Source organism: Gordonia sp. DT218, from assembly GCF_049847105.1.
In the GTDB taxonomy this organism is placed as follows: Bacteria; Actinomycetota; Actinomycetes; order Mycobacteriales; family Mycobacteriaceae; genus Gordonia.
The window spans coordinates 599,992-646,739 of sequence record NZ_JBNCNS010000004.1 but is presented as its reverse complement, the minus strand read 5'-3'; the positions used below and the strand labels follow the sequence as shown (position 1 = coordinate 646,739).

42 protein-coding genes are annotated in these 46,748 nt (G+C 65.4%); 28 read left to right on the top strand and 14 right to left on the bottom strand.

The features are described 5' to 3' along the window. Positions 1–223 precede the first annotated feature (223 nt). Both ACPXCG_RS18240 and ACPXCG_RS18235 read left to right on the top strand, forming a co-directional pair. A complete protein-coding gene (locus ACPXCG_RS18240) occupies positions 224–775 on the top strand; it encodes a DinB family protein (RefSeq protein WP_425793455.1) in 552 nt (183 codons plus the stop codon). A gap of 198 nt (positions 776–973) precedes the next feature. After that, positions 974–2,503, top strand: coding sequence for a flavin-containing monooxygenase (locus ACPXCG_RS18235; protein ID WP_425793454.1), 1,530 nt, complete (start codon positions 974–976; stop codon positions 2,501–2,503). A 1-nt stretch (position 2,504) separates the two neighbouring features. Here the strand turns inward: ACPXCG_RS18235 and ACPXCG_RS18230 are convergent, their stop codons facing one another. Further along, a complete protein-coding gene (locus ACPXCG_RS18230; RefSeq protein WP_425793453.1) occupies positions 2,505–4,070 on the bottom strand; it encodes a molybdopterin-dependent oxidoreductase in 1,566 nt (521 codons plus the stop codon). Positions 4,071–4,294: 224 nt separating this feature from the next. On the opposite strand from ACPXCG_RS18230, the gene ACPXCG_RS18225 reads away from it, so the two are divergent. Continuing rightward, complete coding sequence (locus tag ACPXCG_RS18225; protein ID WP_425793452.1) at positions 4,295–4,963, top strand: fasciclin domain-containing protein; 669 nt, start codon at positions 4,295–4,297, stop codon at positions 4,961–4,963. 130 nt (positions 4,964–5,093) lie between these two features. Beyond that, positions 5,094–6,284 carry a TY-Chap domain-containing protein gene (locus tag ACPXCG_RS18220; protein WP_425793451.1) on the top strand — a complete coding sequence of 397 codons (1,191 nt, stop codon included), beginning with the start codon at positions 5,094–5,096 and terminating at the stop codon, positions 6,282–6,284. 57 nt (positions 6,285–6,341) lie between these two features. On the opposite strand, the gene ACPXCG_RS18215 is transcribed toward ACPXCG_RS18220, so the two are convergent. Further along, positions 6,342–6,659, bottom strand: coding sequence for a DUF6188 family protein (locus ACPXCG_RS18215; protein ID WP_425793450.1), 318 nt, complete (start codon positions 6,657–6,659; stop codon positions 6,342–6,344). Further along, on the bottom strand, positions 6,544–6,831 hold the full coding sequence (locus ACPXCG_RS18210) for an FmdB family zinc ribbon protein (protein WP_425793449.1): 288 nt from the start codon (positions 6,829–6,831) through the stop codon (positions 6,544–6,546). The genes ACPXCG_RS18215 and ACPXCG_RS18210 overlap by 116 nt, the downstream gene beginning before the upstream one ends. Before the next feature lie 117 nt (positions 6,832–6,948). Here ACPXCG_RS18210 and fmdA point away from each other — a divergent pair, with 117 nt between their 5' ends. The 3 genes from fmdA (at position 6,949) to ACPXCG_RS18195 (ending at position 10,123) form a co-directional block, all read left to right on the top strand. After that, positions 6,949–8,202, top strand: coding sequence for a formamidase (fmdA, locus tag ACPXCG_RS18205; RefSeq protein WP_425793448.1), 1,254 nt, complete (start codon positions 6,949–6,951; stop codon positions 8,200–8,202). A gap of 483 nt (positions 8,203–8,685) precedes the next feature. Beyond that, positions 8,686–9,810: an LGFP repeat-containing protein gene (locus tag ACPXCG_RS18200; RefSeq protein WP_425793447.1), complete on the top strand. Its 1,125-nt coding sequence runs from the start codon at positions 8,686–8,688 to the stop codon at positions 9,808–9,810. A gap of 55 nt (positions 9,811–9,865) precedes the next feature. Beyond that, positions 9,866–10,123, top strand: coding sequence for a hypothetical protein (locus tag ACPXCG_RS18195; RefSeq protein ID WP_425793446.1), 258 nt, complete (start codon positions 9,866–9,868; stop codon positions 10,121–10,123). 589 nt (positions 10,124–10,712) lie between these two features. On the opposite strand, the gene ACPXCG_RS18190 is transcribed toward ACPXCG_RS18195, so the two are convergent. Further along, the gene (locus tag ACPXCG_RS18190; RefSeq protein WP_425793487.1) at positions 10,713–11,792 is read right to left on the bottom strand and encodes an IS110 family transposase; all 1,080 of its coding nucleotides are present in this window, start codon (positions 11,790–11,792) and stop codon (positions 10,713–10,715) included. A gap of 399 nt (positions 11,793–12,191) precedes the next feature. On the opposite strand from ACPXCG_RS18190, the gene ACPXCG_RS18185 reads away from it, so the two are divergent. Beyond that, positions 12,192–13,436, top strand: coding sequence for a DUF222 domain-containing protein (locus ACPXCG_RS18185; RefSeq protein ID WP_425793445.1), 1,245 nt, complete (start codon positions 12,192–12,194; stop codon positions 13,434–13,436). 200 nt (positions 13,437–13,636) lie between these two features. On the opposite strand, the gene ACPXCG_RS18180 is transcribed toward ACPXCG_RS18185, so the two are convergent. Together ACPXCG_RS18180 and ACPXCG_RS18175 are read right to left on the bottom strand one after the other, a co-directional pair. Then, complete coding sequence (locus ACPXCG_RS18180) at positions 13,637–14,878, bottom strand: fatty acid desaturase family protein (protein ID WP_425793443.1); 1,242 nt, start codon at positions 14,876–14,878, stop codon at positions 13,637–13,639. Between the two features lie 9 nt (positions 14,879–14,887). Beyond that, entirely contained in the window at positions 14,888–16,000 is a 1,113-nt protein-coding gene (locus ACPXCG_RS18175) for a ferredoxin reductase (protein WP_425793442.1), read from the bottom strand. A 144-nt stretch (positions 16,001–16,144) separates the two neighbouring features. Between ACPXCG_RS18175 and ACPXCG_RS18170 the strand changes: the two genes are divergently transcribed. From ACPXCG_RS18170 to ACPXCG_RS18110, 13 genes are all read left to right on the top strand, one after another. After that, positions 16,145–16,894 carry a phosphatase PAP2 family protein gene (locus ACPXCG_RS18170; RefSeq protein WP_425793441.1) on the top strand — a complete coding sequence of 250 codons (750 nt, stop codon included), beginning with the start codon at positions 16,145–16,147 and terminating at the stop codon, positions 16,892–16,894. 355 nt (positions 16,895–17,249) lie between these two features. Beyond that, the gene (locus ACPXCG_RS18165; protein WP_425793440.1) at positions 17,250–18,092 is read left to right on the top strand and encodes a DUF6578 domain-containing protein; all 843 of its coding nucleotides are present in this window, start codon (positions 17,250–17,252) and stop codon (positions 18,090–18,092) included. A gap of 107 nt (positions 18,093–18,199) precedes the next feature. Then, positions 18,200–19,900 (top strand): aldehyde dehydrogenase family protein, encoded by a 1,701-nt coding sequence (locus tag ACPXCG_RS18160; protein WP_425793439.1) that lies wholly within the window; start codon positions 18,200–18,202, stop codon positions 19,898–19,900. Positions 19,901–20,091: 191 nt separating this feature from the next. Further along, on the top strand, positions 20,092–20,892 hold the full coding sequence (locus tag ACPXCG_RS18155; RefSeq protein WP_425793438.1) for a FadR/GntR family transcriptional regulator: 801 nt from the start codon (positions 20,092–20,094) through the stop codon (positions 20,890–20,892). 148 nt (positions 20,893–21,040) lie between these two features. Then, the gene (locus tag ACPXCG_RS18150; protein WP_425793437.1) at positions 21,041–21,559 is read left to right on the top strand and encodes a flavin reductase family protein; all 519 of its coding nucleotides are present in this window, start codon (positions 21,041–21,043) and stop codon (positions 21,557–21,559) included. A 47-nt stretch (positions 21,560–21,606) separates the two neighbouring features. Beyond that, entirely contained in the window at positions 21,607–22,836 is a 1,230-nt protein-coding gene (locus ACPXCG_RS18145) for an acyl-CoA dehydrogenase family protein (RefSeq protein WP_425793436.1), read from the top strand. A gap of 28 nt (positions 22,837–22,864) precedes the next feature. After that, the gene (locus tag ACPXCG_RS18140; RefSeq protein WP_425793435.1) at positions 22,865–23,749 is read left to right on the top strand and encodes a fumarylacetoacetate hydrolase family protein; all 885 of its coding nucleotides are present in this window, start codon (positions 22,865–22,867) and stop codon (positions 23,747–23,749) included. After that, on the top strand, positions 23,746–24,669 hold the full coding sequence (locus ACPXCG_RS18135) for a VOC family protein (protein ID WP_425793434.1): 924 nt from the start codon (positions 23,746–23,748) through the stop codon (positions 24,667–24,669). The genes ACPXCG_RS18140 and ACPXCG_RS18135 overlap by 4 nt, the downstream gene beginning before the upstream one ends. Before the next feature lie 153 nt (positions 24,670–24,822). Continuing rightward, positions 24,823–26,811, top strand: coding sequence for an acetoacetate--CoA ligase (locus ACPXCG_RS18130; RefSeq protein ID WP_425793433.1), 1,989 nt, complete (start codon positions 24,823–24,825; stop codon positions 26,809–26,811). After that, positions 26,801–27,751, top strand: coding sequence for an amidohydrolase family protein (locus tag ACPXCG_RS18125; protein ID WP_425793432.1), 951 nt, complete (start codon positions 26,801–26,803; stop codon positions 27,749–27,751). Before ACPXCG_RS18130 ends, ACPXCG_RS18125 begins: the two co-directional genes overlap by 11 nt. Continuing rightward, a complete protein-coding gene (locus ACPXCG_RS18120) occupies positions 27,748–29,187 on the top strand; it encodes an amidohydrolase family protein (RefSeq protein ID WP_425793431.1) in 1,440 nt (479 codons plus the stop codon). The genes ACPXCG_RS18125 and ACPXCG_RS18120 overlap by 4 nt, the downstream gene beginning before the upstream one ends. Positions 29,188–29,235: 48 nt before the next feature. After that, positions 29,236–29,964, top strand: a complete 729-nt coding sequence (locus ACPXCG_RS18115) for a hypothetical protein (protein ID WP_425793430.1) — start codon at positions 29,236–29,238, stop codon at positions 29,962–29,964. 65 nt (positions 29,965–30,029) lie between these two features. Next, positions 30,030–31,331, top strand: coding sequence for a DUF1254 domain-containing protein (locus tag ACPXCG_RS18110; RefSeq protein WP_425793429.1), 1,302 nt, complete (start codon positions 30,030–30,032; stop codon positions 31,329–31,331). Positions 31,332–31,420: 89 nt separating this feature from the next. Here ACPXCG_RS18110 and ACPXCG_RS18105 read toward each other — a convergent pair whose 3' ends face one another. Next, positions 31,421–32,014: a hypothetical protein gene (locus ACPXCG_RS18105; RefSeq protein ID WP_425793427.1), complete on the bottom strand. Its 594-nt coding sequence runs from the start codon at positions 32,012–32,014 to the stop codon at positions 31,421–31,423. 324 nt (positions 32,015–32,338) lie between these two features. Here ACPXCG_RS18105 and ACPXCG_RS18100 point away from each other — a divergent pair, with 324 nt between their 5' ends. The 3 genes from ACPXCG_RS18100 (at position 32,339) to ACPXCG_RS18090 (ending at position 36,051) form a co-directional block, all read left to right on the top strand. Continuing rightward, on the top strand, positions 32,339–33,877 hold the full coding sequence (locus tag ACPXCG_RS18100) for a DUF222 domain-containing protein (protein WP_425793425.1): 1,539 nt from the start codon (positions 32,339–32,341) through the stop codon (positions 33,875–33,877). 783 nt (positions 33,878–34,660) lie between these two features. After that, positions 34,661–35,167 (top strand): hypothetical protein, encoded by a 507-nt coding sequence (locus ACPXCG_RS18095; RefSeq protein ID WP_425793423.1) that lies wholly within the window; start codon positions 34,661–34,663, stop codon positions 35,165–35,167. Positions 35,168–35,214: 47 nt separating this feature from the next. After that, positions 35,215–36,051 carry a DNA-3-methyladenine glycosylase family protein gene (locus ACPXCG_RS18090; RefSeq protein ID WP_425793422.1) on the top strand — a complete coding sequence of 279 codons (837 nt, stop codon included), beginning with the start codon at positions 35,215–35,217 and terminating at the stop codon, positions 36,049–36,051. A gap of 2 nt (positions 36,052–36,053) precedes the next feature. On the opposite strand, the gene ACPXCG_RS18085 is transcribed toward ACPXCG_RS18090, so the two are convergent. From ACPXCG_RS18085 to ACPXCG_RS18070, 4 genes are all read right to left on the bottom strand, one after another. Continuing rightward, positions 36,054–37,076, bottom strand: a complete 1,023-nt coding sequence (locus ACPXCG_RS18085; RefSeq protein WP_425793420.1) for an alpha/beta hydrolase family esterase — start codon at positions 37,074–37,076, stop codon at positions 36,054–36,056. Positions 37,077–37,122: 46 nt separating this feature from the next. After that, positions 37,123–37,719 (bottom strand): TetR/AcrR family transcriptional regulator, encoded by a 597-nt coding sequence (locus tag ACPXCG_RS18080; RefSeq protein ID WP_425793418.1) that lies wholly within the window; start codon positions 37,717–37,719, stop codon positions 37,123–37,125. Between the two features lie 62 nt (positions 37,720–37,781). Further along, entirely contained in the window at positions 37,782–39,380 is a 1,599-nt protein-coding gene (locus tag ACPXCG_RS18075; protein WP_425793416.1) for a long-chain-fatty-acid--CoA ligase, read from the bottom strand. Positions 39,381–39,464: 84 nt separating this feature from the next. Beyond that, complete coding sequence (locus ACPXCG_RS18070) at positions 39,465–39,908, bottom strand: MarR family winged helix-turn-helix transcriptional regulator (RefSeq protein WP_425793414.1); 444 nt, start codon at positions 39,906–39,908, stop codon at positions 39,465–39,467. 99 nt (positions 39,909–40,007) lie between these two features. Between ACPXCG_RS18070 and ACPXCG_RS18065 the strand changes: the two genes are divergently transcribed. After that, positions 40,008–41,450: a serine hydrolase domain-containing protein gene (locus tag ACPXCG_RS18065; protein ID WP_425793412.1), complete on the top strand. Its 1,443-nt coding sequence runs from the start codon at positions 40,008–40,010 to the stop codon at positions 41,448–41,450. Further along, positions 41,450–42,421 carry a ketopantoate reductase family protein gene (locus ACPXCG_RS18060; RefSeq protein WP_425793410.1) on the top strand — a complete coding sequence of 324 codons (972 nt, stop codon included), beginning with the start codon at positions 41,450–41,452 and terminating at the stop codon, positions 42,419–42,421. The genes ACPXCG_RS18065 and ACPXCG_RS18060 overlap by 1 nt, the downstream gene beginning before the upstream one ends. 37 nt (positions 42,422–42,458) lie before the next feature. Here ACPXCG_RS18060 and ACPXCG_RS18055 read toward each other — a convergent pair whose 3' ends face one another. The 3 genes from ACPXCG_RS18055 to ACPXCG_RS18045 form a co-directional block, all read right to left on the bottom strand. After that, positions 42,459–42,962 carry a nuclear transport factor 2 family protein gene (locus ACPXCG_RS18055; protein ID WP_425793409.1) on the bottom strand — a complete coding sequence of 168 codons (504 nt, stop codon included), beginning with the start codon at positions 42,960–42,962 and terminating at the stop codon, positions 42,459–42,461. Between the two features lie 357 nt (positions 42,963–43,319). Further along, on the bottom strand, positions 43,320–43,748 hold the full coding sequence (locus tag ACPXCG_RS18050; RefSeq protein WP_425793408.1) for a DUF4234 domain-containing protein: 429 nt from the start codon (positions 43,746–43,748) through the stop codon (positions 43,320–43,322). A gap of 281 nt (positions 43,749–44,029) precedes the next feature. After that, positions 44,030–44,935 carry a LysR family transcriptional regulator gene (locus ACPXCG_RS18045; RefSeq protein WP_425793407.1) on the bottom strand — a complete coding sequence of 302 codons (906 nt, stop codon included), beginning with the start codon at positions 44,933–44,935 and terminating at the stop codon, positions 44,030–44,032. A gap of 68 nt (positions 44,936–45,003) precedes the next feature. On the opposite strand from ACPXCG_RS18045, the gene ACPXCG_RS18040 reads away from it, so the two are divergent. Further along, positions 45,004–45,864, top strand: coding sequence for an amidohydrolase family protein (locus ACPXCG_RS18040; RefSeq protein WP_425793406.1), 861 nt, complete (start codon positions 45,004–45,006; stop codon positions 45,862–45,864). A gap of 2 nt (positions 45,865–45,866) precedes the next feature. Beyond that, positions 45,867–46,697, top strand: a complete 831-nt coding sequence (locus ACPXCG_RS18035) for an SDR family NAD(P)-dependent oxidoreductase (protein ID WP_425793404.1) — start codon at positions 45,867–45,869, stop codon at positions 46,695–46,697. The last annotated feature ends 51 nt before the right edge of the window (positions 46,698–46,748 follow it).

Below are 46,748 nucleotides of genomic sequence, written 5' to 3'. Positions count from 1 at the left end.
GCCCTCACCGCCGACCACAACACCCGCACACAACCCGACACTCAAGCAGCCGCTTGACATAGGAGCTATGAGTAGCCCCCGAGCGCAGCGAGGGCGCGTATCGAGATCCCGCCGACCAAGTATTCCAACCGACTCGAAACATCGCGGACCGAACCTGTCCGCAATTGTCCATAACGTTGTCCCCAGCACCACAGCGCAAGCACCGACAACGAGAGGCACCATCATGGCCGGCACCTACACCTCTGTCGCACTCCCGTTCACCGTCACCGGTGAGAAAGAAGATCTGCTCACTCTGCTCGCCGATCAGCGGGCGCTCTTCAAGGTCACCGTCCGGGGAATCACCGAGGAGCAGGCCCGCAAGCGGACCACGGTGAGCGAGCTGACCCTCGGCGGTCTGGTCAAGCACCTCGCGCTGGGTGAGCAGAACACGCTCGAGGAGTTGCGCGAACGCGACGAGACGGCCGAGTTCGACATGACCGAGGCCGAGAACGCCTACGATCTCGCCGACGGCGAGACCCTCGCGGGCTGGCTCGACGAGTACGACCGCGCGGCGGCCGAACTCGACGAATATGTCGCGGAGGTCGGCGGCCTCGACGAGCTGATCCCGCAGCCGACCGCTCCATGGCAGCCGGAGCGCGAGTGGTGGACGATCCGGAAGATGATGCTGCACAAGCTTCGCGAGACCGCGCATCACTCGGGTCACGCCGACATCATCCGCGAGGCCCTGGACGGGCAGTCGACGATGGGCGCGCTGTTCACCATGCCTGACGCGTAACGCCGCGCCCACCAGCGGAGCGTGGGCAACCGATGCCCGGCCGAGAAACCTTCGCGACTTCTCCGCACAACCGGGCTTCGAAGAACTACGGTTACCTCAACGGACCCCCGTCGACGGGCTGCGGCCGACAGCGCACAACGGTGGTCGCGAACGTGCTTGCCCACGTTCGTGATCAACACGGTCCGTGATCGTTCCGCCATGAATGCGGAACTCGACGAGGAGGTCCCGGTGAACGAGCCCGACACATCCGGCGTTGGATCGCGCGCCGACGGCGCCGAGCTGTACGACGTCATCATCATCGGCGCCGGGCTCTCCGGCATCGACGCCGCGTACCGTTTGACCGAGTCGGACCCAACCACCCGCTACCTGGTCCTGGAGCGTCGCGACCACATCGGCGGCACCTGGGATCTGTTCCGCTATCCCGGCATACGCTCGGACAGCGACATCTTCACCCTGAGCTTCCCGTTCGAGCCGTGGCGTCGACCCGAAGCCCTCGCCCAGGGCTCGGACATCCGTGACTATGTCACCGCGACGGCGGCCAGGCACGGGATCGCCGAGCACATCCGGTTCGGGCAGCACGTCCGTTCCGCCGACTGGGACTCGAGCACCGACTCCTGGACGATCGCCACCTCGGCGGACGGCACAGAACAGACCTACCGATGTCGGTTCGTCTATTTCGCCACCGGCTATTACGACTACGACGATCCCTACCAACCGCGGTTCGCCGGGCTCGACGACTTCGCCGGAAACGTCGTACATCCACAGCAGTGGCCGGAGGACCTGGACCACTCCGGCAAACGGATCGTCGTGATCGGGAGCGGCGCCACCGCGGTGAGCCTCATCCCGTCGTTGGCACGCACCGCCGAGCACGTCACGATGCTGCAGCGGTCGCCGTCGTACATCGCATCGATGTCGCAGCAGCAGCGAATCAACCCGTTGATCCGGAAGGTCTTGCCGGCCAAGGCCGCCCACAAGGTCATCCGCGCCCGCTACGCGGCGCAGACTGCTGCCATGGTGCACGGGATGCACCGGTTCCCCAAGGTGGGTCGCAAGCTCCTGCGTTCCGGAGTCGCCAAGGAACTCCCCGACAACTATCCGGTCGACGTGCATTTCAATCCCCGCTACGACCCCTGGGATCAGCGCATGTGCATGGTCCCTGACGGCGATCTGTTCGCCGAGATCACCACCGGCCGTGTGGAGATGGTGACCGATCAGATCGATCGGTTCGACGCGGGCGGGGTCACCCTACAGTCAGGGCGGCACCTCGATGCCGATCTCGTGGTGACGGCCACCGGGCTGCAGCTCCTGGCGTTCGGTGGCATCCGGATTCGCGTCGACGACGCCGAGATCAAGCCACATGACCGCTTCGTCTTCAAGAGCCATCTACTGGAGGATGTCCCCAACCTCGCGTGGTCGGTCGGTTACACCAACGCGTCCTGGACCCTACGCGCGGACATGACAGCACGGGCGGTGGCGAAGCTGTTGCGGTACATGAAGTCTCACGGCTACACCCATGCCTATCCACATCTGGGATCGGAATCGATGGGGTCCAAGCCACTGTGGGACCTCAAGGCGGGTTACGTCGAGCGCTCACCCGACGCCCTCCCCAAGTCGGGCACCAGAGGACACTGGGCGGTCCGCCACAACTACTACCGGGACGCGATCGACCATCGCCTCGACGATGTCGAGGACTCGATGGTGTTCGGCCGGGCGCCTGCGCCGGCCTGACTCACCCCTCGATCCGGAACACCCGACTGTGCCAGCCGGTCGCGCCGTCGGGGATCGGTGCCACCCGCTGTTCGGGTTGGGTACGGCCGGCCGCGTCCGTTGCACGGCAGTGCAGCGTGTGCTGGCCCGGCGTGGCATCCCAGTCCCAGGTCCACTGGCGCCAGGTGTCGACGGAGTACTCGGTCGCCAGAGTGGCGGGCTGCCATGGGCCGTCGTCGACGCGCACCTCCACGCCACGCACGCCGCGATGTTGCGCCCATGCGGTGCCTGCCACCACAACCCGCCCGGCGGGTTGTTTCGACAGTGGCGCCGGACGGTCGATGCGCGACGCGGTCTTGATCGGTGCCCGCACCCCCCAGCCGCGTTTCGTCCAATAAGCCTGTGCACGATCGAATCTGGTGATCTCCCAATCGACAACCCACTTGCATGCCGACACGAACCCGTAGAGTCCCGGGATCACCTGCCTAACCGGATAACCGTGTTCGAGAGGTAACGGCTCACCGTTCATACCGATGGCGAGCATCGCGTCCCGGCCGTCCGTGATCGCCTGCAGCGGCGTTCCGGACGTCCAGCCGTCGATGCTGGTGGACAGGAGCATGTCGGCGCCGGATTGCACGCCCGCGCGATCGAGGATCTCGCGCATCGGGAAGCCGAGCCATCGCGCATTGCCCGCGAGATCGCCGCCCACCTCGTTGGACACGCAGGACAGTGTGATGATGCGCTCCATCGTCGGCATCGACATCAGGTCGTCCCACGAGAGCGTGATCTCCCGATCGACCATCCCGTGGATCCGCAATTGCCAATCACGGGTGCTCAGCTGTGGCACCTGCAGCGCGGTGTCGATCCGGTAGAACGTCCCGTTCCCCGTGACGAACGGGGTCACGCCATCGACCGCCACATCGGTACCCGCCGGGATCGGAGCGGCCTCCGAGGATGCCTTCGGCAACACTTCGCGCATCCGCTCCGCGATCACGCCACCCGTGCGTGCCACCTGTCGGGCGACGAGGACCGAAGCAGCCGAGGCCACCGCGAGCACCCCCACCGCACCGCCGAACTGTCGGCGCGACCAACCCGCCCCATCAGGACTCCGATCAGGGCTGTCCGCGGATTCGGCGGAACCATCCGAACGGGGCCGCGCACCGCGGCACAACACCACCAACACGAGGCCCGACACAACGCCCGACACGAGCGGGGGGAGGACGTACGACGGCTCGAATGTCGGACGGGTCACCGCAGCAAGCACACCGAAAGCCGCGAAGAGCACGACCACCACGAGACCCAGCGGCGGGCGACGGACCTGCAGGATGCCGGCGACCACCGCGAGCAGGGCGATCACCGCGACCATGCCGAGCATCAGCGCCTGCTTGTCGTTGGTCCCGAAGGTCTGGATGGCGAATTCCCGCGCGAAGGCGGGCGAGTGGTCGACCATGAACGCGGCCACGGCCTGATAGGGCGACGCGAATGCCGAGACCGCCAGCGCGACGAGTTCACCCGACGCAACTCCGCAGCCGACGGCGACGAGCCCGGATAAGCCCCCGCCCACATACTTTTCGGTACTGGTGCGCATGAGCATCCTCCTCGTACAACAAGCCTGTCGGGACCTGTTGTCCGTCCATAGACATCTGCTATTCGGCGGAGTCGGACGCCCGGATTGGTCTCACGGAGTCAGCACAGGCGAGCGGGATTCCGACGCAATCGCAAAACTCACACCCATCCGGAATCACGTGGCCAGCGAATGACTCGATGAGACCTGCCGGGCGGTGGGTCCACCATCGACAGATTGGATCGATCATGGCGATCAAAGGAATGCAGCGCGCAGTGCTGGCGGCATCGGGCGCCGTTCTGGCAATCGGCCTCGTGGCAGGATGCTCGTCGGATGACAGCTCCACGACATCTGACTCGACCGCGTCCAGCATGGCACCGATGAGCGGTATGTCCGGCGAAAGCGCCTCCGCCGCACCGGCAGCGATGGTCGGCTCCGGTTGTGCCACCTACGCGCAACAGAATCCGACGGGCCCGGCATCGGTCGACGGTATGGCGATGGCCCCCGTCGCCACGGCAGCGGCCGCGAACCCGATGCTGAAGACCCTCACCCAGGCGGTCTCCGGGCAGCTGAACCCGGACGTGAACCTCGTGGACACGCTCAACAACGGGCAGTACACCGTCTTCGCCCCCACCGACGACGCGTTCGCGAAGCTGCCGCCGGCAACACTCGACAAGCTCAAGACCGACTCCGCGATGTTGACCGACATCCTTACGTACCATGTGGTTCCGGGCCAGATGACCCCGGATCAGGTCGGTGGCGAACACAAGACCGTCGAGGGTAAGTCCCTCACCGTCTCGGGTTCGGGCAACGACATGAAGGTGAACGATTCGGCCGGCGTGGTGTGCGGCGGCGTGAAGACCGCCAACGCCACCGTCTACCTGATCGACACCGTCCTCACACCTCCCGCCGCCTGATCGCGGACCGATCGGGTGCAGCACCGAGCGCCTCATGGCCTCGGTGCTGCCCCGCCGATCCAGTCAGATCAGCTGCGGTAACACGCTTTTCGACTCCAGCATCGCGTCCAGCGATCGAGAGGGGTTCGCCATGACTCTCGCCGACTTCGACGACGACCTCGAGGCCGCATGGCGCCGGTACCGGATCGACCTCGCCGATCACCTCGCGGGCCTACCGGCCGGGGAGGAATTGGTCGTGTCGGCGATTCCCGTCGGCGGCAACAGCGCGGCCCATCCCCTGATGACGTGCTCCTTCACCGCATCCCGTAGGTACCGATGTCGCGTCCACGCGCCCACACTTGCCGACGACGAACGACGTCCCGCGCGGATACGCGTTCTGCGAGACCTCGGCATGCGGTCGTTGCGGGGCGCCGGCGGCGACCTCGTCGTCGATACCGGCAAACGCCAGGTCGACGTCATCTCCGCGATCGTGGCGACAGCATTGCGCGAGGTGTGGGATGTCGTGCATCCGGCATTCCTTCAGGCGTCCTCGGATGAGACCGTCCCCGACGAGCCCGCCATCGAACTCGCCACCCTCGCCCACGACTCGACCCAGTTGCTGAGCCTGGTGATCGACGCCCTCGAAGGACTCACCGGTGTCCGCGTCCACGTCGACCGGCACGGCGAGATCCCACTCCCGACCGATCCGGTCAAGTCGTGGCTACGCGCGATTCACGACGTCGCAGCGATCGAGTGCTACACGATCCTCTCCGATCACGTGTCGGCCTCCGGCGCTGCGGATTTCGTCGCCACCAACGGACGCCGGTGGCCCGGCATCTGCCTGTCGGTCGAGGATGGCCGGGTCCACGCGTCGCACCGCATCGAGTGCTCGGCCTTCCATCCGGCCAACCTCACTGCCGGACTGGAGATCTGGGACTCATTCATCCGAGACTCTGCGACCGAGATCGCACTGCGCTGCAGCAGGGCACGACCGCGACCCGTGCTTGCCGAGTCAGGCGAGATGCCGGCCGGCCTCGACGGCGTGCTGGACCTGGTCGACGATCGATCGGAGCCGGACGGTATGACCATCGCCGCTTTGTGTCGATACGACGAGACCACCATCCTCGGCTACCTGCGTCACTGCGCCCAGCGGTCCAATAGGTGCCGGGCAGACGAGAAGGCTTCCCGACAGCTCGGTGATCCGGACGCGGCCGAGCGCCGGGCCGAGGAGGCCCGCGAATGGCGACACGTCATCAGGTGCCTCGGGACCGCACTGCGTGCCCTCGACGAAGCCCAGAACCGCAGCAGGCCCGAGTCCTCGGGCCGCGAGCACACCACCTGACCGATCCATGCCAGGCCTCTCGGTCGGCCCCACAATGCCGGCCGCCCGTTCACGCTGTCACTGCGGTGCCGGCGGTGGATCCCAGAACGCCACCTCGCCGTCGGGCATCGCGACGGCCCGGACCCCGTCGGGGGCGACGACGGACCACGCCTCGTATCGGCCGGTCGGGTCGCCGCCGATGTCGACTCGCGATCCGTCGTCGAAGGTCAGTGACAACGTCCCTGGAACATTTAAGGTCCCGGCGGCGTCGGCCCGGCCGTCACGGCCTCGGCAGCTTGCGGTGCAACGGGTTCGTCGACACCGGAGTGGGCGTGCGACGTCGACCGGGGACGCTCGACACCACCTGCGGTGAGTCGGCAGTCGACCTGGTCGCATCCTGTAGACGAACCGCCGCCGTATTGCCCGCGCCCAACGCCGGGGCGCCTATCACCCGTCGCGCATCATGTCCGCATTCCGGGCACGTCGACTCATCCGGGATCGACGTCATCGAATGCTGCTCGGTGAAGTCATCGCAGAACTCCGAGCATCGGTACACGTAGGTCGGCATGGCTTTCACCCTAGGCGTACGTCGCCGACCAGATGCGTCGTAGACGCTGCCGATACCGGCCTGCATCACTAGACTCATCCCCGAGCCGATCCGTCGTCGGAAGTTGAGGGAGTCGCTGTGCCGGAGTTGTTGTTCCCACTGGATTCGTCGAAGAGCTTCACCGATCAACAGATCGTCGGCCACAACCGCTGGCATCCCGACATCCCGCCGGCGGTCACCGTCAAACCGGGCGACACCTTCCGCGCACATTGCCGCGAGTGGTTCGACGGCGCCATCCACAACGACGACTCGGCAGACGACATTCTCAACGCCCCACTGAACAACGTGCACACCCTGTCCGGGCCGTTCGCGATCGAGGGCGCCGAGCCAGGTGATCTGCTGATCGTCGACATCCTCGACGTCGGGCCGATCCCGCAGGAGGATTCGGGCCCGCTTGCCGGTCAGGGCTGGGGCTACACAGGAATCTTCGCCACCCGCAACGGCGGCGGATTCCTCACCGAACAATTCCCGGACGCCTACAAGGCCATCTGGGACTTCAGCGGCCAGAGCACCACGTCGAGGCATGTCCCACATGTGAAGTACACCGGCATAGTGCATCCCGGCCTGATGGGTACGGCACCGTCGCCCGAACTGCTGGGCACCTGGAATGCACGTGAGGCGACGCTGATCGCCACCGATCCCGACCGCGTGCCGCCGCTCGCACTGCCGCCCGAGCCGGACGGCGCTGTCCTCGGTTCCTTGTCCGGCGCCGAATTCGACCGCGTCGCAGGCGAAGCCGCCCGGACCGCACCGCCCAGGGAGAACGGCGGGAACCAGGACATCAAGAATCTCACCAAGGGCACCCGGGTGTTCTATCCGGTGTTCGTTCCCGGTGCGAATCTCTCGTTCGGCGACTTGCACTTCTCCCAGGGCGACGGTGAGATCACCTTCTGCGGCGCCATCGAGATGGGCGGCTTCATGGACCTCCACGTCGATCTGATCAAGGGCGGCATGGAGACCTACGGTGTCACCGAGAACGCCATCTTCCTGCCCGGCAACACCGACCCGCAGTACTCGGAGTGGATCGCCTTCTCCGGTACGTCGGTGACCCTCGACGGTGAGCAACGCTACCTGGATTCGGATCTCTCCTACCAGCGCGCCTGCCTACACGCGATCGACTACCTCACCAAGTTCGGCTACAGCCCTGAGCAGGCCTACCTCCTTCTCGGGTCGGCGCCCATCGAAGGGCGGCTCTCCGGAGTGGTCGACATCCCCAATTCGTGTGCGACGGTCTACATCCCCACGGCGATCTTCGACTTCCCGATCGCTCCGTCGAAGGAGGGGCCGGTACGGATCGATCCGGGGATGGGTGCGCCGACGGCGAGTTTCTGAGGGTTCCTGTGTGTTTGTCAATGGGGATTCTGTTCGAACGCTCGCTGGGCGCAGGTGAGCGAGGTGTGGGCGATGGGGTACTGCCCGGGAAGCATTGTCCTACACCTCGCCGCCTGTATCTGTCCGATGGAAGTAAGCCTTGTGCCGCCTTACGTATCTGCCAGGCGATGAGTCCAGCTGAGCCACGACCGTCAATCAACTGTCCCCCATTCTGTTTCGCTTGTTTGCCAGGCCCGACCTGCCCACTCAGTGCAAGCCCCAATGCCGGTCATGGCTCGTAGATGCTCGGCGGCGTATCCGTTAGACGCTTTCATTCCACACGTTGCTGGCCCATAGCCCTCACCGCTCCAGTACAGGTGACTGCGGCTCCCGCTGAGGCATGTATCTACAGCGTCGTCTTTCGGTCGCGGAGTTGGCACCGGCGCGCACAGCATCCAGGGCCTCATCAATGACAAGTGGAAGGCGGCGGGTGCAGAAACGGGCGTGCTCGGCTTCCCGACCTCCGACGAGATCGTCGCCCCGGACGGCGCGGGACGGTACTCAACGTTCCAGCACGGCGCCATCTACTGGTCACCGACAACGGGAGCACATTCGGTCATCGGCACCATCTACGACCAGTGGGCTGCGGCCGGCTACGAACGCAGCGACCTCGGCTACCCCGTCTCTGATGCGACCGTGGCGGCCGGATCATCGGTCGAGGAGCAGGGGTTCCAGAACGGTCGTCTCTACTCCTCGGGGGCACGACTCACCGCCGATCTGATCCCGGCCGGGCTGTCATTCGGTCTTCCCAGCCTGGGAACGCTCACGGTGGAAGCGGTCACCGACGGCGTCACCTTTCATGGCGACGGCTTCGACGTCACATTCCTCAAGCGGAGCGAGATCTACGCGGAGATTGGCATCGACATCCTGGGAGCACAGGCGCCGCGCGATTTCACGATGCTTCTGCCGGTACCTGCCGGATTCCGACTCCAGGCCGACGGTGGCCGCGTGGACCTGCTGGCCCCTGACTCGAGCGTTATCGCGGCCATTGGGCTCCCGAATGCGACAGATTCTGCGGGCGCGCTGGTCGATGTCAGTGCGGTTACCGCGGGGAGCAGTGTGACGTTCCAGTTCGACAAGACTGCACGCGTGCCCGTCGATTCTCTGTTCGAAGCTGCCACCAGCAGCTACGACGATTTCATGAGCATCGGCACGCAGCAGCGATGGGTCTGCGGCACCAATCCGAACGACTGCCGTCGCGCCTTCCCCGCGCAGTCGATGGCTCAGAAGATCTCGTCGCAGGAGTTCCCCGGCGCTGATCAGGGGGACAACCGAGCCGATGCGGCGCGGCACTGCTTATGGCAGGCATACACCACGGAGATGGCCAACGAAGACTTCGCGATACAGATCGCCGACGCCCACGAGCAGGACGCACCCGGCACCCCACAGGCCAACGCGATGGATGCGTACAACAACGTGACCGGACGCGCGGTCGGCCTGCGCAACGAAGGTAATCACGCCGGCATCGAGGATACGAGTCTTCGCTATGCACACGAGGCCCGTATCGTTCCGGACCCGGTCGGTCTGGACAATGAAGATGGCAACGATCTCATCGTCTTGAAAGACTGACAGGATGGACCACTCGAAAACTGACGCCCGGTCAACTCCGACGGGTCCCCCGCAGATGGCCTGGGCCTTGGTGCAAGGCCTCTGCGGCCTTCCTGCCGGAGCGCTCTGGTGGACCGCGTTTCTGGCCGTGCCAGAAGTCGGCCATTGGATGATCAATGCGCTTGTTCTGGCCCCGCTCCTCGCGGTGCTGGTCGCGATCCTGCTGCACACCAAGTGGCCGTTATTCAGAGTTTTCGGGTGGTCACTGGTGGTGGGGACGGTGGTCTACGGCTACTTGTTCACCTTCGGCGTCCTGATCCACATCGGATGGTAGAAACGTGCAACACGTGGGCAGGGCGAGGTGCCGTCGGGGGACAACCCCGACGGCACCACCACCGCGAGAAACCACACGAGTTCATTGAATTGACTTCTTACGACCTGGTTGGCGGCGCCAAGGATGACCGCGGATTCGGTCATCAACCTGAGATAGCCACACGCCTGGACGCCGAGTCGCTCACCGATGCACAGATCGGCTGCTGGCTCCGGGGGCACAGGGCACGGCGGCAACTGCGGGTCGGCGTCACTCTTGCAAACAACCCTGAGGTACAGCAGGTGGGCGACCAAAAATTGAACTGGTGTTGACCGATGAGGACCGGGAGACGCTGACGCGAACTGCCCACTGCTCCCGGTTTCGGGCCAGTACACCATCTGGTGTGGCTGCACCGCCCCCCCCAGTACGATTTCCGAGGCGAAAGCGATCAGGCCATCGACAGCCACTACATCGCCGCGTGATTCACCGTCCCCGACACAGCCTGTAACGAGGGTCGGGGGGAACGCCACCATCACTGGCGCCAAAGCACAGATCTACTCCACCGAGGGCTACTCCCACCACCAATTCACCCGTTGGCCCCAAGCCTCCGGGATCAACGGCGCCAACCAGTACGTGAACTGCCAAGAGCTGCCTGACTACATGGGCGCGAGACTGCTGAATGATCGTCTCTCATTGTGCGCCATAACCGTTTCGCCACTTGTCGTTTGAGGCAGCGCATCGCCTCGCGTGAGGTCTTCCCTTCGGACATCTTGCGCTGGTGGTAGGCGTATCCGTCGCTGCTGGGTGTTCTGGCTTGAGTAACGGCGACGATGTGGATCGCCGAGTTCAGAGTGCGATCGCCGTAGCGTGAGAGCCGGTGACGTTGTTTGTCGGCACTGGCGACCTCGACAGGAGCGGTACCGGTGTAGCTCGCGAATGCCGCCTCGTTCGCGAAGCGGGTCGGATCACCGGTCCGAGCGAGAATCCGTGCCGCAGTATCGATCCCGACGCCATGAATCTTCATCAGCTTTGTGCCACTCGCAGCGAGCTCGGTCTTGACTCGGGTGCTGAGGTCGTCAATCTGAAACTGGATTCGCCGCAGGTCGCCGACTATCTCGAGGGCGACGTTCTTACGCATCGCGTCTGCCTGAGTCTCGGGCCGGAACGCTTTGAGCTGCTTGGCGGCGTCTTCGGTGTCGAAATCACGTCCAATGCCGCCCGGGAACAGCTCTCGCAGCAGCGCGTGGAGCTGATTGACGAGCCGCCCGTTCTGCTTGACCAGGTCGACCCGGCGTTCGTCGAGGACTCGCAAGACACCGGTTTGGCCTTCTGGGGCGACCGGCCGAAAATCGCCCTGACTGAATGCCACACACGCCGCCGCAGCGGCATCGATGCGGTCGTTCTTGCGGCGGCCACCACGCGAGAGTTGACGCACCCGGGCCGTCGCCGTCGATGGGACATCGACGACCGCCTCACCGCGGCTGACCAACCACTGCGTGAGATGGTGCCCGAGCCCGGAAGCGTTCTCCACGGCCCAAATCCGATCCGGCCACGCCTTGGACCATGTGATGAGCTGTGCGTAATCGTCGAACGATGACCTGATCCGCACAGATCCGAGATCCCGGTTGTTGGCCGAGTTCACCGCGGTAGCGGTGTGGGTGGACTTGTGCGGGTCGATACCGATCACGATCACTGTGAGGTGCGCCTTCCGAGCAGTGGACAGTGGCAATCCGCTGCCGGCATTCCGACTTCCAGCCACCCAGGGACGGGCGGCGTTCCTGTGTTGAGCCAGGCAGCGAACAGTGACCGCGAGGAAACAGAACCCTCTTAGAGCCAACCCTCCGGCCGGACGGGTGGCAGGAAGCCAGCGAGTCATCCCCGAGGTCACCTACGGCACGCTACGACCCGTAGGTTCGAACACGATGCCGCCCCAACATAGAAGTCGGGAGCCACATCCGAAGGCGTGACTCCTGTGACTCCTGTTCACGGCAGTCCACTGCAGTCCACTGCAGTTCACTGCTGGTACTGAAAGTCGTTGGGCTAAACCACTATTAGTTCTTGACTCGAACATACATGCGAGTAGTGTGGGGTCATGGGAGCAGCGGGGGATCTCACCATCACCGACATCTTGGGCGAACTGCGTATTGATGCGGAACTCAGCGGTCGCGGCGAATTCGAGGCAATGCAGTCGACCATCAGGGCACGCAACCAGATCGACCATCGTGCAGCCGTCCTCGCCGGTGCACTCGATCGCCTGGGAATCGCCAAAGATCACGGACGGACCACTCGAGAGTTGTTGATCGTCATGGGATTTGCGCCGTCGGCGGCGCAGCGACTGTTGCGCATCGCGGCCGGGGCGGCACAACTCCCGACCCTGGACGCGCACGCTGCCGACGGCGCCATCTCCGGCGAGCACACCGATGCGATCGTGCGCGGCATGAAGCACATCGCGACACGATCGCCGGAACCGATCGATGGGGCGATGCGTCATAAACATGTGACAGATCTTCTCGGACAGTTCTTCTCCGGCGCCACACCCGCCGAGATCATGGATCTCGCACGGACACTCGGCAACCAGATCGCCGCTTCGAGCGAGGGCGGCCTCCCTGCGGCCGAAGATCGGGCGCTCAACACGCTCGATCACGGCAAAGACGATGACGGTCGACTCCAGGTGCGGGCCGACCTCGACGTCGAGGTCGGCGAGAAGTTCCGTGCGGCCATCGACGAGCTGGCAGCGCCCCGGCCAGAACCCGACGGCTCACCGGATGCGGTCGACCCAGCGTCGTCAGGCCGACGCCCTGGAGACGCTCCTCGACATCGCCGCCCGCTGTGGCGACACCGCGTCCGCGCCGCGCACCCAGGTGCTGCTGAAGTGCCGGCCGACGCTCCGACGTTGTCGTCGTTGGCGCTCATGGGATCGGTCACCGAGGCCACGATGCGCGCACTTGCATGTGACACGTCGGTCACCACCGTCATCGTCGACGGCGAACGGGTCCCGCTCGACATCAGCCGCGAGAAGCGATTCTTCCCGGCGCACCTACGCAAGGCCCTCTACGTTCGCGACCAGTGCTGCATCAAGTGCGGCGCACCTGCCGACCGCGCCCACGCCCACCACATCCGTCACTGGGCAGACGGCGGGGACACATGTCTCGTGAACGGCTGCCTGCTCTGTCCGTCGTGTCATGCGGATGTGCATCACAACGCTTGGGAGGTGTTCATCGGTTCCGACCAGCATCCATGGCTCATCCCACCGCGGACCGTCGACCCGAGACGCAGACCCCTGCGTGCCTACAACAGACGCACGCTGACCACCGACGACCTCGCACTGGCCGGCTGACGCTCAACTGGCCCAGCGCTCAACAGGCCCAGCGCTCAACCGTCCCAGCGCAATTGATTTCTCGCACCCGGCAAACAACGGTTCATCCGGCCGGGACCGCATCAGTCCTTTGACAACTCCATAGTGTGAAAAAAGTGAGTGTGAAAGAAGTGTGCGCGCACTGTTGCTCGGGTGGCCGCCCTGACACGGCGGCCGCCCGATCAGCTCGCCGCCTGCACCGGCGCGTTCTTGAGTTCCCGCATCGCAGTGCGTAGACCCCGACGCCGACCGGTCACCGGATCGACCCCGAAGTGGTTCTGTACACCATCGCGCACGGCGAACCGCAACTCCGAGGCAGTCTCGGGCGCATCGTCGGACGTTGCCTTCAACAGCGCGTTGGGCAGCGCGAGCTTGGCGATGGTCCGGAACGACTGAAAATACTGGTGCACAATGGAACCCGTCGTATACGGCAGGTCGTACTTGTCGCACAGTTCACGCACCCGAACACCGATCTCCTCGTACCGATTGCTCGGCAGATCGGGGAACAGGTGGTGTTCGATCTGATGACTCAGGTTGCCGCTCATGAAACGCATCAGCGGTCCGGCACGAAAGTTCGCCGATCCCAGCATCTGTCGGAGATACCAGCGCGGCTGGTCCTCGTTCTCGTACTCCTCGACGGTGAACTTCTCGGCACCGTCCGGAAAGTGGCCGCAGAAGATCACCATGTACGACCAGTAGTTGCGAATGATGTTGGCGGTGAAGTTGGCGGTGATGTTCGACTTCCAATTGGGACCGGCGAGGACCGGGAAGATCAGGTAGTCCTTGGCCGCCTGCTTGCCGACCTTACGACCGATGATCCGCAGATCCTTGAAGGCCTGCCGGTAGGACTTCTCCTTCTTGCGGAGCTTCTCGGTCTCCAGATGGTGAAGCGCCACACCGTATTCGAAGAAAGTACCGAGGGTGAGGTTGTAGAACGGGTTCCCGACGTTCCACCACTCCCACGGCTGATCGCGCGTCACCCGCAGAATCCCGTAACCCACATCGTCATCCATCCCGACGATGTTGGTGTACTTGTGATGGACGAAGTTGTGGGAGTGCTTCCACTGCACACTCGGGCACGTGGTGTCCCACTCCCACGATGATGAATGGACCTCCGGATCGTTCATCCAGTCCCACTGCCCGTGCATCACGTTGTGCCCGAGTTCCATGTTCTCCACGATCTTCGCCAGACCGAGGATGGCGGTTCCTGCCACCCATGCCGGCTTGCGGTTGCTGAACATGAGCACCACACGACCGGTGGCGGCGAGGCTGCGCTGGATGGTGATCGAGCGCCGGATGTAGCGGGCATCCGACTCGCCGCGTTCTTCCTCGATGTCCCGCCTGATCGCGTCGAGTTCTGCGCCCAGGGCCTCGACGTCGGCGTCGGTCAGATGTGCGTATTGATCAATGTCGGTGATCGCCATTGCTCCCCTTTACAGGTCGAGTGTGCATTCTCCAGACACGGTGCTGATACATGTCTGGATTCGATCTCCTTCACGATGCTCATCGCCACTGCGCAGGTCGCGCACGTAGCCCCCGGCCAATGGAACAACGCAGGTCTGGCAGATGCCCATCCGGCAGCCGAACGGCATCTGGATTCCCAGTCCTTCGCCTGCCTCCATAAGTGTGGTGGCGCCGTCGATCTCAGTGGTCTTACCAGATTTGGTGAACGTGACCGTCCCGCCTTCACCACCCACATCGGTCCGTGCGATGGCGAACCGCTCGATGTGGAGCTGGTCGCGGAGCCCCTCGTCGGCATAGCGCTCCTCGACGGTATCGAGCATTGCCACGGGCCCGCAGGCCCAGCACGAACGGTCACGCCAATCCGGGACCTCGGCATCGAGCTGGTCGAGTTCGAACTTACCGTGCTCGCGGGTGAGCTGCAGTTGCAGACTGTAAGACACCAGGTCGGAGTCCATGCCCTCGAGTTCCTCGAGGAAGATGACGTCGTCTCGGGTGGGCGCCGAGTGCACGTGCACGATGTCGGGCTGCTGCTCGCGTGAGCTCACGGACCGGAGCATCGACATGACCGGCGTGATACCACTGCCCGCGGTGAGGAACAGGATGCTGTCGGGCAACGGCTCGGGCAGATGGAAGTCGCCCTTGGGCGCTGCGAGACGGATGATCGTCCCGGGACTGACACCGTCGACGAGGTGCGTCGACAGGAACCCGTCGGGATTCGCCTTCACCGTGATCGCGATCTTCCGATCGTCCGAACTACCGATCGAGGTCAGCGAATAGGACCGCCAATGCCAGCGCCCGCCGACCTGCAGCCCGATCCCCACGTACTGGCCGGGTTTGTACGACTCAGGAAAACCCCATCCGGTGCGGATGGTGACCGTCGCGGAATCCTCGGTCTCACGCTCGACGTGGACGACCCGGCCGCGCAATTCACGCGCACTCCACAGCGGATTGATGAGGTGCAGATAGTCATCGGGCAACAATGGCGTGGTCGCGCGGGCGATGAGGCCCCGCACGATGTTGACCTCGGGTTTCTTCGCCTCGACGTCGGCCGCCGGGCGCTTGCTCCACTTCAAAAGGTCCATACAGGCTCCTCCCACCCCCTGGTGCACAACTGTACACAGATCTGGCCGTTCGGTCGGAGTGTTCGCGGCACATCTTCGCGGCACATCGGTGGTCCTCAGGTTTCGTCCAGGTCGCTCCCAGACTCACCCTCTAGCGTTGCTCACATGGCCGCGACTGTCACTGGGCGCACCCCCTCCCTCTCACGCGCAGTGATGGTCGCGGCCGCACTCGTCCTCGCCGCCGCGGCCGTCTTCCTGGTCGCCGTGCGGACACCGACCGGCCAGCGCATCGACCAGTGGCTCCTGGACGCCGGTCGACGTATCCCGAAGGCCGACGTACCGGCCATCGTCACGATCGACATCGTTTCCAACCCGCTGCTGTGGCTGGGGGTCGCAGCCGCCGTCGTGGTGCTGATCCAGCTCGGACGGTTCCGATCGCGCGCCGAGGCCCGGCACACGCTGATCGTGACCGTGGCATTGCTCTCGTTTCCACCGGCCGCCATCCTGGTTGCCCGCATCCTGCGCGACCACGTCCTGACCCGTCCGCAACTCCACGATTGGATCACCGAGACGTCCAACTCGGCACCGAGCGGCCACGCCGCGGCGGTCACTGCCGTCGCCGTGGTGCTGATCCTTGCCACTCCCCCGGTGCTGCGCCCATTGATCGGCATCGTGCTCGGAGGCTGGGCCGCGGTGATCGGCGTCTCGCTCGTCGCGGCCGGCTGGCACCGCCCCAGCGACGTGCTGATCTCGGTGCTCTTGGTGGCAGCGGCCGGGATGCTGCTCCCCGATCCGTGGCGTGGACCTCGCAGCCGTCGTGTCGAGGAACCCACCTCAGCCGACCGGCCAGACCACCCGTTCGAGAGGTCGGCCGTCGACCAGCCGACCGATGTTGTCGCACTATCTACTCCTTGATGGCGGCCGGTCGGGCCACGCTGGTCAATTAGGCGCTGTACAGGCGTGCCCGAGACGCGCAGAACAAGTGCAGCATCCTGCACGACGACATGGCCGCGAAGCTCGTTGACGCCAGCGACCAAGGCTTCGTGAAGTTCCGAGGGCCGCGATCCGGCTACGGAATGCGGGCGCTGGGTTGGTTCCCATCGGTGAAGACCTACAGCTCAATCCATATCGCACTGATCCGCCGTGACTCCTTGCCCTGAACAGCCAATCTGCATCTTGCCGAGTCGAGGCAGTCGGCCTAGCCTGGACCGACAGGTACATCGGGACCCGGGGCGTTCGTGCCGCGGCTGTCCACCTCCCGATGCAATTCGTGATCATCTTGGCCTCTCCTCCACACGATCCCGTCTACGCGCACATCTCGTCCTGGGAGTACGGCTGCTGCGGCACCACTCCCACCCAGGGCGCACAGGTCACCGGTAGCCTGTCCGCGTTTCCGGCAGATCCGGACCATCGGTTTCTGGTGCCGGCGCCGACATCCTGGGACAGCGATCTCGACCTGATCCGCTTTCCCGGTGGCTCGGCACACTGGGCACCGGACCTCGATGATCCGCGAGGCCGAGCGCTGATGCTGTCCATGTCGTGGCATGAGACCGCTGCCGTTCGACCCGAGGTCGTCGCCACCATCACCGCGGTGTATGAAACCTCGACCCTCGCCCGGCGCGCGGGAGACGAGTGGCACCTCGTATCGGACTCCCGGGAGTACACCAGTGTCACTGCGGCAGAACGGCACCCGCACTCGGCGGCCGAGGATGACCGCACCGGCGAGGTTCGATCCGTCGGCGGCGTGGTCGTCGGGCTCGCCATCGACACCATCACCGAGCCCGGCCCCGACGAGATCGCCGAGTACCGTGCCGCCCGCGAGCGTGCCGCCCGTACAGTGCATCTCACCGGCCCGGCGGAGATCTTCGGCACCACCGTCCCTGCGCGCGGGGAACGACTTAGCGTCGATCTGTCCGATCCAGACCTGGACATCAACGGCGGCGAGGGGGTACCGCGATCGGTCGTCCGAGGTGAGGTCGGACAGGTGAGCATCAGCCGGCCGGTCATGCCTGGCTTCCGGGCCTATGTCGACGTCGAGGCCGGCACACCCGCGGCCATCGTGACAGATCTGCTCTTCGTGGTCCTCACGATCGACGCAGACGACATCTCATAGTCCGCGAGCACGTCATGTCGTCGGAACGGCCGAAAACCCGACCTTCCTGCACAAATGATGCGAAAACTACTCCTCGTTCACATCATGCGGTGTCACACTTGGTGAGTATGACCACCATTTCGCATCCCGTGGATCACACGGAGCTCGACCGCCTGATCGACGAGCTCGGACGCGGGGCGAACGCGTGGGCGTCGATGGCGCTTCACGAACGCGCAACGCTCCTTCTCCGGACCCGTGACACCGTGCGCGACAACGCGGCCGAGTGGGCCGATACGGCGATCCGGATCAAACAGACCCCACCATCGGTACACGGCGAAGAGTGGCTCGTCGGCCCTTACATCACCATGGCGACCCTCACCGCGACGGCGCAGACCCTGACGACTCTGGCCAGGGGCGGCAACCCGGTCGACGGAGTACCGGTCGGCCGGGCACCCGGCGGGCGGATCACCCTCGAGGTGTTGCCACATGGCGCGCAGGAAGCGTTGCTGCTCAACGGTTTCATCGGCGAGATCTGGATGCCGCCGGGTGTCGGGATCGACGAGGTGCGCGCGACGGCCGGGCTCGCCGCACGACGTCCCACCGAGAGTGGCGGCGTCGGTCTGGTCCTGGGCGCAGGCAATGCCACACTCATCGGACCACTCGATGCCCTGTACCAACTCGTCGCCCACAACCGCGTCAGCCTACTCAAGCTGAATCCGACCTTCGCCGAACTACTACCGGTGTACGAGAAGGCTTTCGCACCGCTGATCCGGCATGACATCCTACGAATCATCAACGGCGAGGGCGATGTCGGTGAGTACATCACCAGCCATCCGCAGATCGGACATGTCCACATCACCGGCAGCGCATCCACCCACGATGCCATCGTCTGGGGTCGCGGCACCGAGGGCGAGCACCGGCGCGCGGCCCACACACCATTGATGGCGAAACCGATCACCAGTGAACTCGGCGGTGTCTCGCCCATCATCGTCGTACCCGGAAAATGGTCCGACGCCGACCTCACCTACCAGGCCGAGAACGTCGCGACGCAGAAGCTGCAGAACAGCGGCCACAACTGCATCGCCGGTCAGGCCATGATCATGAGTTCGGCCTGGCCGCAACGCACGCAGTTCCTCGACGCCATCCGGAAGGTCTTCGACAGCTTGCCTCCGCGAGGCAACTGGTATCCGGGCAGTGACGGCAACATGGCCCGGGCCCACCACGCGTATCCCGGCGCCGAACGTCACGGTGGCCGGATGCTGATCGAGGTGGGCGATTCGACGTCGGACGAGCTCTACCGGACCGAGTACTTCTCGCCCGTACTGGGTCACACCACTATTCCCGGAGTCGGAGCCGACTTCCTGCGCAATGCGGTTCGGTTCGCCAATGATCGCCTCGTGGGCACTCTCGGCGCCAGTCTCATTGTCGCCCCGCATGATCGGAAGGCGATGGGGCCTGCTTTCACCGAAGCGATCGCCGATCTGCGTTACGGCACCATCGGGATCAACTGCTGGTCGGCCACGGGATACCTCGCCCCGGTGATGCCGTGGGGCGCCTTCCCGGGCAACACACTCGACGACGTGGGCAGCGGTATCGGTGTCGTCCACAACGCCCGGCTGATCGCCGGCCCCGAACGGGTGGTGGTGAACGGACCGTTCCGCCCGTTCCCACGCTCGTGGCTGGGCGGAGAGGCGTCGATGGCACCGCCGATGCCCTGGCTGGTGACCTCCAAGGCCAACACCTCGGCGTCGAAGGCGCTCACGCATTACGCCGCTCACCCGGGTTGGGGCCGGATACCAGGGGTGTTCAAGGCGATCTTGCTGCCCTGAGACGCTCGTTCGATCGGCCAAAGAGATGAACGAACATGCTGCCGCGCAGCGACATCGGGAGAACGTCGGCGAGGTGGAGGAGACGATTCGGCGGGGCCTGGCACAGATCGACGCACGCTGAGCGGCGGTCGCACGCCCACCCCGTGGTGACTCCACGATTGATCATGATGGATTCGCGTTACCATCGACACGTGCCCGCCGACATCCCCGACCAGGAGCCACCCGACATCCCGGCCTACGCGCCGGAGATGTGGCAGCGCCCCATCAGCCTGCCGGGGACCGTCACGATCGGGTTGTCGCGGGCCGAGCTGGCCGCCAATCAGATCGCCCGCCTGGCAGCCGGACTTCCCGCAGGCGAGCGAATCGGCAGCAAGGACGATATCCGCGGTATCTGCGAGGTGTCGGTCGGCACGGTCAACGAGGCCATCAAGCTCGCTCAGGAACGCGGCGTCATCACCTCACGACCGGGCCCGGGTGGCGGCATCTTCGCGACCGATCCCTCGCCGCTCTCGCGGATGAACGGCTGGTTTCGTGCGGCTGCGGCGGACAGTTCGTCTCTGCCCGAGTCGATTCAGATCCGAGACGCACTCGCACCCCTGCTCGTGACCGAGGTCATGAGCGCTCTCACCGACGACGACCTGCGTGCCCTCGACGAACGGTTGACCGATGTCCGCCGAACCCGCGCCTCCGGTGATCTGTCCGGCTTCGTCTGGGCTGCCTGGAACGTGCACGAATACTTCGCCGGTATCGGCAGCAGCCAACTTCTCAACAGCCTCTACCTCAGCATCATGGACGTCGGTACCTCACACCTGCAGGCCCACCTGGACGCGGCCCGCGAACAAGTCCCGGTGTACCTCGGCGGGCTCGCTCAGGCCGTCGAGGATCTGGTCGGCGCGCTCACCGCGCGAGACGCCGATGCGGCCGTTGCCGCACTGCGTCGCACCGATCCGACGATGATCCTGCGACCCGAATCAGTCGCATCCGCTTCCTGACACCCGGCTGAACTGCGACTATTCACGGTCTCGGCCCGCTTCCGTAATTAATCATGATGAATCTGACGAATTTCCTTGACAAGTGACCCGTGTCACGCGCAGGCTGTGATCCAAGTAATTAATCATGTTTATTTGGAGGTGCCGGGCGATGCTCGATCAACAGTTCCGCGATCTGATGGCAGGGGTATGTGCACCCGTCACGGTCGTCACGACCGCTGACACCGACGGTCCGCACGGCGCCACAGTGAGCTCGCTGGCCTCGCTCTCCCTGCGCCCCGCACTCCTGTCCATCGCGCTCGACCATCGTTCGAGTCTGCTGGCCCGCATCCTCGACACCGGGAGGTTCGGCGTGAACATCCTCAACTCGGGTCAGGATGACGTCGCGATGACCTTCGCCTCCCGCGCCGCGGATCGCTTCGCCGTCGCACCGTGGACCCTCGCCGGCGAGCTGCCGCGTCTCGACGAGGTGGCCGGCTGGGCGGCCTGCGAGCTGTTCCAGACCGTCGAGGCAGGCGATCACCTGCTGCTCATCGGCGCCGTCACCGATGCCGCATCCACCCACCGGCCACCACTTGTCTACGGACACCGGACCTTTGGTACCCACTCGCAATTCGCTGTTCGCAGCCGGCCGCCCATCATCGATCAGATAACCGCCTGCGCAAGCTGATTCACCGACGCCCGATCCACTTCCATTCACGACATCAGGAGACGAATATGACCACCACAGCCACCGCACCCACCGCACCCACCGAGGACCCGACCCCGGCCGAGGTCCCGACCGCCGCCGAACTCGTCGCTCGAGCGCATGCGTTGAAGCCACTGCTGGCGCGTAACGCCGCCCAGGGTGAGCAGGACCGCCGCGTCGTGGAGGAGAGCATCCAGGCGCTCACCGACGCCGGCCTGTTCCGGATCTCGGTCCCCAAGCGGTACGGAGGGTACGAGACGTCGATGCGCACCATGATGGATGTGTCGGCAGCCGTGGCCGAGGCCGACGGCGGCACATCGTGGGTGGTCACCCTCACCAATGTCTGCAACTGGCTCGTGGGCCTCATGTCGGAGAAGGCACAGGACGAGGTGTTCGGTGCCGATCCCGACGCCAAGGTGTCCGGGGTGCTGGCCCCCACCGCCGAGACCCGTAAGGTCGAGGGCGGCTATCGGGTCACCGGCAAGTGGTTCTACAACTCCGGATCGTGGCATGCCACCTGGGCCGCGATGGGCATCCCGATCACCGACGCCGACGGGAATGTGATCGACCAGGGAACTGCCCTGATCCCACGCGAGGACATGGAATTCGAGGAGACCTGGTTCGTCGCCGGGATGCGCTCGTCCGGCAGCAACTGCCTCATCGCCGACGACATCTTCGTACCCGACCACCGTGTGATGAGTGTGCCGCCGGCCCTCGTCGGCAACTATGCCACCGAGCACACCGACGAGGTGCTCTACCGCTCCGCACTCGTACCGGTACTCGCGCTGGTGCTCGTCGGACCGCAGCTCGGAATGGGCCGGGCAGCACTCGATTTCGTCATCGAGAAAGCGCCGAAGAAACCCATCTCCTACACCTTCTTCACCTCGCAGAAGGAGTCGACCGCCTTCCAGCTGCAGATCGCCGAAGCAGCTCGATTGATCGACACCGCCCACCTGCACGCCTATCGTGCCGCCGACGACATCGATGCTGCGGCAGCCAGTGGCGAGTACCCCGACTACCTGGCCCGGGCCAGGGTCCGGTCCGACACAGGTTACGTCGCCGAGTGCATCACCCGCGCCATCGACATTCTGCTCTCCGCCCACGGTGCCGGGTCTTTCGCGGAAGTCAGCCCTCTGCAACGGATCTGGCGCGACTCGGCCACCGGAGCCCGGCATGCCATCGTCGCGCCGGCCGTCAGCTACGAAGTCTACGGCAAGGCCCTTCTCGGGGTCGAAGAGCCAATCACCCCGATGGTCTGACCCGATACCACCAAAGGAGAACTCACTCATGCGTATTGCCAACCACGACGACCGTGCGGTCCTGGTGACCGGGGATTCCGGCGCCGAACAGGGTATCGACATCGCCACCGCGTCCGACGGACGCTTCGGGCCCGACCTGGTATCCGTCTATGACCGATGGTCCGAACTCGCCGATTGGGCAGCCTCTTTCGACGTCTCGTCCGCGGACATCTCGCCCATCGACCGCGCCCGCCTCGGCGCGCCGTCACCCCGGCCGCGTCAGGTGTTCGCCGTCGGCCTGAACTACGACGAGCATGCCGCCGAATCCGGTTTCGAGTCGCCGACACACCTGCCGCCGGTCTTCACCAAGTACGTGTCCAGCTTCTCCGGCCCCGACACCACCGTCGTCATCCCCGAGAACGGCGCGGTCGACTGGGAGGTTGAACTCGTCGCGATCATCGGTCGCGAGGCCACCGACATCGCCGAGAGCGACGCCTGGGATCACGTCGCCGGGCTGACGGTAGGGCAGGACATCAGTGAACGGATCACCCAGACCCGTGGTCCGGCACCGCAGTTCGGTCTCGGCAAGTCCTTCCCTGGATTCTCTCCGCAGGGACCGTGGCTGGTCACACCGGACGAGCTCGCCGACCGTGACGACCTCGAACTCGGCTGCACCATCGACGGTGAGGGCATGCAGAAGGGCCGCACCCGCGAGCTGATCTTCTCGGTCTCCCAACTGGTCGCGACCTTGTCGCGCAACGTGACCCTCTATCCGGGCGACGTGATCTTCACCGGTACCCCATCCGGGGTCGGCGCCGGGCGCGATCCCAAACGTTTCCTCGCGCCGGGCGAACGTCTCGACAGCTGGATCTCCGGCATCGGTGAACTCCACCAGACCTTCGTCTCCGCAACCTCCCAGGAAGCATCATCATGAGCTTGCATCGTCTCGCCTCGGTCACCGTGGGTGTGCCGAACGTCGCGGAAACCCGTTCCTATTACTCGGAGTTCGGCCTCACCGAGGAAGCTGACGGTTGGCTGTCAACGGTCGACGGCGGACGCCAACTCCGGATCCTCGATGCGCCGTCGCGTCGGCTGATCGGACTCACCGTCGGCGCCGACAGCCCCGACGACATCGACCAGATCGCCCACAATCTGAACGGGCTGGGCATCCCGTTCGACCGGACGGCCACCAGCATCGCGGCGACCGAGCAGGCCACCGGCCTGCGTGCCGTGGTCGAGGTGCAGCCCCGGATCACCCAGACCCATGTGGAACCGACGCCCTACAACGGGCCGGGCCGTCTCGAGCGCAAGACGTGCCGAGCGCCGGGCATCCTCCGGGAGAATCCGGTCAAGCCCCGCAAGCTCGGTCACGCCGTCATCGGCAGTACCGATCATGCTGTGACGCAGCGTTTCTTCACCCACGGCCTCGGATTCAAGGTCAGTGACGAGGTCAAGGGCCTGGCCGCGTTCCTGCGCTGCTCCACCGACCATCACAACGTCCTGGTGCAGCAGGCGCCGGTCAGTTTCCTGCACCACACGTCGTGGCAGCTCGACGACGTCGACGACATCGGTCGCGGCGCGACGCGCATGCTCGAGGCCGATCCCGATCGTCACGTCTGGGGTCTGGGCCGTCATCACGCCGGCTCCAACTTCTTCTGGTACCTCAAGGATCCGGCAGGCAACTTCAGCGAGTACTACTCCGACATGGACTCCATCGTCGACGACCAGCTGTGGACGCCCGAGGTGTTCGAAGGGGCCAAGGGTCTGTTCAGCTGGGGCCCGCCACCGCCCCCGTCGTTCCTGGCACCGGAGGACCTCGGTGCGCTGATGTCCGGCGTGCACAGCGCTGTCTGATCTCGATACGCCCTCCGCTGGCGCTCCGGGCCACTCGATCGGCGGAAATGCCGCCGCCGCTGGCTGAGCCCCTACCCGCCGGTTGAGTGGCGACGAGCGAGCGCAGCGAGCCCGCCGCGTATCGAAACCCCTCCCGCACAACACGAGGATCCCATGACCCCCGACATCACCCCGATCTGGCAGCCCTCCGACGACTCCGCGAACACCCAGCTCGCCCGGTTCGCCGAGTTCGTCTCCGCACAGACCGGCGTCGACCACCCGACCTACCACGATCTGTGGACCTACTCGACCGAGCAGGTCGGAGACTTCTGGTCGGCGGTCATGGACTTCTTCGACGTGCAGGCCGACGACGTTCCGGACGTCGCCTTACCGGATTCGACGATGCCAGGCGCCCGATGGTTTCCCGGTGCGCGAATCAACTACGCCGAACACGCGTTACGACGCCACGGCACCGACGACGGCACCGAGATCGCCATCATTGCGGTGGACGAGGCGGGTACCACGTCGAAGGTCACCTGGGATGGGTTGCGCGGCATGGTCGGATCGTTGCAGCGATGGTTGCGGACACAAGGCGTCGGTCGGGGCGATCGAGTCGTCGGATACCTGCCGAACTCCGTTCATCCCGTCGTCGCGTTGCTGGCCACCACCGGGATCGGCGCGATCTGGTCGGGTTGCGGACAGGACTACGGCGCCGCGGGTGCCGCGGCCCGGCTCGGCCAGCTCGAACCGACCGTCCTGATCGCGGCGGACGGCTACCGCTGGAACGGGAAGGCGCATGACCGGCGAGCCGAGGTCGAGCAACTGCGAGCTTCGGTGCCCACACTGCGGGCGGTGCTACAGGTGCCGATTCTCGGCTCCTGGCCCGACGCCACCGACACCCCGGGCGTGGCCGACTGGGACGGCGTCGTCTCCGACCCCGCCGAACCCGAGTTCGTCCGCGTCGAGTTCAACGATCCACTGTGGGTGCTCTTTTCGTCGGGGACGACGGGTGTACCAAAGGGCATCGTCCACTCACACGGCGGCGTGGTGATCGACCACCTGAAGCTGCTCGGGCTCCACAACGATCTCCGGCCCGGTGAGCGGTTCTTCTGGTACACCACCACCAACTGGATGATGTGGAACATGGTGGTATCCGGACTGTTGGTCGGGGCCACCATCGTCCTCTACGACGGCAGCCCCAATCACCCAGGACCCGAACGGTTATGGGAGATCACCGCCGACCATCGCGTCTCGGTTCTCGGTGTCAGCCCGGGCTACCTGGCGGGAAGCGCCAAGGCAGGTCTCCGTCCCGCCACCGCCTTCGATCTGTCCGCGTTGCGGGCCATCGGCTGCACCGGTGCACCGCTGCCCGCGCAGAGTTATCACTGGGTGCACGACGAACTCGGTGCTCATGTCCAGGTGGCGTCCACCAGTGGCGGCACCGATGTGGTCAGCGGATTCGCCGGCAGCGCCCCCACCACGCCGGTCTGGCCGGGGGAGATCTCGGCGCCGTTACTCGGTGTCGACCTGCAGGCGTGGGACACCGACGGTCGGTCGGTCGTCGGCGAGGTCGGCGAATTGGTGATCGCCACTCCGATGCCGTCGATGCCGGTGGCGTTCTGGAACGATCCGGACGGAAGCCGCTATCGGGACGCATATTTCGATGTCTATCCGGGTATCTGGCGCCACGGCGACTGGGTGACGGTCACCGAGCGCGGCAGCCTCGTCATCTCCGGCCGGTCGGATGCCACGCTGAATCGTCAGGGTGTCCGGCTCGGCAGTGCCGACATCTACGACGTCGTCGAGGACTTCCCCGAGATCCGTGAGTCTCTCGTCGTGGGAGCCGAGCTCGAGGGGTCGGGCTACTGGATGCCGCTGTTCGTGGTGATGGCCGATGGCGGCGTGCTCGATGACGACCTACGCAGACGGATCGGTGAGGCGATTCGATCGAAGGCATCGCCACGCCACGTCCCAGATGACATCATCGAGGTGCCCGCCATCCCGCACACGCGCACCGGCAAGAAGTTGGAGGTCCCGGTGAAACGCCTGATCCAGGGACGACCGCTGATGCAGGTCACCGGCGTCGACACCGTCGATGATCCGGACGCTCTGCGCTCTTTCGCGAAGTACGCAGACCGGACAGGAGTTTCCGGTGAGCGGTGAACTCGTCGACGTCCACGCCCACGTCCTACCGGACTGGTACGTCGACGCCGCGAAGACCGCCGGACACATCACGCCCGACGCGATGCCGGCGTGGCCGGAATGGTCTGTCCAGGACCATCTCGCGATGATGGATCAGGTCGGCATCGACCGATCCGTGCTGTCGATCTCCTCTCCCGGAGTGCATTTCGGCGATGATGCGGCGGCAGGTTCGCTGGCCGTCGAGGTCAACGATTTCATGCACGGTCTCCATCACGATCATCCCAACCGGTTCGAGTATTTCGCCACACTCCCCCTGCCGGACGTCGACGGCGCGATCAACGAGGCCCGACGAACCCGGGACGTCCCCGGCCGTGTGGGTGTGGGTATCGAGTCCAACGCGCACGGTGTGTATCTGGGCGCTCCGGCCCTCGAACCACTGTGGCAGGAATTGGCCGCGCAGAAGGCGGTGGTGTTCGTCCACCCGACCGCGCCACCAGGTTTCGATCCGACGCTGACCGGCTACCCCGCACCGCTGCTCGAGTATCTCTTCGACACCACGCGCACGATCGTCCATCTCGCCACAGCCGGTGTGCTGCTTCGTCATCCCGACATCCGGTTCGTGGTCCCGCATTGCGGCGCCGTGTTGCCGACGATGCTCAGTCGCGTCGAACTGTTCCGCCTGGCCGGGTTGGTCTCCGCCGACGTCGACGGCGATCTCGGTTGGGAAAGCCTATGGTTCGATCTGGCCGGCGCCCCGATACCCGATCAGCTGGGTGCATTCACTCGTCGATTCGGTACCGACCATCTGCTCTACGGCAGCGACTACTGCTTCACCCCGGCCTTTGCTGTCGACCTGCTGGCCAAGCAGTTGGACGACAACTGGCCGGACGCCGACGATCCCTGGCGCACGCGGGTTGCCGACAACGCGGTCACCCTCTTGAGGAGAACCCCGGAATCATGACGCACTACGTCACCACACCCGCGATCCGGGACTCGTTCATCATCCGCGACGTCACCGTTGTCGACGTCCTCGGCGGCACCCTCGTCCCGCATCGCGACATCCGGATCACAGCAGGGAAGATCGCGTTGATCGACGCCGCCCAAGACGAGGTCCGCGATGTCGAGAGCGTGGACGGCAGCGGCCGATTCGTCGTACCCGGTTTCATCGACGGTCACGCCCACGCGCTGAACACCCCCGACGACGTCGCCGGCGCGTACGCACTCATGCTCGCGAACGGGGTGGTCGGGTTCCGGCAGATGTCGGGCAGTCCCGCGCTGCTCGCCGACCGCGCCGCGGGCCGACTTCCGGCGCCGACCGGCGCGCCGGAACTACTCGCCACCCCCGGCATGCTCTTGACTCCCATGAATGCCGCGACTGCCGAGGCCGCCACCGACGAGGTGCGCGCCCAGCACGAGCAGGGCGCCGACTTCATCAAGGCGGGGATGACGCAGCATGACGGCTTTCTCGCCGCGCTCACCGAGGCCACCCGCCTGGGGATCCCGCTGGCGGGTCATCTTCCCGGCGACGTCGATCCCCGTGACGCCGCGCACGGGGGAATGCGCTGCATCGAGCACCTGGGTCCCGGACCGACGGTCTTTGCGGCCACCTCGTGCTGCGAAGCGGAGATCCGAGCGGTGCCACCGAAACAGATCCGGATACCGGGCGTGAAGATCCCGGGTATGGATCGGATCGTCGGCAAGCTGATCGCGCGACTGGTGGTGAATCCGGCGACGCGCACCTCTCCCACGGCCGCCGCGGAACTCACCCGCGCCGACGACACCTTCGACGCTGACAAGGCGGCAGAGCTCGCTGCGCTGTTCATCGAACACGAGACCTGGCAGTGTCCGACACTGATCCGCCTACACACCCAGCAGTTTCCCGATGCTACCGAACACCAACATGATCCGCGCCTGAAGTACATCGACGCGGCCGAGATCAAACGATGGCGTAAGGCGACACACCGATTCGACAAGCTCCCCGAGGCGACTCGCGCCGCGCTGCGTGACCATTGGGAAGCCCAGTTGCGGATGACGAAGGTGTTCGCCGAGGCCGGCGTGCCGATGATCGCGGGCACCGACGCGAATGGGGCGGGCTGGGTGATTCCCGGCTTCGCGCTGCACGACGAGTTCGACCACCTCGCCTCCGCCGGGCTGACGCCGCTGAAGATCCTGCAGATGGCGACGTCGGAGCCGGCACGGTTCTTCGGCCGGGGCGACACTCATGGTCGGGTCGCGGCCGGATTCAATGCGGACCTCGTTCTACTCGACCGAGATCCACTCATCGACCACACCGCACTACACGACGTCGCCGGGGTGGTCCGCGACGGTGGGTGGTGGTCGCGGCAGGATCTCGACGCCGTTCTGGCCCGATTGGAGGCCGACCCGACCGCGCGGTGATCGGCGTTATCGTGGATGACAGGACCGCAACCGAAAGAGATGACTTCGATGGCCGATGCCGACATCAACTTCTACTTCGACCCGGTGTGCCCGTTCGCCTGGATGACCAGCAAGTGGGTCCGCAAGGTGCGGGCACAGCGCGACTACACCGTCGACTGGCGGTTCATCTCGCTGCGCCGGCTCAACGCCCATATCGACTACGACGCACATTTCCCGCCGGAGTACGAGGCCGGTCACACGGCCGGCCTTCGACTGCTGCGGGCCACCGCAAGCGTTCGGCGTGAGCATGGTCGGGCGACGGTCGATTCCCTCTATGCGGCGTTCGGCACCCGCATCTTCGACACCCACACCGGTACATACACCGTGGATGGTGGCGACCTGCGCGGCACGGCCGACTTCCTCGGTCCCGTGCTCGCCGAACTCGGTCTGCCCGACCACCACGTTGCGGCGCTGGACGATTCGTCGTTCGACGCCGAGATCCAGGCCGAGACGGATGAGGCCCTGGCGCTGACCGGGCGGGACGTGGGCACGCCCATCATCCAGTTCGAGCCACCGGACGGAGTCGCGTTCTTCGGGCCCGTGATCAGCCGGTTGCCGAGCGACGACGATGCCGTGGCGCTCTGGGACCATGTGATCGGTCTTGCCCGCTTCCCCGGTTTCGCCGAACTGAAACGTAGCCTTCGCGAGAAGCCTCAGCTGACGGCATTCGGCGTGACCGATGCCGAGGTGGGCGTGCAAGAGGACTGGCATGGCGGGAGCCGTCGTACAAAGAAGTGACGTCGTCGTCGTTGCGTAGGGCATGCTGAAAGCACGCCCACGTCCCGCACAGGATGGAGTTCTCGATGCCGACGTCGTCGATCCGCCAGGTCGCGAAGGATGCCTTCGCGTTCGGATACGCCATGGTGGAGAACTACCGAACCCTCTACGCGCAGGCCGTCGACGTGAACGATCCGCGCTACACCGGCGGTTTCGGGCAGTACCGGCACTATCCGCAGCCCGCGCGCCCCGAGAACACCGACATCGTCACCCCCAACAACGACACCCCGTATTCATGGTTGTGGCTCGACCTGCGTGCCGAGCCCTACGTGGTGACGGTGCCGGCCATCGACCGGTACTACATCCTGCCGTTCCACGACCTGTACACCATCTACGCCGGTTACGTCGGTGCGGTGACCACCGGACCGAACGCGGGTTCGTACCTGATCGCAGGGCCGTCCTGGGCGGGTGACACCCCTCCGGGCATCGACGGCGTCATCCGCTCGGCCACCGACTTCGTCGGGAGCCTCACCCGCACCTCCCTGATGCCCGACGGGGTCGAGTCGATGAGCGCCATCCAGCGCTCCTATCGCGTCGAGCCGCTGAGTGCGTTCTCCGGTGGCGACTCCCCGGCACCCACGGCAGCACCTGCGTGGCCGGCATGGGATGAGGAGAAGTTCACCCAGACCACGGAATTCTTCCCTCTGCTCGACTTCCTCCTCCAGTTCTGTCCGGTACTCGACGAGGATCGAGCCGTTCGCGATCGCATGGCCGGGATCGGGCTCGACGGCTCCGGAGAGTTCAGCCTCGAATCGTTGTCCGAGGACGAGCGGGCAGAGCTCACCGCCGGGATGGCAGAGGCGAAAGCCGATCTCCAACTGAATGCCGACCAGCTCGCGTCGTCGATTGGGGTCTTCGGCACTCACGACGAGATGGCCGGTGAGTACACCAAGCGAAACATGGCGGCCGCCAAGGGTATCTACGGTCTTCCGGCGAGTGAGGCATGGTACGCCGGGTGGCTGAAGGACTCCGATGGAAAGCTGCCCGACGGGTCGACGGTCCACACCGTCACCTTCGGCCCCGACGCTCTGCCGAAGGTGAAGTTCTTCTGGTCGGCCACCATGTACCGCCTCCCCGAACGACTCCTGGTCGCAAATCCCATCGATCGCTACTCCATCGGCGACCGCACGCCCGGCATCGTCTATGCCGACGACGGGTCCCTCACATTGCACATCTCGCATGAGAGGCCCGATGATATAGCTGCGCAGGCCAATTGGCTGCCGGCGCCGGACGGCCCGTTCACCGTGATCGTGCGGGCCTACGGCGGCGACGAGGCGATCGCGACCGGCCGATACACCTTGCCGACTCTGCACGCCGAGCACCCGTGAACGAAGTCGAGGGTCGTGGCTGTGACCCACGGCGTTCGCCACGGACTCCCTGTGGTGACGGCCGAGTCCTGGTCGGTCGGGTTCGATCGTCAGTCGGCTGTGCCACTACAGCTTGCCGAGGCACCGGGACCTGACGAGGCATTCTCCGATATCACCGAATCACCCTGACGGATACGGCACCTGATCGCGCCCGAGCCGTCGATGCCGTTACTGGCCAGCAAAGTGACCACTTTCCCCAGACCTGTGATCTGCACTTCCTTCGTCCACGGCACCGGCACGTCGGTGTCCTGAGCTTGATCCATGTTTCCGGTGCTATATGTTGCGGACGCAGTGGGACCATCGCCAGTGATCTCGTATGTCACCGTCACGGTGCGCTCCGATTCCTCATCCACTGAGTCGATCGCACCGCCGACGAGCGCAACACAACCCCCGACAACCACAAGAAACACCACGACGAGTGCAAGCAGAATCCATGGCCACTTCTTACGCTTCTTCGGTGGTGGCGGATATCCGGGCGGCGGATACTGTCCCGGATACGGCTGCCCCTGTGGGTACTGGCCCTGCGGGTACTGGCCCTGCGGGTACTGGCCCTGCGGATAAGGCTGGCCGGAATACGGCTGCTGATACGGCTGCCCCCGGTTTTCTTCGTTCGACCTATCACCGGGATTGGTCGGGTCCGTCACGATTACTCCCTTCACCTGAATGGTTTTGGAGTGGCCCACGCTCTGAAGGTCAGCAAATCCACCGTAACAATCTTGATTGTGCTATTCGGGAAAATACTCAAATCGGAATTGTTGCAGGTCGACATATGGGTCCGCCGTGGTCACATATGACCAATACCGACTCCCGCCCACACATCCGCAGATCTTGTCGGTGCCTCGTTATAAGTTGGTTTCAGCAGGACCGATTGACGATGAGTGAAGTTCGGCGCGGCGGTTGATTCGCGGCACCAGGGTTGATGACGACGAGGGTCCTGTGGTCGTGTCCGCAACTCTGGAAGGCTCGTCGTGTCCCCATCGTCGGTGTCGTGGCAGGAACTGCCCGCCGCGTTCGTCGGTGGCATCGATCCGTCATATCCGGATGAGGAACCGATCAACGACCTGCTGCTCGGCTTGGTCGATCTCGATCATGGTCGGTCCTACCTCGCCTACTGCGAATATGCCTCGGTTGCAGTCATGTTCGACCGTCTGGTCGCCGCACGTGAGAGATCCGACGGCTTCATCGTGGATGGTTTCGCCGACTGCGCATCCCGGATCGCGAAACTTCGAAACATGACCCGCCACGACGCGGAGGTCCTGCTGAATGAGGCGGTCGCCCTGCGGGACAGGCTGCCCGAGGTCTTCGAATGTCTACGTGATGGGCTGATCGCACCATGGCAGGCGAAGGTGATCATATCGCGCACCGACCTCCTCGACGACCAGTCCTTCGCACCGCTCATCGACGCGTCGGTCGCGGATCTGCTGCGACGGCGCAAGGGGACATGGTCGAAGAAGCGGTTGCGCGACATGGTCGATCGGATCATCTTCCGCCACGACCCCAACAGCGTGCGTGAACGCCGGAAAGAGGCTCTCGACGCCCGAGGCGTGTGGACCGAGAGTCGAGGCGACGGGGTCGCCGAGATCACCGGGATCATGGCTGCCGAGAACGTGCGCATCGCCGCCGCCGCGGTCGCCGCCCTGGCTGATGCGGCCTGTGAGCATGACGGCAGGACGAGACCGCAACGCATGTCCGATGCCATGTTCGCGTTGCTGTCGGGGGCGACATTCGAGTGCCAGTGCGGCCGTGACGATTGCATCGCACAGATTCCTGAACCGGGCACGCTCCCTCCGGTCGACACGAGGATCGTCCTGCACGTGGTGTGCGACGAGGGCACCCTCGCCGGCACGGCCGAGAACCCCGGCTTCCTCGACGGCCACGGCGTCATCTCCGACGAGCATGTCCGAGACATCGCTGCTCGTCCGGACACGAAGATCTCGTTCCTGGTCCCGCCCGGCACCGATGCGAACGCCGACGGCAGTTTCACCTTGCCCGCGCACCAACCGGCCGACCCGTATCGACCATCGACCGCGCTGGACACGCACACCCGCCTGCGCGACGGCTACTGTGCCGAGCCGGGCTGCGCCACCTCTGCATTCGACTGCGATCTCGACCACGTCACCGAGTACGACCACACCCATCCCGAGAGTGGCGGTCAGACGACGTCGGAGAACCTGAATGCCAAATGCCGGCCCGGCCACCTGCTCAAGACCTTCGGAAGCTGGCTCGACGACCAGTATCGCGACGAGAGTGACCGTCTCACCACCGAATTCATCACTCCCGAGGGCCTGGTCATCCCTGGTGAAGCCGAGACCAACGAAGACCTGTTTCCCGGGCTGCGCCGGATCCGCTTCGAATCCCCTCCGGCCAAGGCCCCGCCGCCATCGTTGCCACCCGAACACCGTCCCGTCCGTACCGGCACCCGGGCGGCGAACAAACACGCCCGACGACGGGCCGAGCGCTCTCGGAACCGCAAACGCAACAATGCCGGACCCGACCCGGACTACTGAGAGTTCGCACCCCGGTCGTTCACCTGAACGGTCGTTCACGCGAATAGGAGCCCTACCTCTGACGCTGCATCTGTGGCTACCGTGAGCCCGGAACCCATCAGCACACCTGCCACCCAAGGAGTAGGCATGATCACACGCGCCCACAGGCTGTCAGCGATCCTGGTTGCCGCCGCAATTGTGGTCGGCGCACCGGCCGCCACGGCGTCGGCCGAGCCGGATCGCGGCCCGCACAAGAGCACGCCGGGCGGCACCAACAACGACAACCACGTTCGGCACGGCGCCGAACCGGATCGCAGTCCGCACAAGAGCGTTCCCGGCGGTAACAACAACGACAATCATCCGCGCGTGGGCGCAGAGCCCGACCGTAGCCCCCACAAGTTCACGCCGGGCGATATCGGTAATCAGATAGCACCGATCACGCCTGGTGGCGGGGACCGGACACCACCGCACGCCGACGCCTCGCCTGAGGATCAGGGCCAATCCCCCTCGACAGCAAGTCCTTCCGAACATTCGGCGCCAGAATCGGAGCCGGCGACACCCCAGACACAGTCACCGCAGATACCGCAGACACAGTCACCGTCACCGACAGCGCCCACCACGCAGCCGCCCGCCGAGACACCCGCACCCTCGGAGCCGTCCGCACCGGCAAAGCCGTCAGCACCAGCAGAGCCGTCAACACCGGCAGAGCCGAGTGGTCCGTATGTCGATGCCCGGAGCATCCCGGGTAGTCCCTCCCTGCCCAGTTCGGCGATCACCACCGAGAACTGCCCACACGGCTGCGCGGTGGGTTCCAGACACAGCGGCACCACTCGTGTCTTCGACCTCGACAACATGCCCGCGGGCGGTGACCCTCGGACCACCGCCCGCGTCATCGACCCAGACGCCAACGATGGTGCTACAGGTACATTCTCGAAGAACCTGATCACGCCGAACCCGCTGACCAACAACGGTGTCGGCGTCCCCCTGCCGCAGGGCTCGGAGCCGAACACCGCACCGGGCGCCGGCGGCAGAGTCAACCCCGGACGCCCGGGAGCCGCGGTCGACATCCAGGGCCGCTCTCAGATCCGGTTGCGTGTCGTTCGGGCGGTACCCGACAAGTCGTATCCGGTGACCACGATCGGCGGGCGCGGCGTCGCGGTGCACTACCACTACGAGTACGAGGCACAGACCCTCAAGGGAGCCGACATCAACGGCATCCACATCTTTGGCAAGAGCGGCTGGAAGCCCGTGTCGCCAGGTCAAGTCAACGACTTCGCCGCGAAGGGAGTGCCGCTACCCAGCGTCCGGTGACCTCGGACGTACCGTCAAACCATCGTCACTCGACAGATCGGTTCGCCATGAGCACACACACCGTGCGACATGAGGTCCTCGGCCCGTGGTCGCTGGACACCAGCCGTGAGTTCTGGGAGGGCTTCGCACCGGCCGCCCTCACCGCCGAGCAGAGACCCGGAACGCTGTCGACGGTGTTCCGGGTCGACGGCGACTGGTCGACGGCTCATCTCGCGGTCATCCAGCGTGACACGGTTGCCGAACTGTCGCTGGAGGGCGACGGCGATCTCGAATCGGCGGCGGAGCAGGCCGCACGGTTCCTCGCGCTCGACGTCGACGCCCAGCAGTGGCCCGGGATCGGCGACCGGGACGAGGTGATCGGCCGTGCGCAGCACGCGTTGCCCGGTCTGCGGCCCTGCGGATTCCACTCGGCGTACGAGGCGGCGGCATGGGCGGTGCTGTCGCAACGCATTCGCGTCGAACAAGCCGCGCATCTCCGACAGCGCGTCATCGCCGATCATGGAGACGACGGAGCATTTCCGGCACCCGAGCGTCTGGCCGCCCTCCACCTCGATCTCCCCGGACGCAAGGCCGAGTACCTCCACGCGGTGGCAGATGCCGCGCTCGACGGCCGACTCGACACCGCACGGCTGCGGTCGATGACGCCGGAGGATGCGATGGACTCGGTTCGATCGATCACCGGGATCGGACCGTTTGCCGCCGAGCTGATCGTGTTGCGCGGGGCGAATGCGCCGGATGCGGTTCCCACCCACGAACGGCGGCTGGCCGCCGAGGTCGCCGAGCTGTACGGGCCCGACCGCTCCGTCGCGGAAGTCTCCGAATTGTGGCGGCCGTTCCGGACCTGGGCGTCGGTGTATCTGCGCGCGCTCGCAGAGCGGCGCTGACCTCAGGCGTGCAACGCGCCGGTCAGCGGATGCTTGCGGAAGAAGTCCCAGATGATGGCGGTCGCGCTGATCGACGAGGTGATCGGACCGGTGATCGCGGTGGCCGCAAGTGCCGGATCGCCACCGGGCCAATTGTGGCCGCCCCCGATGATCGTGTAGAGCTCCACCGAACTGTCGGGTGCACACGAATACGACGTCCGAGAAACATCATGAGTGACCTTTCGGGTGGTCGGTCGTTCTGCGCAACCATTGCGCCGGGCCCAGGCATGAGTCTGGGCGGGAATGCTTTCCGCGTTCGGCATCAAACGCGGATGTGCGTCGTCGCGGCTTTGCTGACCGATGGTTCTCGCCGAGCCGTCGGTCGACGGCAGGAGCTTGCCACGAGCGCCGACCCCGCCGGAGTAGGAAAGGATCTCGTCGCCCGTCCCGTGGAAGGCAACCACCGGAACGTGTCGGGACGGACGACACCAGGCGAAGTTCTGCAGACCCGAGACCGGCGCCACTGCGGCGAAACGATCCGCGAGCTGGCACGCGACCGATGAGGCGGTGAACGCTCCCATCGACAGTCCGGTCATGTACACGCGCCGCTTGTCCACACAGAGGGTCCGCTCGACGTGGGTCAGCATCGCGGACAAGAAGCCGATGTCCACGCCATCTTTGCCGTAGTCCCATTTCGGCGGTAGCACATGGGTTTCCGGCGTGATCACGGCGAACCCGTGGCTGGCTCCGTAGGCGCCCATCCCACTCCAGGCGTCCTGCAGAACTCCCGGCTGCAGGTAGCCGTGGACGTCGAACACCACCGGCATCGGGACGCGGGGCGCAACGCGGGGAACCTCTTGTAGGTAGTCACCGGATCGCCCGACGACGGAGAAGCCGTGGAGAGATGTTCGGGGTGGCGTAGGGGCCGTCCGACATCCGGCCGACGGCACCGGCCCCACGGCGCCGCCGGACCTGGCGGCCGGGGCCGCGGAGACGGCGGAACAGGTGGTCACCATCGCCACCATGGTCGCGATGAGTACGCACATTGCTCTCACCCGCGTGTATCCGGACATTGCCGTCCTCCTGTGATCGTCATGGGCGTCTGACCGAATCGGCGAGGTCGCCACTGAACAACTGCCCGGCCAACGCGAGTAGACGATCGGCCATCGCCTCTGGGTCGAGACGATCGTCTCCCTCGTCCAGCCACCGAGTGAAGAGATCGAAGCATCCTCCGACGACGAACGTCACCGCATCGTCGCCCTCGAAATCTCGGACCGCCTGCCCACCAATCTGATTGTGCAGCGACCCGACTGCCGCGAGAACCGCCTGTTTCGCCGGATACGCACACGGCCCGGTACCCAGCGCCCGATAGTAGGCGCGGTACTGCGCCAGGTGGCGTGTGGCCAAAAGCGTCATCTCGCCCCAAGCGCCGTCGCCGCACTCGTTCAGCGCAGGAAACAGTTCACGCTCGATCAGATCGATTCCCGCCGCCACGATCACCGAATCCCGGTCGCAGAAGTGCGAATACACGGCCTGGCGGCTGAGATCGGCGGCTTCGGCCAGCTCGGTGAGCGAGACCGAGCTTGATCCACGTTCGGATACCAGCCGCACCGCGGCGGCGAACAGCGCGGCGCGCGAACGACGAACGCGGCGATCGACGCCGACGTCGATCGGGACCTGGCTCGGCATGAAAGTGACAGTAGAGGCGAGTCACATGATGTGCAACAGTCAATTAATTGACAGTTGTCATATTACGCATCGTCGCGCCGGCCGGCTCGCTCCTCGTGTCGCTCCCGCAGCACCGTCTTCTGGATCTTTCCCGTCGAGGTCTTGGGCAGCTCGGCGAAGACGATCTCCTTCGGAACCTTGAACCGCGCCAGCCGTTCCCGCGCGAATTCGATGAGTTCGTCCGCCTCCACCTCCCCGCCCGCGCGAGCGCTCACATAGGCGATCGGCACCTCACCCCAGCGCTCGTCGGTGCGCCCGACCACGGCCGACTCGACGACGTCGGGGTGACTGTCGAGAACACGCTCGACCTCCACCGACGCGATGTTCTCGCCGCCGGAGATGATGACGTCCTTGCTGCGGTCCCGGATCTCGGCGTATCCGTCGGGGTGCATGACGGCGATGTCGCCGGTACGCAGCCAGCCGTTCACCGTGGCCGCTGCGGTGGCCTCGGGATCGCGGTAGTAGCCGAGCATCACGTTGTTGCCCCGCGCCACGAGCTCGCCCTGGGTGCTGCCGTCCGCCGGGACGTCGTCCCCCTCCGGTGTCACCACCCGAACCACGCCGGCCGCGATGTTGCCGATCCCTTGTCGTGCCTTCAGGTTTGCGCGCTCCTCGGGAGTACCGGTGTTCCACTCGGGCTGCCACTGGTTCACGGCTATCGGCCCGAACGTCTCGGTCAGTCCGTAGAGGTGGGTGACCTCGATGCCGAGATCGGACATCCGCGCCAATAGGGCCGGAGAGGGCGGCGCACCGCCGGTCGCCGCCTCCACGATGTGATCGAGCGGGGCAGCGACGGGGTCCTCGGCGATCATCGTCAATACCGTCGGTGCGGCGCTGAAATGCGTGATGCCGTCGTGGGTGAGGTGGCGCCAGATCTGCGCGGTGTCGATCCCGCGGAGGCACACGTGGGTGGCGCCGACGGCGGTGACGGCCCACGGGAAACACCAACCGTCACAATGGAACATCGGCAGCGTCCACAGATAGTTGGAGGCCGGTCCGATGCCGGTGTGGTAGGCCATCGCGAGCGACTGCAGGTACGCGCCCCGGTGGTGATACATGACCCCCTTGGGACGCCCGGTGGTGCCCGACGTGTAGTTGATCGCCAGCAGCCCGCGTTCGTCCACCTCACGCCACACCGGTTCCGGTGCGACGTCGAGGAGCGTCCCGTACTCATCGTCGGCATCACCCGACACCAGGACCCGGATACCCGCTGTCGCGCCGACCGCACGGGCCGGCTCGGCGAACTCGACTGTCGCCACCAGCAGGCTCGCGCCGCTGTGCTCCACGATGTAGGTCAGTTCCGCCTCGGAGAGTCGGATGTTCAACGGCACCAACACCGCACCGAGTCCTGGGACCGCGTTGTGCAACTCCAACATCTCGTGACTGTTGCTACACAGCGCGGCCACCCGGTCGCCCGGCCGCACACCCAAACCGTCCAGCACTGCCGTCAACCGGCCTGCTCGACGATGGAGCTCGGCATAGGTGAACGTCCGGTCGCCATCAATGATCGCGTTCCGGTCGGCAAACACTGCGGCAGCCCGCGTGAGGAAGGCGACGGGGCTCAGCGGGTCGAAGGTGAAGTCCGCGGGGGTCGGGGGTGCGGGGCGGTCGTGGTCTGACATCCCGGGGTCTCCTCTTCGCTGTCGCCGATCACTGATGTCGAGTGTGACCGACGCCTGCCTGTGCACGACACTTTCCCCGGTCGGTCACCAATGCCAGGCGTCGCCCCCGACGTTCGCGATGGTGCGCTGGAGAACCGTGATGGCGATCTCGTATTCCTCGTCGGAGATGCCTCGTCGACGTTCGACCCCCAGTTCGTTCTGGGCCTCGGCGGCCACCGTGAATCGTTCGGTGCCCGCCGAGGTGGCCATCACCATTCCCTCGCGCCGCGTGACCCACCCCTTCTCGGCCACGACGTCGATCGTCCGCACAATCGCCTCATCGGTGTCGTTCGGTCCGATCGTCTCGACCAGTTGCTGCTCATCGACTCCCCCCGGGTACCGGGACAGCTGATGCAGGACCCACCACTCGTGCTGGGTGACGCCCACCTCCGCGAGCCGCGACCTGATCCGTGATCGGATCGCCTCACCTGCGCGGATCGTCCAGAAACCGATGGGTTGTTCCAGCGGCGGCCGCATTTGCGGTCTCATCGCACCGACGTTAGGACCTCAAGTGCGCTTGACGTCAAGGCTCCTTCTGGCCGATATGTCGGCGCGGTAGTGTGTCGGCTACCAGGAGGGGGTGTAGACGTGTCGCAGTTATCCGTTCCGCGTCGTTCTTTTCAGTTGTCCACACGGTCGGCGACGTCGATCGCGACTGTCGTCGCATGCCTGATGGCCGTGTTGGTCGTCGCGCCGTTGTCGGCGGCTCGCGCGGCTCCCGTCGAGCCGGCCCGGTGTGCCGAGCCCGCAGGTGCGTCCGCTCCGCCGACCACCTCGCCGGCCCGCGCAGGCCTCGACAAGGCACGCCTGGACGATGCGATCGCGTTCGCCGCATCCCGGATGCGAACCCACGTGCAGGTGTTCCGGAACAACTGCCTGGTCGGCAGCGGTCCGCTCAACTCCGTCACCGGCAACACCCCGTGGAATCTCTTCAGTTCCACCAAGAGCGTCGTGTCGATGCTGGCGGGGATCGCATACACACAGAACAAACTCGACCTGCAGTCCTCGATTGCGCGCTACCTGCCGGCCGGCGAGGTCGACAAGGCGCACTCCGCGATCACCGTTCGCGATCTGCTCACCCAGTCGTCGGGGCTGCGTCAGTCCATCATCAGCGAGGCCGCGACGGCCGGTCTCGACGTCGACCCCGACATTGCGAAACAGACACTCGCCCTGCCGGTTCAGCATCGTCCGGGCACCTTCTTCGAGTACACCCAGCACGGCCCTGACCTGCTCGCCTACGTCGTGCAACGTGCCGTCGGCCAGGACCTGCAGCAGTTCGCTCAGCAGAACCTGTTCGGCCCTTTGGGAATCGCGCAGCACGACTACTACTGGGCCCGCGACCGCAGTGGCCATACGTACGGTTACGCATTCCTCTACATGCCACCCCGCGACTACTCGCGGCTCGGTCTGCTGATGAGCAACGACGGCGTCTGGCACGGGCAACGCATCATCGACTCCGGGTACATCAAGCAGCTGCGCACACCGTCGCAGACGAACCGCTGCTACGGATACCTGTTCTGGGTGAACAGCAAACCGTGCACCGGTCCGTCGTTCCCCTCCCGTCAGACATCCGACGTCGCGCCGCTCGCCGGGCTCCCACCCGACGCCTACGCAATGGTCGGCTTTCTGCAGCAGAACAATTTCATCGTGCCCAGCCTCGGACTGATGGTGAGCTGGAACGGTTTTCTCGGGGATGTCTCACCCGACCCCGGCACAGTGCTCAGCGCGAGTCTCAACAGCGAGCTCTACCACGACTTCTTCCGCAAACTGGTCGCGGCCTTCAACATTCCGCGGCTGCCCGACCCGGGCCCGTATCGGCCGACGATGAACCTGAACTTCGATCCGGTTCAGTTCGCCGACCCCAACGTCGCGTTGGGTGCGCTCGGCGTCGGCCCGTACGCGCCCAAGGGGTGCACGGCGATGGCCTGCGGGTCGGAGCCCCTGCGCCTGCCGTTGCAGGGCAATCCGGGTTGTTTCGCGATCACGTGTCTGCCGGTGACGCCCGACGCTCCCAGCCGACGGGGCGGCTGATGCATTTCGTCATCTACGGGGCCGGCGCCGTCGGCGGTGTGATCGGTTCCCACCTGTTCCATTCGGGGAGTCCGACGACGGTGGTCGCCCGCGGTGCGCACCTGCAGGCCATCCGGGATCGCGGACTGGTCCTCGACACCGCAGACGGCAGAATCAGCCAGATGATCACCGCGGCGGCGAACGCTTCGGAGGTCGAGTGGACCGACGATTCCGTCGTCTTCCTCTGCGTGAAGTCACAGCAGACTGCTGCTGCGCTCGACGACCTCCAGGCGCACGCACCACGGACCACGCCGATCGTGTCCGCCCAGAACGGCGTCGCGAACGAGCCGGCGATCTTGCGGCGCTTCCCCAACACCTACTCGATCTGTGTCATGTTGCCGGCCACACATCTCGAACCGGGCGTCGTGGTGCAGGGTTCTTCTGCCGCGCCGGGCATCCTCGACGTCGGCCGTTTCCCGACCGGTACCGACGATGTCGCCGAGGCCATCTCCACACATCTACGCGCGGCGTCGTTCGAGTCCCGGACACAGCACGACATCATGGCGTGGAAGTACCGCAAGCTGATTCTGAACCTCGGGAACGGCGTGGACGCCACCTATCGTCGGGGCAGCGATGCCCTGGGCGAGCTCATGCGCCGCGCCCGCATCGAGGGCGAAACAGTCCTCGACGCCGCCGGCATCGATGTGGTCAGCGCGGCCGACGACCAGGAACGACGCGGCGACCACATCATCCGGCGCGACACCGGCGAGGACAGCCTCGTCAGCTCCACCTGGCAGAGCGTCGCACGCGGCGCCGGTGACGTCGAGATCGATTACCTGTCAGGCGAGATCGTTCTTCTCGGCCGACTGCACGGGGTACCGACCCCGGTCAACGAGCTGGTACAGGCCGAGACGACACGACTCGTCAACGAAGGACTCGAGCCGAACAGCCTGGATCCGACGGCCGCGGTGGAGCATCTCGACGCGCTGTGATGCTCGAAATGCACTGATGCTCGACGTGCACTGAGGCCTACCCGGCGAAGGTTCCCGGCCGCAACTCCGCGTCGTCGCCGAGCGGCCTGCGGATCGACCACCGCTCGGTCAGCGCGCTGGCCGACATCTTCCACTCGCCGTCCTCGACGACGTACTCGTCGTCGTACTCCCCCGTCATGATCGTCTCGGTGCGATCGAGCAGATTGACCTGCCGGAACTTCAGCGTCCAACGACCCGTCGCGGTGGAATCGGAGGTCAGCGTGATGTCGGGATGCATGCCGTGGTGCATGTCGAAGATGACGTACTCGCCGTCGACCCGGTGCAGAGCAACCTGCCCGAAGATCTTCGCCATCGGTTCGGCGTCGTCGTAGGCGCCGAGCGGACCGTAGTCGATGCGGGCGCCGCTGCGGACGAAGCAATCCCGGAACCCGTTGGGGTCCTTGCCATCGCAGGCGCGCCAGTACCGATGCTTCAGCTGCTTGATCGCCTCGACCCGGTCGAGGTGGTCGAGGCGGCGAGTGAGCTCGTCGAGAGACGTCATGGGTTCACGATAGGACAGGAGTCCGGCCGATGTTCCTGCGGTGCGTCGGTCACGGGCGTTGCGCAGACCGACGCCTTCGCCTACAGCATCACCAGCACGAGCAACGACTACGGTGCACCGGCGAATCTGGCTGCACCCGGCCGCATTCCGGGCGGATCATCGAGAAGCTGTGGGGCCTCAGCACCACCCACGGCATCGTGGATACCGCCGGGTGGATCACCCGCGAGGGCGGCACCCTGCAGCGTGTGAGGGACACCGCGCTCGCGACGCACCCGCCGATGACGAGGGTTGCCACGAGATCATGCACTACGCAGACTCACCGCTACCCGCGGTCCGACGCCATCGGCGTCCGGAGCGTCAGACGAACAGAGGAACAGTGGTGTGCGGCGGGGCGCCGGCATAACGGTCCACCACCTTGTTCAGTTCGAACTGCATGTAAAGAAGATTCGTCCCGAACAGGAAGGCCAGCACCCAGCACAGCGTCGGCGAGCAGGTGGCGGGAAGTCCGGCGGCGACTTGCGCGTTTCGGATTCGCGCACCCGCATTGTGGTAGCTGATCAGTGGTCCGATGACGGTCCAGCCGAGCAGGAGCATCACGAGCATTGGACCGACGACCGGGATCTGGCGTCGTTGGTCGAACTCCGCCATCTCCTTGTGAATCTTGTAGTACCACACGTAAAGGTAGATACCGAGTGTGATCAACGGCAGCCCGATCCAGACAGCGAAGGGGTTGCGACGCTTCATCGCCAGCCCGGACGCGACAGGTACCGGATGCGGTGCGACCATCGGCACCTGACCCTGCGAACCCGGGCCGGGCGGAACCGGACGGGGTTGAACGGGAGGGGGCGGAAGGTGCGCGGGTTGGTTCGGCAGCGCGGGGTCCGAGGGAGTCGGCGGGACCTGGGACGGTTCGGACATGATCAGGCTCGATTCGTGATGTGGCGGCCACCCCTGACAGCAGGCGCAGGTGGGTGCGGAGCGTGCGTTCTGTGGGACGCATCGTTCTCACTCGGGTATACGACGATGCGCTGCCTCCCGTTACCCATCGGGCCGAAATCCGAGATGATTCAACCGATCAGATGACCCGCCCAGCCCGCGGTGTTGGCGTAGGCGCGTGCCGCGGACAGACCTTCATGAAGCGCTCCGGAATCCGGTCTCGCACCCACCCAGTTGAGATGCCACGTGGCAGTGGCGTTCGGTGTCAACGGTTTCCATACGAATCCGTCGCGGACATCGGCTGCCACCGATTCCAGACAGATGAAGAGGGCTTCTCCGTCGGTCACCATGTCGCTGCCGGCGACGATGCCGAACACGGCCGACGTCGTCCAGCGTGGCTGGCATCCATGGATGCCGAGCCAGTCGGTCACCCATCGATTCCATCGACTCAACTGGTCATCGATGGAGACCACCGGGTGGCGCGTGAGGTCGTCGGGGGCGATGGTCCCAGCGGATGCGAGCGGGTGGTCGTCGGTCATCAACGCACCGACTCGTTCGATGCGGATCGGCTCACTCATCGCGCCGGGCACCTCCAACGGGCCGCCTATCGTCAGCGACAGCTGCGCTCGCGCCGCGTCGTCACCGGTCAACGCACGGGGCAACGTCGTCAGATGCACCGACAGGTCCGGCTTGGTGGCGCGGAGCGCGGCCAGCAATCGACGAGGGGTCTCCAGCGCCGGCTCACTGACGTGGACGGTGAGCACGTGTCGCGGTGTCCCGGTCGCTCGGGAGACGGCGACTCGGACCCGGTCGATGATGTCGCGGGCGTCCGCGGCCAGCTCGTTGCCCGCTCTGGTCGGATCCACCCGCCGGCTGGTGCGCTCGAACAGCATGACACCCAAGCGTCGCTCGAGCCGGATGATCGCCTGGCTGAGGGCGGGTTGCGCCATGTGCAGGTGCTGCGCGGCACGGGTGAAGCTGCGTTCCCGATGGACCGCGACGACGTACTCCAGCTCTCGCAGCGAAACATCTAGCATCGCTCGATGCTAGATCGATAGCCAATGGGTGTTGGTGGTTTGGTCCGGTTGGGCGCGACGATGGCATCATGCCTGATCACGTCGTCGACGCTCACGTCCACCTCTGGGATCTGAACCACCCGTGGTACCCCGGCCTCCAGGCCATGGCCGAGAGTCTGGGCCAACCCGAGCTCTACTCCGACTTCGGTCTCGACGATTACTCGAAGGCGGCCGGATCGTTCCCGGTGGAGAAGTTCGTGCACGTCTCCGCCGTCACGGCCCCGCGCGCATATCTCGACGAGTTGCGGTGGGTGAGCACTGTGGCAAGTGACCATGACGTCGACATGCGATTCGTCGGGACAGTGGATCCGGCGCTGCCCGAGGCCGATGTCCTCGCCGACCTCGAGGCTCAGCTGGCCCTCACGCCGCATTTCCGCGGCATCCGGGTGCTGTACGACCTCTTGCCCGAATCGTCGACGGCACGGACCATCCTGCACTGGTTGGACGACCACGAACTGATCTTCGACCTCGTCACCCATCCGGACACCATGGACGATTGGCTGCGAACGATCGGCAAATACCCGGATCTCGAGGTGGTGCTCGAGCACACGGGCTGGCCCGCCGGTGTCGATGACGACGCGCGCGCCGACTGGCATCGGGCCATCGCCGACTGCGCCCAGCGTTCGCGTGCGTCGTGCAAGGTGTCGGGGCTCGGGATGACGACGGCCGATCTGTCGGTGTCCGCGTTGCGGCCATGGGTGGAAACCACTGTCGACGCCTTCGGCTGGGATCGGGTGATCTTCGGCAGCAACATCCCGATCGAGCACATGGCCGGCCGCTATGCCGAGCTGGTGGAGTCACTGGACTCCATCATCGGCGCCGCGACACCGGACGAGCAGGACCGCTTCTACCGCCGCAACGCGGCACGCGTCTACGGATTCGAGGAATGACGATGACCGATCTCTCCGGACGCGTCGCATGGGTGACGGGCGGTGCGCGCGGGCAGGGGCGTGCGCATGCTCGAGCGCTGGCCGCGGCGGGCGCCCACGTGGTGGTCACCGACAGTGTGCGGCAGGTGACCACCGTCAACTACCCGCTGGCGACTCCCGAGGAGCTCGACGCGACGGTCTCCGAGATCGTCGAAGGCGGTGGCCGGGCGACCAGCGCGCACCTCGACGTCAAGGACTCGGGTGCGGTCACAGACCTGGTCGCACGCATCGTCGCCGACCACGACCGTCTCGACATCCTGGTCGCCAACGCCGGGATCTGCGCGTTCGTACCGCTCGAGGACATGAGCGACGAACAGTGGACCGACATGCTGGACACCAACCTGTCCGGCACCTTCCATTGCGTCCGGGCCGCTGTTCGCGCCATGAAGCCCAACGGATTCGGCCGTGTCATCGGGGTGTCGTCGGGTGCGGGCCGCGGTGGGATGAAGGATCTCTCGCACTACTCGGCCAGCAAGTGGGGCATCATCGGATTCATCAAATCCGTTGCCCTGGAGGTCGGTTCGCACGGAATCACCGCGAATGTGGTATGCCCGTCGTCGGTGGCGACGCCGATGGTGATGAACGAGACGACGCTGCGGCGGTTCCGGCCAGACCTGGACGACCCGACCCCCGACGACGCGAAGCCCGTGTTCGCCGGTCTCAGCCCGCTCGGTGTGCCATGGCTCGAACCCGAAGACGTCACCCGTGCCGTCATGTACCTCGTCGACGACCCGGGGCTCACCACCGGTACCGTGCTGGAGGTCAACCTCGGTACGTCGGCGTCCCGGACTTGACGGGCCGCGTCGACGGCACGGCGTCTGATCGGCGTCCCTTGTTCGACGCCT

Bases quoted from the DNA above. Each gene is read 5' to 3' on its own strand.
- ACPXCG_RS18240 (WP_425793455.1), top strand. From the start codon at position 224: ATGGCCGGCACCTACACCTCTGTCGCACTCCCGTTCACCGTCACCGGT.
- ACPXCG_RS18235 (WP_425793454.1), top strand. From the start codon at position 974: ATGAATGCGGAACTCGACGAGGAGGTCCCGGTGAACGAGCCCGACACA.
- ACPXCG_RS18230 (WP_425793453.1), bottom strand. From the start codon at position 4,070: ATGCGCACCAGTACCGAAAAGTATGTGGGCGGGGGCTTATCCGGGCTC.
- ACPXCG_RS18225 (WP_425793452.1), top strand. From the start codon at position 4,295: ATGGCGATCAAAGGAATGCAGCGCGCAGTGCTGGCGGCATCGGGCGCC.
- ACPXCG_RS18220 (WP_425793451.1), top strand. From the start codon at position 5,094: ATGACTCTCGCCGACTTCGACGACGACCTCGAGGCCGCATGGCGCCGG.
- ACPXCG_RS18215 (WP_425793450.1), bottom strand. From the start codon at position 6,659: ATGCGACCAGGTCGACTGCCGACTCACCGCAGGTGGTGTCGAGCGTCC.
- ACPXCG_RS18210 (WP_425793449.1), bottom strand. From the start codon at position 6,831: ATGCCGACCTACGTGTACCGATGCTCGGAGTTCTGCGATGACTTCACC.
- ACPXCG_RS18195 (WP_425793446.1), top strand. From the start codon at position 9,866: ATGGCCTGGGCCTTGGTGCAAGGCCTCTGCGGCCTTCCTGCCGGAGCG.
- ACPXCG_RS18185 (WP_425793445.1), top strand. From the start codon at position 12,192: ATGGGAGCAGCGGGGGATCTCACCATCACCGACATCTTGGGCGAACTG.
- ACPXCG_RS18180 (WP_425793443.1), bottom strand. From the start codon at position 14,878: ATGGCGATCACCGACATTGATCAATACGCACATCTGACCGACGCCGAC.
- ACPXCG_RS18175 (WP_425793442.1), bottom strand. From the start codon at position 16,000: ATGGACCTTTTGAAGTGGAGCAAGCGCCCGGCGGCCGACGTCGAGGCG.
- ACPXCG_RS18170 (WP_425793441.1), top strand. From the start codon at position 16,145: ATGGCCGCGACTGTCACTGGGCGCACCCCCTCCCTCTCACGCGCAGTG.
- ACPXCG_RS18160 (WP_425793439.1), top strand. From the start codon at position 18,200: ATGACCACCATTTCGCATCCCGTGGATCACACGGAGCTCGACCGCCTG.
- ACPXCG_RS18150 (WP_425793437.1), top strand. From the start codon at position 21,041: ATGCTCGATCAACAGTTCCGCGATCTGATGGCAGGGGTATGTGCACCC.
- ACPXCG_RS18145 (WP_425793436.1), top strand. From the start codon at position 21,607: ATGACCACCACAGCCACCGCACCCACCGCACCCACCGAGGACCCGACC.
- ACPXCG_RS18140 (WP_425793435.1), top strand. From the start codon at position 22,865: ATGCGTATTGCCAACCACGACGACCGTGCGGTCCTGGTGACCGGGGAT.
- ACPXCG_RS18135 (WP_425793434.1), top strand. From the start codon at position 23,746: ATGAGCTTGCATCGTCTCGCCTCGGTCACCGTGGGTGTGCCGAACGTC.
- ACPXCG_RS18130 (WP_425793433.1), top strand. From the start codon at position 24,823: ATGACCCCCGACATCACCCCGATCTGGCAGCCCTCCGACGACTCCGCG.
- ACPXCG_RS18120 (WP_425793431.1), top strand. From the start codon at position 27,748: ATGACGCACTACGTCACCACACCCGCGATCCGGGACTCGTTCATCATC.
- ACPXCG_RS18115 (WP_425793430.1), top strand. From the start codon at position 29,236: ATGGCCGATGCCGACATCAACTTCTACTTCGACCCGGTGTGCCCGTTC.
- ACPXCG_RS18110 (WP_425793429.1), top strand. From the start codon at position 30,030: ATGCCGACGTCGTCGATCCGCCAGGTCGCGAAGGATGCCTTCGCGTTC.
- ACPXCG_RS18090 (WP_425793422.1), top strand. From the start codon at position 35,215: ATGAGCACACACACCGTGCGACATGAGGTCCTCGGCCCGTGGTCGCTG.
- ACPXCG_RS18085 (WP_425793420.1), bottom strand. From the start codon at position 37,076: ATGTGCGTACTCATCGCGACCATGGTGGCGATGGTGACCACCTGTTCC.
- ACPXCG_RS18080 (WP_425793418.1), bottom strand. From the start codon at position 37,719: ATGCCGAGCCAGGTCCCGATCGACGTCGGCGTCGATCGCCGCGTTCGT.
- ACPXCG_RS18075 (WP_425793416.1), bottom strand. From the start codon at position 39,380: ATGTCAGACCACGACCGCCCCGCACCCCCGACCCCCGCGGACTTCACC.
- ACPXCG_RS18070 (WP_425793414.1), bottom strand. From the start codon at position 39,908: ATGAGACCGCAAATGCGGCCGCCGCTGGAACAACCCATCGGTTTCTGG.
- ACPXCG_RS18060 (WP_425793410.1), top strand. From the start codon at position 41,450: ATGCATTTCGTCATCTACGGGGCCGGCGCCGTCGGCGGTGTGATCGGT.
- ACPXCG_RS18055 (WP_425793409.1), bottom strand. From the start codon at position 42,962: ATGACGTCTCTCGACGAGCTCACTCGCCGCCTCGACCACCTCGACCGG.
- ACPXCG_RS18050 (WP_425793408.1), bottom strand. From the start codon at position 43,748: ATGGTCGCACCGCATCCGGTACCTGTCGCGTCCGGGCTGGCGATGAAG.
- ACPXCG_RS18045 (WP_425793407.1), bottom strand. From the start codon at position 44,935: ATGCTAGATGTTTCGCTGCGAGAGCTGGAGTACGTCGTCGCGGTCCAT.
- ACPXCG_RS18040 (WP_425793406.1), top strand. From the start codon at position 45,004: ATGCCTGATCACGTCGTCGACGCTCACGTCCACCTCTGGGATCTGAAC.
- ACPXCG_RS18035 (WP_425793404.1), top strand. From the start codon at position 45,867: ATGACCGATCTCTCCGGACGCGTCGCATGGGTGACGGGCGGTGCGCGC.